A 57,671-nucleotide genomic window follows, 5' to 3' on the forward strand; every position below is an offset into this window, starting at 1 on the left:
TCCGTTTCCGTATCGATATTGGCCGTTGCTTCATCCAGGACAAGTATTTTCGGTCTGGTTGCGATGGTTCTTGCAAAAGCGATTAATTGCCTTTGGCCACTCGAAAGCGTTGATCCCCTTTCAACCACTGGATGCCCATATGCTTCAGGTAGTTTCTCTATAAAAGTATTGGCTTGAACGAATGTGGCAGCTTTCTCCACTTCTTTTTCCGTCATGGCTTCTGAATAAAGCTTTATATTATCTCTGATGGTTCCAAAGAAGAGAAATGGATCCTGCAGGACTAGCCCCATTTTCCCACGCAGCTCCTCTTCTGGATAAGACCTGATATTTTGACCGTCTATTAGAATATCTCCACGATCAAATTCATAGAACCTCATGAGTAAATTAATGATTGAGCTCTTTCCACTACCTGTGTGTCCCACTAAAGCGACCGTTTCTCCAGGTCTTGCGGTAAATGAAATATTCTTAAGGATATCTTTTTTCCCATCATAAGAGAATGAAACATTGTCAAATGTTATTTCACCTTCACTGATGGTTCCTTTCGAATGATTCTCTACATTCTGTGCCGGGGAAAGTTCATCTTCATCCAGCAGCTTAAAGACTCGGGAAGAGGCAATGATTGCCTGCTGAAACATGGATAGTCTCATCATGATTTGATTGACCGGCTCAAAGAATCGGTCCAGATAATTAACAAAGGCATATAAAACCCCTATTTCAATAGTTTGATTGAATGATGTCACGCCAAAATAGCTTAAAACTAAAATTAATGCCGCTACATACACCAGATCAATGGCGGGTCTTAATAATAATCCATCCACTTTTATATTTTTCATTCCAGCTAAATAGTGTTTTTCATTGATATCGCCGAATTCTTCTCTTAGTCTTTTTTCCTGCCTGAACACCTGGATAATGGACATTCCTTGAAGAGACTCACTAAGCTTTGCATTAAGCTGACTCAATCTCTCGCGCATATCCTGATAGAAGATGGCGCTAAACTTGCGGTAAAGATTCATAATCATAAAAATGACAGGCAATATGAATAAACAGAAGAAGGCCAGCCGGGTATTGAGTGCAAACATAGCGATAAATATACCTGTTAATAGGAATGCTCCCTGAATGAAGGATACCAGCACACTCACAAACATGTCTTTAATCGCTTCTGTATCATTGGTAACCCGGGAGACAATACTTCCTGCAGGGGTTTTATCGAAATACCTCATTCCTAACCCCTGGACCTTCGTAAAAACATCCACACGAATCTGCTGAATGATTTTCAGGGCTATCTCTTGGAATGTCAATATTTGAAAGTAAGAGATCAATACATTCCCTATTTGAATGAATAAATAGGTCGCTCCCAATCCTACAAGTGGACCGTACGGAAACTCTCTTGGGGTTAAGTAATCGTCTATAAAGACCTTGATGATGATGGGTCCAAAGACATCACCTATCGTTGTCAGCAGTAATAATGCAAATGCAAATAAAATCGTTTTTTTATGCGGCTTTGTATATTTCATTAGACGAAAAAATATGTTTCGCTGCTCTTTCGCCGTTAAAGTCGGTATAGTATCCATATCTTATCCCCCATACTCCACTATTTCTTCTAACTGTTGACGCAGATACATTTCCCGGTACCATCCCTTTTTCATCATCAGTTCGCTATGAGTGCCTCTCTCCATGACCTTCCCTTCATCGAGAACAATGCTCAGATCTGCATGTTGAATGGCACTTAATCTATGAGAAGTGATCATGGTCGTTTTTCCTTCTCTATTTTCCTTTAATGATGTCAAAATGGATTCTTCTGTCCTTGCATCAACAGCTGACAATGAGTCGTCAAGAATGAGTACCTCTGGATTCATTAACAGGGCTCTCGCAATCGCGATCCTTTGCTTTTGTCCACCAGATAAAGAAACCCCTCTTTCACCAACCACAGTTCCGTATCCTTCACTGAAATGAACGATATCCTCATGAATATGCGCAAGTGAGGCAGCCTCTTCCACTTTTTCTTTGGGGGTAAGTGGATGAGTGAAAGCTATATTCTCAAGAATCGTGGCTGAAAATAGAAAATGATCTTGAGGCACATAACCAATACTTTCACGTAAACGGGATAATTTGTAACCCTGGATCATCTGCCCTCCGAAGGTTATTTCGCCCTTATACCCTTCAAATTCTCTTAGTAATAATCTTAATAGCGTTGTTTTACCTGCTCCCGTTTTCCCTGCAATTCCTAACGTTTGACCTTTCTTTAAGGAAAAGTGAATATTCTCTAAAGCATGCACATCATCATTTGGATAAGAAAAGGACTCAATCTTATATTCTATATTTCCTGATGGCGCACGATCCAACGCCCCTTCATGATCTTCAACGTCTACCCTTTCATTTAACAGCTGTGTTACACGGTCGTAAGACGCACGCCCTCTCTCCACAATATTAAATAACCAGCCGAATGCGAGCATCGGCCAAATGAGAAGTCCCAGATAGGTAGTAAATGAGATCAGTTCTCCTATTGTCAGCTCTCCACTCACGACAAGTCTTGACCCAAATACAATCGATAAAAAGAAAGAAATCCCTACTATGATGGAAATAGTTGGATCGAAAAGGGAATCCACTTTTGCAACAGCAATATTCTTCTGCACTACGTCATCAGATTGCTTTCTAAATGATTCAATATCCTCTTTCTCTTGTCCAAACGTCTTAAGAACCTTGATTCCCGTTACACTTTCCTGCGTTTTATCATTTAAGGATGAGAATGCTTCTTGAGCTTTATGAAATCGTTTATGTAGATGGGTACCATAATAACTCGTCAGCATGGCCATGAACGGCATTGGGATCAATGCAATAAGGGTAAGCTTCCAACTGATTGTAAAAGCCATGGCCAGTATCACGAAACCTCCTGTAGAGATGGAATCTACGAACGTTAATACTCCGACTCCTGCCGTTTGTTGAATCGCTTGAAGATCATTTGTGGCATGCGCCATCAAATCACCGACTCTCCTCTTTTGATAAAAGGAGGGCGACATCCTGGTAAAATGATGATACAACCGATTCCGAAGCAAGCGGGAAAGTTTGGTCGCCGAACCAAAAATCATGATCCTCCATACAAATCGAAGTCCGTACATGGATAGAGCCGTGGTGATAAGGATGAGAATCCATTTCAGCATGTCTTCACGGGTCAGTGAGTTCTCTTTGATACTATCCACAATAATCCCTACAATCTTTGGTGGAATCAATTGAAGAAATGCAACAAATAAAAGCAGGATGGTTCCTGTGATATATGACTTTTTCTCTTGCAGAAAAAACCACTTTAAATCTAAAAAGACTTTCATTCTCTCTCCCCCGTATCTAGAATAAATCGACTCTTTATTTTACCAAATTTCAAAAAAATGAGAAATCTTTTTTTGATAAGACTTATAATCAAAAAAAACACCTCTTAATGTCTTAAGAGATGTTTTTATAATTGATATTATACTAATGGATTTGAACAAATGGTTCCTGGTCCACTTCTTTTACAATGGTTGCTTTCAGACCCTTTGGTGTCTTCACATATAGGTAAACGGGGGTATGAGGGAAGTAATCAACAATTTCAGGACCAATGGCCTGAGAAAAGCCTATTAGTTCTGTTTCTTTCACCATTCCTGTATGTACATCAATCACGAGTTTATTCAAGGTGTCCTTTTGGTATAAGGCTTTTCCGACAAACTCAATATCCTGGTGTGAAAAATATTTCGAAACATAATCTTCTAAATCACGTATCCGATTATGTAGATCCCGGTCCTTCTCTTCCCCTTCATCACTAGGGAAGTAATAATATTTATCCGTTACATCATTCCATTTTTTTGCAGACTTATCATTTTCGTCAACATAACTGGAAGTAATATAGTTGCCGGACACTACGCTATTCAATGGTTGAAGTTTGTAAAGGGATATCAGTATAGGGACATCTTTCAGTTCCTTATTGGCTTTCACCCTACTGACAACGGTGTTAGCTATCTTCTTTCCGTATTCTTCCAACTGTTGGTCATCGATCTTTGCCTCATCAAAATGCATGAGCTTATTTTCATCTTCGACTCGAATATAATCTACGGTATTCATGGCAAGACCGAGGGAAATCCCTTTTATTTTTCCTTCAGAGTCAACGTAGTTCTGTTCATGGATATAAGCGAGATACATGGGATTCTTTTTTTCAAGCTCCATTTGTTGTTCCCAGCCCATATCATCCTTAATCTCGAGAGCAGGATTAAGCCCTGATTTATTTGATTTAGATTTTCTTCCCAGCCATGAATTTAGACCTTTTAGATATTGACCTTCCTGGTATACATAATCCTCCGGTGAAAAATGCTCGGTGGATAAAGACATGAGGCCAGTCTCGATTTCATCCATATCACTGCGATTGTTAATCATCATCGTAATAAGACCACGATTGATTGATTTCTTCTCTTTGTTCACTTTATAATTTAAATATTCGCGCGCTTCTCCAGCTGCACTATTTTGAATTTCAAGTGTTTCTTCATCCATCACTTCTTGAGGCTTATTGCTGCAACCGGCAACAAGAATCATGAGAGACAGTGAAGTAATCATCCATTTTTTCATATGACTCCCTCCGGACTATATTCTATCATACATTCAATTTTAATCTGAATGATAATTATTAAGTTTTTTTGAATTGACTAAAATAATCCATTTAGCCTAAATGACGAAAGAATGATTATAAGCTCATAATCGTAAATAGTTTGTCACAAATAGAAAAAGCACTCATCACCTGAGTGCTTCTGTCTATTACTTCGTGTTCTTATTCATTGCATTCATCATTTGATTGATTTTCTTTTGGGAAGGTTTTTGACCCATTTGCATCATCATCATGCGTAACATTTGCTCGTTAATTGGTGGATTTTTCTTAAGATAGCTCATCATGTACTTACGAGCAATGAAAAATCCTAGTGCAACTCCAGCAAGTAATGCTAGAACTCCAACTAGAATAAGTAACCCAGTCGTTGACATACTCTTACTTCCTCCTTCATGTTGTCCTTATAAAAGTGTACTAAACCATGAAACATTATACAATATTTCTGTCATAATTTCTTATTAATATATAAATTTTCTTTGTTTTATCGGTTTCAACCACCCAAAACGTTCATTTTGAATATCGATCGCGAGCAATTGACCCATATTTCTGCGCAGGACCTCAAAAAATATATATTCAGATTCATCGTGACCCCAAGCATTAAGGGTCATCCATTTTTCATTGAGAACAAGTGTAGCGCCTGAATCGGCCCCTTCAATCGTTGCAACTGAATCAACCCAAGCCGCTCCTTCAATTTTACCGATCTCGTGCTGCAGGATTCTTTGAGTAGGAAGGTATGGAATTGGCCTGGTAATGTAATTTACTTGTTTCGAGATGATATCGTGAAGCTCCCCTGAACTTGCTTCCCATTCGGAAAACAGCTGATAGAATATTCTTTCCCGACCATAATAGTGCTGAACAAACATTTCTTCAATCCAATAGATTTGATAGTTTCGCACCTTTACACCCTCCTACCTTTCTTTCATATAGTATAAATCAACTAGAGAGGAGTCATTGTCGGAAATTGTTGAAAATCTACACTAGTTTTGTCGAAGGGCAAGGTAACTCAATATATCAGGGATTGTCTCGAGTTGTAAAGTATGGGGACTTATCATCATGTACCCATTCTCTTTCACACATACTTTTTTTAATTCACAATTCCATTCAGCCTAAAAAAGGTCGACTCCTTTAAGAGTATTAAGGAGTCGACCTTTGATGTCTTTATATTATTACTGAATCAATGCTTTGATTCTTGAAACTACATTTTCTGATGTAAAGCCGTACTCTTCCATGACTTTTGCTCCAGGTGCAGATGCACCATATCCATCAATCGCTAAGATGTCGCCTTCGTCTCCTACATAGCGATCCCAACCCATTGGAGATCCCATTTCGATAGCAAGACGTTTTTTCACACTCTTAGGCAGAATAGATTCTTTGTATTCTTTTGATTGTTTCTCGAAGCGATCCCAAGACGGCATACTTACGACAGATACACTGATTCCGTCTTTTTCAAGTGCATTTTGAGCGTCTACTGCTAAATGCACTTCAGAACCAGTTGCAATCAGTAAGGCATCAGGCTGTTCCTTGCCGGAAGCAGATACCACATATGCTCCTTTATCTACGCCGTTATATGCTTTATCTGCAGTACCTTTAAGAGTTGGGAGGTCCTGACGAGATAGAACTAACATCGTAGGCTGATCCTTTGACTCTAAGGATAATTTCCATGCTGCAGCAACTTCATTTCCGTCACCAGGGCGGATAACAGAAAGGTTAGGCATGGCACGAAGTGAAGCGAGCTGTTCTACAGGTTCATGCGTAGGTCCATCTTCACCGACAGCAATACTATCATGCGTGAATACATATGTCACAGGTAAGCCCATTAGAGCCGCTAAGCGGATAGCAGGTCTTAAATAGTCACTGAATACGAAGAATGTCCCTCCGAATACGTGCAGACCGCCGTGAAGAGCCATACCATTCATGGCTGCACCCATACCGAACTCACGAACACCGAACCAGATATTACGACCTTCATACGATTCATGGGTGAAGTCTGCTTCATCTTTAATCATCGTCTTGTTAGATCCGGCTAAGTCAGCTGATCCACCAATGAATGAAGGAAGTTTCTTAGCAATCGCATTTAACACTTCACCGGAGGAAGCTCTGCTTGCCAGTGCTTTTCCTTCTTCATATACCGGGATCTCTTGATCCCAACCTTCTGGAAGATCACCTTTGATTGCTGCTTCTAATTGGACAGCAAGCTCTGGATGCTCTTCTTTGTATTTAATGAATAGGTCAGCCCAAGCTTCTTCTTTTTCAGAACCTGCTTGTTGGATTCTTTCCTCGAATCTGGTGTAAACTTCCTCAGGTACATGGAAATCCTGCTCAAACGTCCATTGATAAGCTTCTTTCGTAAGCTTCATTTCGTCTTCACCTAGTGGAGCACCGTGAACGGCAGATTTCCCTGATTTATTAGGAGCTCCGTATCCGATGACCGTCTTAACTTCGATCATCGTAGGACGGCTAGTATCACCTTGAGCCTCTTCGATTGCTTTGGAGATTTCATCAAGGTCATTCCCGTCTTCAACACGAATATATTGCCAACCATACGATTCAAAGCGGCCTTTCACACTTTCAGAGAAAGATTTGTCTAACTCTCCATCAAGTGAAATATCATTTGAATCATAGAGAACGACTAGTCGACCTAATTTCAAGTGCGCTGCTAATGAAGCTGCTTCAGAGGCCACACCCTCCATTAAGTCTCCATCTCCACAAATAGAATATGTAAAATGGTCTACCATATCATATTGATCCTTATTGTATGTAGACGCTAAATGCCTTTCAGCTAATGCCATACCCACGGCCATACCGATTCCTTGTCCAAGTGGTCCAGTTGTGGCTTCAATACCCGGGGTATGTTTGTATTCCGGGTGACCCGGTGTTTTACTTCCCCATTGACGGAATTCTTTAAGATCTTCCATTGAAACGTCATAACCCGATAAATGAAGCAGGCTATATAATAGCATGGATCCATGACCAGCGGATAAAACGAAGCGATCCCGGTTAAACCACTCAGGGTTTTTCGGGTTATGATTCATGAATCTTGTCCAAAGAGCATACGCCATCGGAGCTGCTCCCATAGGCATTCCAGGGTGTCCTGAACCTGCTTTTTCAATTGCATCGATAGATAATGTACGGATTGTATTAATTGCTAATTGATCTGTGTTATCAAACATATGTCAGACATCCTTCCTTTTAATGTACCTTATTAATATTAATCTTCTTTGTTAGTTTATACAACTATCTTGAATGATAACATGACTTTATGATCGTTGAAAATAAAAAAACCTTATGATTTCATAAGGGTTGAGAATGAAAAAAACGGCCAGGTCCATTTTAAAATGGACCTGGCCGTTCATTAATCTAATGCATTTTCTTTTTAGTCTGTATATCCTGAATCTTCTTAGGTGTCACTTCATTACCTTCCGGATCAAAGATTCTTGTATTTTCAATGGTCCCTTTCATCGATTGACGAAACGTTTCCAGGTATTCTTTTCTCAACTTGGACTGCTCTTTTGCTTCTTGTTCGGTTAGCCCGCTACTTTTAGACTTCTTGGCAAGTTCATTGATTCGATTCATTTTCGTTTTTGAAAGCATCTATAAAAACTCCTTTATTGCATAGTCAGCAAATTCTAAAACACAACTAAAATTTGAACGTAATACTATCGTCATGTTACTAGATTCAAGGAGATAAAACAAGAGTTACGCATTTTCAACTGAAGTCATATATTCTTTAAAACGCCTATGTACCGTAGCTTTTGAGACATCATACCCAAACCCTCTTAATGTTGCTGCAATTTCAGCAAAAGTCAGTTCGTTCTTCCTTAAACGGACAATTTCCTCAACCGGAACTTCAATCCGCTCTCTTCCATCCACATTTCCTTTATTTTTTAGATTTTTATGAGGTTGAAAACCATTTTCCACTGCCCTTTTCATCCCTCGTCTGATTTTCAAATTATGGAGTTTTCTTTGATACTCCTCAACCATGCTTACGATATTAATCACCATAGAATCAGATTCAGATAAGTGAAGCTCCCCACTATGGGTTTGACTGATAATCTTGACTTCCTCTTTTAGTAAACAGTGAATGAGAGCAATCTTGGCATTCCCTCTGCCAATTCTTGTTTCATCCTGGATGAGAACAGCACCAATCGTCTCATCTTTAATCAAATCAAGAAGTTCAAGAACACCAGGACGATCTAATTCAAAACCGCTTGCTTGATCTTTTATGATAGCAGCCACTTCGTATTGGTGGTCTTGCGCTAATTTCACTAGTTCCTCTTCTTGGCGTTCCAAGGATGTTTCCTGCGTGTCTTTCTTTGTACTGACTCTGCAGTAAATTACTGCCTCCATCTTCTATCCCTCTATTCTTCGTTCATTACCAATTCATAATCTGAATGGGTAGATAGTGTTGGATTTTCTATAGGTAACACAAGTGATTCACCTGGTTGGATTGAGAATGATGTAAGATTATTTTCCTCTCCTACCCATGCGATAAATTCTTCCACTGTCATAGAATATTCTTCATTATACTGTTTGGCAATAGTCCAAAGAGTATCTCCATCCTGAACAGTGATGCTTTGGTAAGAAGGTTGACTTGCCGTGACTATTAGAAAATAAACTGCTGATAAAAGTGCTAAGACAAATAAAATAATAATGTAAGAGAAACGATTCCAAATATGTGTTAACATAATAAAACCTCCATACGAATGTTTGTTCTGTTTTTTTGTTACACTCATTGTAATACGAACATTCGTTTGGTGTCAACAGAAATTCGAACTTATGTTTGTACCGACTGGAAAGACATGCTATAATGGGAACATAAGATCTATAATAGAGGTGCGTGAACATGACAAAATTGTCTAAAAGACAGCAAGACATACTAGAATATATTAAAATTGCAGTAAGAGAAAAAGGGTATCCACCTTCCGTACGGGAAATTGGTGAAGCCGTTGGTCTTGCTTCTAGTTCCACCGTACACGGACATCTGGCCAGGTTAGAGAGCAAAGGTCTTATTCGTAGAGATCCCACTAAGCCAAGAGCCATTGAAATCTTAAACCTTGAAGAGGATACGATCCCACGCCAACGAGTTGTGAATGTTCCCTTAATTGGTAAGGTGACAGCCGGTCAACCTATTACAGCCGTAGAGAATGTAGAAGAATTCTTCCCGTTGCCAGAGCGTATGGCACCTTCAGATGAACAGGTCTTTATGCTTGAGATCATGGGTGATAGTATGATAGAAGCCGGGATTTTGGATGGGGATTTTGTCATCGTGCGTCAGCAGCAAACCGCGAATAATGGAGACATCGTCGTAGCGATGACAGAGGAAGATGAAGCAACTGTAAAACGTTTTTTCAAAGAAAAAGATTTTGTACGATTACAGCCAGAGAACTCAACAATGGAACCGATCATTTTACGTAATGTATCCATTTTAGGAAAAGTTGTCGGAGTTTATCGCCAAGTGCATTAATTCGTTAAGCCGCTATGTATAATAGCGGCTTAATTTTTTTCTATACTTTTGTAGGTTCTAAAAAAAGCAGTGGGTGGTAGCATTTTTCGCTACCACCCACTGCTTTTAATTAATAGCAATCATTAAGGATTAATACATTTGAATGTATTGCTCGCGCTCCCATGGGTGTACTTGTGTACGGAACATATCCCATTCGATCTCTTTCGCTTCCACGAAATGCTCGAAAATGTGTTCTCCAAGGGATTTAACAATTACTTCATTTGTTTTAAGATTTTCTAATGCAGCGTGTAATGTCGCTGGAAGATCTACGATTCCGGCTTCTTCACGCTCTTTTTTGTCCATCACATAAATGTTGCGGTCGATTGGCTTAGGTGCTGGAAGGTTACTTTTGATTCCATCTAATCCAGCTGCCAGTAATACAGCCATTGCCAGGTATGGGTTAGCCGCCGGGTCAACACTTCGGACTTCAACACGTGTGCTTAAACCACGAGAAGCAGGGATACGGATTAATGGGCTGCGGTTACGAGCAGACCATGCAACATAACAAGGTGCTTCATATCCAGGGACTAAACGCTTGTATGAGTTTACAGTCGGGTTCGTGATCGCTGTAAAGTCAGTTGCATGTTTAATGATACCTGCAAGGAATTGACGAGCTGTATCGCTTAATTGCAGATCTCCCTTTTCATCGAAGAAAGAGTTTTCCCCATTTTTGAATAGGGACATGTTACAGTGCATTCCTGATCCATTTACACCAAATAGAGGCTTAGGCATGAATGTTGCATGTAATCCATGCTTACGTGCAATCGTTTTAACCACTAGTTTAAATGTTTGGATATCATCACATGCTCTTAATGCACTTGCATATTTAAAGTCGATCTCATGTTGACCAGGGGCAACTTCGTGGTGAGATGCTTCGATTTCAAATCCCATTTCTTCCAGTTCTAATGCGATATCACGACGGCAGTTCTCACCTAAATCTGTAGGAGCTAAATCGAAATAGCCACCGTTGTCGTTTAATTCTAATGTCGGATCACCATTTACGTCTAATTTAAAGAGGAAGAATTCCGGCTCAGGTCCCAGATTGAAGTCAGTAAACCCTAGCTCTTCCATTTGACTTAAGATGCGCTTTAAATTGTTACGCGGATCTCCTTCGAATGGTGTGCCATCTGGATTGTAGATATCACAGATTAGTCGGGCTACTTTTCCTTTTTCAGCTGTCCATGGGAATACTAACCAAGTGTCTAAATCAGGGAATAAGTACATATCTGATTCTTCAATTCGAACAAATCCTTCAATTGAAGATCCGTCAAACATCATCTTGTTATCTAATGCCTTCTCAAGCTGACTAAGAGGGATTTCTACGTTCTTAATCGTCCCCAGAATGTCAGTGAATTGAAGTCGGATGAACTTGACACCTTCTTCATTCGCTAATCTTAAAACATCTTCTCTAGTATACTTTGCCATTTTCGTGTTTCCTCCTCAAGTTTATTAAAGGTATTATTTAATGAAAAAAGCGGGACATGTCACCTTGACGCAAAGATGCTTTAGTAAATCGACCAGAATGCATCAATTCATTTCGAAGTAATTTACGCAGCTCGTCATCGGATAGATCCTGTCGTGCTTTTTCTTCCTTTTCATTACTTACGTCAGATACTACTTTACTTTCATTATGACTGGATACCGCAAATATTTTCTTAATCCCAGCCATGTTGATGCCTTGATCTAACAGATCCTTTACTTCCAATAACTTATCAATGTCATTCAAGGAAAAGAGCCTACGATTCCCCTCAGTACGTGCAGGGCTGATCAATTGGTGCTCTTCATAGTATCGAATCTGACGAGCTGTTAGGTCCGTGAGCTGCATGACAATACTAATTGGGAATAATGCCATCGTTCGACGAATTTCACTTCCGCTCATCCTGATTCCTCCTTTTGTTTTCCTTCTTGACCTTATTATATGTAATGTAAGGAGTTCTGTCAATCAAATGTTAGTTTTTCTTACATAAGAATTCAGAAGAAAAGGATAGTCAGATTTAGACTATCCAATTACTACTTTATTATCCTTTTGTCACAGTGATTAAACCTTTTTCAATCAAATTATCTACTGCTGAGCAAACGGCAATTTTCACGTGGGCGTAAGTTAATCCCCCCTGAACGTATGCCACATAAGGCGGTCTTATCGGTCCGTCTGCGGATAATTCAATGCTGGAGCCTTGAATGAATGTACCTGCCGCCATAATGACATCATTCTCATAGCCAGGCATATAGTTGGGATATGGAGTAAAATGAGAATTTATTGGTGATGCAAACTGTATTGCCTGACAAAATGCGACCATCTTATCTCTGTCATCGAACTGTACGGACTGGATTAAATCTGTTCGCTTTGCATGGGGACTTGGATTTGTATTCATGCCAAGTTCCGTTAAGAGCGCCGATGTGAAGACGGCCCCCTTTAATGATTGTGCCACCACATGGGGTGCCAAAAAGAAGCCTTGATACATTTCTTGCAAGCTATAAAGAGATGCCCCCGCCTCTGCCCCTATTCCAGGGGAGGTCATTCGATAAGAACATGCCTCTACGTATTCTTTCTTTCCTACAATGTAACCCCCAGTTTTAGCAAGACCTCCGCCTGGATTTTTGATAAGGGAGCCTGCCATTAAGTCTGCTCCGATGTGACAAGGCTCCCTCTCTTCTACAAATTCACCGTAGCAGTTGTCAACGAAGACGACCATTTCAGGGTTGATCTCTTTTACAAAATCAATCATTTCTTTGATTTCTTCTATAGTAAAGGAAGGTCGGTTGGCATATCCTTTAGATCGCTGAATCCCCACCATTTTTGTTTTGGAAGAAATCGTTTTTGCCACCTCTTCAAAATCGACCTTTCCTGACTGGAGTAAATCTACACTTTGATAGCCAATTTGAAAGTCTTTCAGTGACCCCGTTCCTTCGCCGCGAATCCCAACAATTTTTTCAAGGGTATCATATGGTTTTCCCGTTATGTACACTAGTTCGTCCCCAGGTCTAAGCACACCAAATAATGAGATGGAAATCGCATGAGTACCTGAAATAATCTGAGGTCGCACCAGTCCTGCTTCTCCTCCGAATACATCGGCATAAATACTTTCCAATGTGTCTCTTCCTGCATCGTCATACCCATAACCAGTGGAAGGTATGAAGTGAGAATCGCTTACACGGTGCTTTTGAAAAGATTTAAGCACCTTGAACTGGTTATTTTCAGCTCGTTCTTCAATTTGGTTGTGTATATCTTTAATGCTTGCTTCAACTTTTGTTACCAATGGTTTTAGAGTGTTTCCGTGCACTAATTGTTCAAACATGAGGTTTTTGTTTCCCTTCTACCTTTGAAATTTCTTGATGCTGCCTGCGATTGGATGATCTTCTAAGTGATAGCCCGTCAATTCGTAAACCTGGCTATCTTCTTTAAATTCTAATTTTCTTAGGATCGTATCCTTTTTTAATTGTGAAAGAAGCTTCCCTTCACTTGCGGGGATGAGCACATGATAAGATGTCATATATTTTTTCACGATTTCTTCTATTCTTAATAAAAGCTGACCTCGATCCTCTTCGTTCAAGGCACTGATCATGATATGATCCCATTCACTACCCGGAACAAAGTCAGGGTCCACCACATCCCGCTTATTGTAAATCGTTAACTGAGGAATTCCGTTCATATCCAAATCTTTCAATAATGACTGAACCGTTTTTTCTTGCTGACTGTAATCTGGATTTGAACTATCCACTACATGTAAAAGCAGATCCGCTTCCTTCACCTCTTCCAGGGTAGAACGAAATGCCGCTACTAATGTAGTAGGGAGGTCCTGAATAAATCCGACAGTGTCCGTAAGTAATGTTGAGTAGCCACTGGGCAAGGGCATTTTTCTTGTCATCGGGTCCAATGTTGCGAAGAGTTGATTCTCTTCATAAGAATCTGCTAATGAAATTCGATTAAACAAAGTCGATTTCCCAGCGTTTGTATAACCTACCAGTGCAATTTGAAAGGCTTTATTTCGCTTTCTTCGTTCACGATACCTTTCTCTATGCTCGACAATGGTTTGTAATTGTTTCTTAATATCATCAATTCTGCGATGAATGTGACGCCGATCACTTTCGAGTTTTGTCTCACCTGGCCCTCTTGTTCCAATCCCTCCACCCAATCTTGAGAGAGATGCTCCCTGACCGATTAATCTTGGAAGTAAGTATTGAAGTTGTGCAAGCTCTACTTGTAATTTCCCTTCTCTTGAACGGGCGCGCCCAGCGAAAATATCCAGGATCAGTTGAGTTCGATCGATCACCCTTGCATGTAAATCTTTCGATAAGTTTCGTATTTGACTCGGAGAAAGTTCATCATTAAATATGATGATGTCCGGTTCAAATTGTTCTTCCAACATGACCAGCTCTTCTACTTTCCCCTTCCCGATATATGTACCAGGATGAACGCGGTCCCGTTTTTGAGTGAGCGCAGCCACTACTTGACCTTGAGCCGTTTCAGTCAGTTCTTCAAGCTCCGCTAAACTATATTGAAAACGCAAGTCATCTTCTTCCAGTTGACAGCCAACCAGAATGACTTTTTCCTTCATTTCATTCTTCAATAAACATCCTTCTTTCTGTACATTTCATTTTCATCTTCATCATACCAAATCCGACTCGTAAACTCTATGTTAAAAGCAGTGAAAAATGGTTGCAATTAAGTGCAGACGTGTTAAAATCAGTATGTTTGAATTTACGAAATCACACTCATTCAAGAATCTACATAATGGCATGTAGCATATTGTAATAGGGTTAGGGGGAATGTGTATGACTTGGGAAGTATTGAGTATTGTAGGTACCATTGCTTTTGCTATTTCAGGAGCTATCATTGCCATGGAAGAGGAATACGATATCCTCGGTGTTTATATATTAGGAATTGTCACAGCATTCGGTGGAGGAGCTATTCGGAATTTACTGATTGGCGTCCCTGTTTCCGCTCTATGGGAGCAAGGCATGTTGTTTCAGATTGCCCTCCTTGCCATTACAGCTGTCTTTCTTTTCCCTAATAATCTCCTAAAACACTGGAGAAAATGGGGGAATTTCTTTGATGCCATAGGCCTTTCAGCTTTTGCTATCCAAGGAGCACTGTATGCTTCTGAAATGAATCATCCGATAAGTGCTATTATTGTAGCAGCTGTACTGACAGGGAGCGGTGGTGGTATCATTCGTGATCTCCTTGCCGGTCGTAAACCTATGGTGCTTCGATCAGAAATATATGCTGTGTGGGCAGTCCTGTGTGGAGCGGCAATCGGGCTCGGAATTGTCCATTCAGCCTTTGAACTCTACTCTTTATTCGTGATTACAACAACATTACGTGTGCTATCCTATTTATATAAATGGAGGTTACCGAATAGGAGCTTACGAGCACATGTATAATAAAAAAATGCATTCACATATGAATGCATTTTTTTATAGATTTTTATTTTACTAGATGTTTACTAAGTATAGTCATTCAGATGACCCTCTGTTAAACATTAAATCATTGCTGCGGATTGTTAATAAATCATGTCGATCAAAGCAATTTTCCATTAACAGCCTCATGGCCTGAGCACGAATGGACTTCTCTAATACATTTCGTACATACCTGCCATTTGAAAACGCCATAGGAGATAATGTATTTTTTGCTGTGTGAAGGTGTTCCCGAATCTTCCTTTCTGCATCATGACTTAATAAATATTCCTTTTCCTCTAACATCCTTCTGCCGATTTCCATCAGCTGATCAACTGAATAATCAGGAAAGTGAAAAACGAGAGGAAATCGTGATTGGAGGCCGGGATTCAAGGTAAGAAAGTGTTCCATTTCCCTCGAGTATCCTGCCAGGATCAAGATGAATTCATGCTGCTTATCTTCCATATGTTTGACAAGTGTATCAATGGCTTCTTTCCCGAAATCCTTCTCTCCCCCTCTGCCCAGTGAATACGCTTCATCGATGAACAAAATTCCTCCTAAAGCTTTTTTGACAAGGTCTCTTGTTTTCTGAGCTGTGTGACCAATATATTCACCAACCAGATCTGCTCTCTCTGCTTCAATTAAATGTCCTTTAGATAGTACATTCATTTTCAAGAACAGTTTTCCAATGATCCTTGCGACAGTAGTCTTTCCTGTACCGGGATTTCCTTTGAACATCATATGAAGGGCTTGTTTTCCCGCTTTCAACCCCATTGTTTCCCGTTTCTTATTAACATATATCCAAGCATAGATTTCTTTCACCATTTTCTTCATTTCTTCCATTCCAACTAGAGATCCAAGCTCTTCTTCTATTTCTTTCAATGCGACATGCTCTTGAGGGAGCGACTGAGGAACGGAATCATGCCTCAGCGTATCTTTTACTGAACTCCGTTTTTGAGAATTCAATACAATGCTGATTTGACCATTATTTTTCATTCTCATTGGTTGATCCAATGGATTCACCTCACCATTCTTAAGACAGTATACGCTCCTGAAGATTTTAGGGTGACAAACGCCTATATTTCACCTGTTTTTTTCGACAAATTAGAAGAATTCTGTCTATTCCTGCGCTTTCCCGAGAAATAAAAAGAAATACGGAGTGTTTTGCTTCGTTTATTTTTCATAACGTTTCATCTTATTCATAACTATTGAAAACTAAATTGGAACATTATAAGTGAGGGACATATAAAAAAAGCCTCTCTTATCATCCTATTCAATTACTTTTCGTTTCATTAATTATTTCTTGCAATCATGAATCAGATTCATGTCATGTATGATTAGTCATACTGAACATGACTACAAAAAAAGCTGCCCCTCGGGGCAGCTTTCGCTGTTTTTTCCTATTAATTGCTTTGTTCTTCAAAATTTATTTGGACATTACGCTGTGGGGCGAATGTTGAAATGGCATGCTTATATACAAGCTGCTGTTTTCCTTCGCATTCAAACAGCACTGTAAAGTTATCAAAACCTTTCACTTGTCCACGGATTTGGAATCCATTCAGTAAAAATACCGTACATAGTGAACTCTCTTTTCTCAATTGATTAAGGAATTGATCTTGGATATTAATGGATTGTTTCATGGTTAGTCCTCCTCTTCTATCTCTACATTACTTATTCGACTTTAATTGTAGCTTTCCTGCAATAAATTCTGAAATATCCTCAATATTTTTGGTGCGCTGACTGTCATTTGTCATATCGAACCAGGCAACATCCATTTTATTTCTGAACCAAGTAAGTTGGCGCTTTGCATACCTTCTTGAATTTTGCTTAAGGCTTTCTATTGCCCGTTCCAAGCTGACTGTACCATCAAAATAATCGTAAAGTTCTTTGTACCCAATGGCTTGAACAGACTGAACATTTCTTATTCCTTCATCATATAACCCTTTCACTTCTTCTAACAAACCTTGTTTCATCATCAGATCAACGCGAAGATTTATTCTTTCATAAAGTCTTTCACGATCCATGGTTAACCCAATTAAAGCAACATCGTACTGCAGCTCCTGGGATTGCTTTTCTTGATACTCAGACATTGTCTTTCCAGTACAATGATAAATCTCCAATGCACGAATGACTCGTCGGGTATTATTCCGGTGAATATTCCCTGCTGAAACGGGATCCACAGAAACTAACCGATCATGAAGCCACTCGGAACCATTTTTCTCAAGGCTTGATTCTAATTCATTACGATAGTGTTCATCACCTGGAGTTTCAGTGAATTGATAATCATATAATACCGACTGAATATAGAGTCCTGTACCTCCTACTATAAGAGGGACTTTTCCACGTGAGTGAATTTCTGAAATTTTCTTTCGGACAAGTTGCTGAAAGTCTGCTACAGAAAAGGATTCCCATGGATCTTTAATATCAAGCAGATGATGTGGGACTCCTTCCATCTCTTCAGGTGTGATTTTCGCGGTACCGATATTCATTTTTTTATACACCTGCATGGAGTCACCACTTATGATTTCGCCATTATACCTCTTGGCAAGTTCTATACTTGTATTGGTTTTCCCTACAGCAGTCGGACCAATAAGAACGATCACTTTCTCTTTTTCAATTCTTGTCATACGTTCACTGCTTTCTATGTAAATGTTTCGTTACATATTATCGTACCATAATGATAGAGGTTGTTAAATCACATCTTGTCAGTATACCCAATTCTTTTATGTTTATTCAATATAAGAAGCTGTTTCCTCCTTTCTTCTTAGAAGTGATTGTACCCATTTCTATAAGGGATAAAACTCAACGATATGAAACTCTCATACTATAACCAGCCTGGAGGGGGCCTTCAGACTGGTTATGGATGTTCACTATTTTTCATGTAGAAATTGATTTTAAACCTTTGATGACCAGCTGCTATGAACTTTAATTTGCTTTTAAAATTAACCTATCCCCATCTGGGTTTGAAATGGGTGTTTGATGATAGTCCCCATTTTTCCATGCGTTTATTTGATTTTGATACCATTTACTTTTATAATGTCCAGCTTGTCCTGGACCTACAATATGATAACCATTGTTCATGTTCTCTGTATCAATAACAAATCTCCATGAAGCACCATGATTGACGATTCCACTCTCATTGTAACTCGCAGCGCCCACCGTCACCCTACTTCCTCCCACGGGCTCGGGATCCCGGTCATTTAAGAACTTTTTTAACACGGAAGAAGCTCCCGATAAAGGGTGTTCGAAGTATACTTTATGATACAGTCCCCACTCCCACTCGTCCATTGAAGAACCATAAGCTTCTTCCAGCTCATCTATTGCTTGGGTAAATGAAGCTGTTATAAAAGTTTTGTACCCTCCCCTGTCCACAAACCACTGAGACTCCTCTCCGTTATGAGCTTTTCGAATAAGTTCATCCACGACACTTTGCCGGCCTTCAAATAGTTTAATCATATCTCTTGGAATTTCCTTCTTAAATAGCCCAGTGGAAATTTCGTTCATCCATTGATGAAAAACGAGTGGCGCAGCAAAATTTTTATCATCTTTATAGTTCCAGGACTTCAGCAACTCAACCGCTTCTCTTTCTTTAGCTGTTAGCGAGCCACTCTCCATACCTTCAATAAGGATGGGAACCATTTCACGTGCATGTAGATTCATCTGATCCATTTGAAGGTCTTTCATATCGGAAAGAGTGAGATCATTTTCCGCTTCTAAATACTCCGATATTCTCATGTACCGATATGGCTGAGCCCAGTGATGACTAATGTGATATGGATATTCATCGGATACTACTTTATTATTGGCTGTTGCAATGAAGCCCGATTGGGGATTAATGACTTTTGGAAGTTCTTCGAATGGTATAAAGCCTTCCCATTCATACTCAGGATCCCATCCGGGAACAGGCAGAAGTCCGTTCCCTTTTTTCCTTATAGGAATTTTCCCATTTGCCTTATACGCAATCGTCCCATCCTCTGAGGCAAAAACGAAATTTTGCGTAGGAACATGGAAATCCTTTAAGGCTTCTTCAAATTCATCCCAATCCTTTGCCTTATTGATGTTAAGGATTGCAAGAAGTTCCAGACTTGGATCAAGTGCTGTCCATCTCATTGATAGTACTTTTTCTCTCTCATTTTGATGAGCAAATTCTGAAATTACCGGACCATGCCTTGTGATCGTGACTTCATAAGGAATGGTGTCACCATCTTTGACCTTAATGGGCTCTTCTATGATCGTTGCCCTTTCCCAATTTTCATCATATAAAAACAGTGAAGGATCTTCTTCATTTCGTTTTTCAACATATAAGTCCTGAACATCAGGCCCCGTATTGGTTACCCCCCACGCAATTTGCTCATTATGACCAAGGATGATTCCTGGAATACCGGCAAAAATCACTCCACTCACATTGACTTGTGGTGATTCCAGGTGCATCTGATACCATATGGAAGGAGTTCCCAATGAGAGATGGGGATCGTCTGCCAGGAGGGGCTTACCACTCGCTGTTTTCTCTCCGCTTACCACCCAGTTGTTGCTCCCATTAAACTCAGGTGGAATGACTGCACCGGCAAATGATTGCTCCATATCAACCTGAACTTCTCCTATATCCGATAGAATGGTAGGAGCGTCTACAGGGTATGACGGAAACAAATCATACGCTTTATCCTTTGGCAGGTTTTCTAATGCCCAATATCGGAACGCCTGACCTTGCCAGTGGCCCCCTAAATCAAATGCCATATACTTCCCTATGGTTAATGAATCAATGGGAGTCCATTTTTCAGGTTTATAACCAAGCAGGGTAAATTCAATTGGGAGCCTTCCTTCATCTGTGGCTTCTTGCATATAAGCGTTGACCCCACCTGCATACCATTCGAGAAGCTGCTTGGCTTCATCAGGATATGCTGCAAATGAAACTTCCGCTGCCCTCCGCAAACCAAATGTCCTGAAGAATTTGTCCCGATTAACTGCTTTCTCACCGACCACTTCACTCAATCGCCCTGAAGCCTGTCTCCTGCTTAGATCCATTTGGAATAGGCGATCCTGAGCCTGTACATAGCCTTGTGCCATATACAGGTCTTTTTCATTTTGAGCAAGAATATGGGGCACACCGTCTTTATCCCTGATCACCTCTACATCTTCGGATAACCCTTTTAAAGAAATGGAACCAGTTGTAACAGGCAGCGATCTGTCAATGTAATAATTTGCAAAAATTAGGATTCCAAGCATGATAAACATGATGGCCCCCGCTGTCCATAATGTAACTTTAAGGCGTTTATTCTTTTTCTCCCTTAGAAGCTCTATGTCTCCATTCATTCCATTTCCCCCTAGTATATATGGAATTTTCTGAAAATATCTATATCTTAGTATTAGCTTTATGTGAGAAGAATTCCTCCTACAAAAATGCATTCAAATAAATTTCATATATAAAAACTGAAAGGGCTATTAAGCTCTTTCGTCTTATAGAGGTACAGTACGTTTCAATCTGGACCAGAAAGTCATGATTAGTATTCCACTTGTAAAAAGCCACCTTTTAGTTACCATAATATTATTACTGACAATAACCTACCTGCACACCCCTTCGTTTAGACGGTGGATCATATTGGGTACAAGTCATTCAGGAGGTGAAGAACATGGCATTTGATTATGATCTTGATTTCGAGGCGATTGATTTTCGGGATCAGCCTGAAAAATACCGGGTGGGACGAGGAGAACAAGGTGTTTTACTTGTCGAACCCTATAAGAGTGAAATCCTTCCCCACTGGCGCTTTAAGACCATTGATATTGCCAAAGAATCTTCTAATAAGATTTATGAAATGTTTATTCAATATAAATTGGAAAATGATTTTGTAGGAATGGACATGGCCAGGAAGTTTCTGCAAATGGGGTATACAAGAGCCCGGCGTTACGCCAACTATCCAGGAGGGAAAAAGTATAATAAAGATGGAGATTTAAAAAGGAGAAATATAGATGAAGAGAAAGCTGCATCTGCAGCAATATTCGAAACAAAGTGGAAGCTTGCCACAGAGGATGAAGAATACCTTCATCTAAAAAAAGAACATCAAAACAATTATGGTTAATGATAAATAGAACAGGGATGAACTACTGCTGCTTCATCCCCTAGTTCTGATATTACATGATACGTTTAAACATCTTTTCCATTTCATAAGTTGAGTAATGGATTATTATCGGTCTCCCATGTGGACAGGTAAATGGGTCACTGGTTCTTCTCAGTTCGTCCAGTAAAGCTTGCATGTCTTCATTGCGCAAATGATGGTTCGCCTTGATCGAACCTTTGCAACTCATCATAATAGCCGCTTCTTCCCGGAGTTTTTTGATATCAACCCGGTTCATTTTCAACACTTGTTCGATCATATCTTCGATGGTTTGCTGTTCTTCCCCTTTTGGAAACCATTGAGGATGTGCCCGGACAATAAAGCTATTGTAGCCGAACTCTTCCAGGAATACACCGACTTCTTCCAGAAGATGGCGGTATTCATTAATTTTAATATACTCGTCTGTAGAAAATTCAAGGGTAAGCGGGACCAGGAGTTCTTGGAGCTCTTTCGCAACCTCCCCCACTTTTTCTTTAAAGAATTCATATTTTATTCGTTCTTGAGCTGCATGTTGATCAATGATATATAGGCCACGGTCATTTTGGGCGAAGATATACGTACCGTGCATTTGACCAACAGGGTAAAGTGGCGGCACTCTAGGAGAGTGACCTTCCTCATCGAATACTTCTTCCCCATCTGTATCCTGAGATTCCACTTCTTCTTCAAGTGTGTGCGTTGAGTCCCGAACTGCCGGTTTATCTGAAACAGGAATTTTTGCCTCATGGGATTCGTTCATTTCTGGTTTTGGCTCATAAAGCTTTTGCAGCTCTTCTTTAGGAAGCAATCGTTCACGAACCGCACCTGTGAATCCCGCCCTTTCCTCTTTCGCCTGAGTATTAGCCGAATGGTCCAGGCTCATAAACGTTTGCTCTGATTTCGGCTGTACAATCTTCGGTGCCACGGATCCTGAAGGAATCAACTCTTTTCCTTTAAACACATTTTTGATTCCTTCAGTAACTAATGTATTTAATTCACTTTCTTTACTGATCCGGACTTCCATTTTGGAAGGATGTACATTGACATCTACCAGAATCGGATCCATTTCTATGCTCAGAAGGACGATGGGGTGACGACCAATAGGAAGAAGTGTGTGATACCCTTCGCCGATCGCTTTCGCCAAAGCATAGTTTTTAATAAACCGCCCATTGATCATCGTTGAAATATAATTTCTGGAGGCTCGTGTAACCTCCGGCAGGGAGATAAAGCCCTTAACCTTGAAATCAAGTGAGCTCACTTCAATCGGAACCATTTTTTTGGCAATTCCTATCCCATAGATTGCTGCCAGAACTTGCAGGACATCTCCATTACCATTGGTGTGTAATAAAGCTTTACCGTTGTGCAAAAGCTTTATTGAAACGTTAGGATGAGCCAGGGCAATCCGGTTCACCACATCTGTAATGTTTCCCAGCTCAGTGTGAATGGTTTTCATGTATTTTAATCGTGCGGGTGTATTGAAGAACAATTGTGAAACTGTGATATCTGTGCCTTTTCTTGACGACGTTTTTTCGAGTGAGTTGATTTCTCCACCTTCAAGCTCGATACATGTTCCTGGACCTTCTCCCGTACTCGTCTTTAACGTAAAATGAGAAACAGAAGCAATACTCGGGAGCGCTTCTCCTCTAAATCCTAAAGTCCGGATTCGGAATAAATCATTTTCGTCTTTGATTTTACTGGTTGCATGACGCTTGAAAGCTGTTTGTACATCATCCTCTTCAATACCGTCACCATTATCAATGATGCGTATCGAATGTAAACCTGCTTCCTCTATATGAATTTCGATAACGGATCCGCCTGCATCTATGCTGTTTTCAAGGAGCTCCTTCACGACAGAAGCGGGTCTTTCCACCACTTCACCGGCGGCAATTTTATTAGAAAGCGCATCATCAAGCTGAAATATTTTCACCACAGTTCCACCTCCTTTAATTTTTTAACTTTTTTTGGATCCCATAGAGGGTGTTCATTGCATCCAATGGTGTCATCTCCAGGATATCGAGCTTTTTAAGCTCATCTAAACATTTCTTTTCTTTAGTAGTTAGATTTTCTTTTTTCCCATTTTTCTCAGCAGCAAAGAAGGATAGCTGGGCAAGATCTTCTTCATTTGGTTCGTTTTTCACACCAGCTGATTCCATCGCAACAGCCACTTCTCTGGAGTAAGAAGGCTCATCCTTGCGCTCAAGCTCAAGAAGGATTTCGTTCGCTCTTTCAATCAGGGCTTTAGGCAGCTCGGCAAGCTCGGCAACATGGATTCCATAACTTTTGTCAGCTGCTCCCTCCTTGATTTTATGAAGGAATACGAGCTTCCCGTTTTGTTCCATGGCACTTACATGTACGTTTTTTACCTTTTGTAATTCTTCTTCAAGAACCGTCAGCTCATGATAGTGAGTAGAGAATAAGGTTTTTGCCCCTATATGTTCATGGATGTATTCTATGATTGCCTGGGCCAATGCCATGCCGTCATAAGTGGAAGTACCACGTCCAATTTCATCAAATAATATTAAACTCTGCTGAGTCGCGTGAATGATCGCATTTTTCGCCTCTAACATCTCAACCATGAAAGTACTTTGACCTGAAATCAAATCATCCGCTGCCCCAATTCGCGTAAATACTTGATCAAAGATTGGCAGGTTTGCCTCACTGGCAGGAACATAACACCCAATCTGAGCAAGGATACTCGTTAAAGCCACCTGTCTCATATAGGTACTTTTCCCCGACATATTCGGTCCTGTTATGAGAAAGACTTCTTTTTTTTGATCCATATCGCAGTCGTTCGGAACATATTCCTGAGCACCCATCACCTTTTCCACAACCGGATGACGTCCGTCCCTCAACAGGATTCTTCTATCTTCATTAAAGGCAGGGCGGGTATAATGACGCTTTTCACTGACCGTTGCAAAGCATTGAAGAACGTCCAATTCACTTACGAGTTTCGCGAGCTTCTGAAGGCGGGGTATAAATTCCTTCACGCTTTCACGAATCCCCAGGAACAGTTCATATTCCAGATCCACGCTTTTTTCATCGGCTTGAAGGATAAGCGCTTCTTTTTCCTTTAACTCAGGGGTGATGAATCGCTCCGCATTTGTTAATGTTTGTTTTCTTTCATAGCGGTCTTCTTCCAGGTGTTGAAGGTTTGCTCTCGTTACTTCGATATAGTAGCCAAAGACCCGGTTAAATCCAACTTTAAGGGACCTGATTCCAGTCCTTTCCCTCTCATCACGTTCGAGTTGAGCAATCCAGGACTTCCCGTTTCTACTTGCATCACGGTATTGATCAAGCTCATCATGATACCCATCCCGAATCAGACTTCCCTCTTTAATTGTAAGAGGGGGGTTTTCCACTAAAGCGAGATCAAGAAGATCTGTTAGCTCTTCACATGGATCAAGTTTCTTTACGAGATCATCGGTTGCATCATTTTCGAGTGATCCCACCAAATGTTTTAACAGGGGTACTTGCTGAAGTGATTTTTTCAGCTGAATCAGATCACGTGCATTCACATTACCGAACGCAACCCGCCCGGCGAGCCTCTCCAGATCATACACTTCCTTTAATCGTTCTCTAAGATCCTGCCTCTCAAAGAATCGCTCCAATAGCACTTCGACAACCGTTTGACGTTTTTCAATATCCTTTTTATGAATAAGTGGTCGATCGATCCATTGCTTGAGTAACCGGGCTCCCATAGCCGTCATCGTTTCATCTAATAGCCAAAGAAGTGAACCTTTCTTTCCTTTTGAGCGGATCGTTTCTGTCAACTCCAGATTTCGCTTTGAATAATAATCCATTTTCATAAATTGATGCAGCTGATATGTTTCAACTACTTGTAAATGATCCAGGCTTCTCTTCTGTGTACGGAAGAGGTAATGAAAAAGGATGGATGAAGCTTTTATTAGTTTATCTTGTTTTAAAGGAGCAACGAGATGAGCAAAATCTTGTCCTCCGTCAGCTTCTTTCTCATATGACAAGGTAACATCATTTCGTTCTTTAATCTTTCCTTGTATTGCTTCACCAAGGTCGGGATGAATGACGACTTCCTTCGCACCAATCGTGGATAATTCATTCAGCAATGCTTGCAGGCCATCTGTGACCAAGGTCACTTTTGTTTCCCCTGTTGTTAAGTCACTGTAAGACAGTCCATAAGTTTCATCATTAAAATCGGTCACAGAGGCAATATAGTTGTTCTCTTTGTCATTCAGGCCCTTTCCATCCATAACCGTACCTGGTGTAATGAGCTGAACAACTTCTCTCCGCACAACTCCCTTAGCTTGTTTCGGATCTTCGGTTTGTTCACAAATCGCTACTTTAAAGCCTTTATCGATGAGTTGCTCTATATAGTTAGGGGCAGAATGATACGGTACACCACACATGGGAATACGCTCCTTCCCTCCCCCATCACGACTTGTTAACGTTATTTCAAGTTCCTGCGATGCGGCAATGGCATCGTCAAAAAACATTTCATAAAAATCACCTAAACGAAAAAATAAAAAGGCATCCTGGTATTCTGCCTTTACTTGTAAGTATTGTTTTATCATTGGAGTATATTGTGTCATGGTTTCATTCAAACCTTTCCAAGTAAATCTACTAATCTCGACTATTCATTATATCACACGTAAAAGGGATGGAGCATGTAGTAGATTGAGGAATCCGGATCTGGTCACCTCAAGATTAATGGGTATATCTCCTTTTCTCACAAAAAAATCCGCTTCCCCAATGAGGAGCGAATCGATGTCTAGTTTATTCGGATTGTTTTGCGATGTTTGACTCATCGTTCAAACAGCTGCTGTTTTTTGCCTTCAGCTTGAAAAAATATTTATATGTTAAGAAACCAATCAACAGTATAGCCCCTCCAATGAGAATGTAGGTTTGTATGTTACTCATCAAAGACTGTACATATTTGAGGTTTCCATTCTTGCCGACTATTAACATCGTGAGGGTAATGGGAAATATTCCGATGAACGTCAGTCCGCCAAACTTCCATTTGTTCACTTTACTAATACCTGCAACATAAGAAATATAGTTACCAATGCCAAGCGGTCTCGTGATGGCAATACTCCACAATCCGCATTTCCTAAACCATTTCTGACCTTTAGCCATTTTCTTCGAGCTGGTTTTTTCTTTGATTTTATCTTTTAATTTATATCCTATACCATATGGGATATAACTAAATACCGTATATACCAAGCTGCTTGTGAATGCTAAAATGATCAGCTTCGTCCAGGATGGATCCAAAAAGTAACCATATGTCAGCGTCACGAGGGCTCCCGGAAATGGCAAGGATGATGCTTCAATCGCATTTCCAGCGAATAACCCCCACATTCCAAGCTCCTTAATTAATTTTATTACGAAATCAAACATCGGTGTGTTCCCTCCACGATTCATTTATATACCCTTTTCCCTATTTTGCATATTAAAAACGCTCATAAAGAATAAGAATTCATCCACTGGAGGAAAATAATGTATTTGAATGGACCCTTATTCCATTTCCTCAAGAAATGCATGGCTGTCTATTTTCCATTGATCCTCAATCGTATCTTTCCGAATGATGAATTGAACGTCATTTTCTTCTACAGATTGATTGGAACGTATCCATTTCACTCTAAGCTTAAGCTTCATCCCAACAAGAGCCGGTAAATCCTCTACAGGAAGTATCGATCTCTCTGTAACATCTATGTGTTTCACTCTCTTAAGCACGGACCCGCCACTTCCAAACATCACTTGTGAAATCAGCTTTTCATCCTGCTGATTGACAGCAATCTCCATAACGCTGATCAACTCATAGGGGTCCAATTTGTATAGAAACTCCTCCAGTTTTCCACCTGCTTTTAAAATCATGATCTTATGGGCCAAATCAGGCGTTGGCGTTTTATGGGTTGTACTTCCATAAAAATGTACGCAGAAATGTCCCGGAAAATTGTTTTGGAGAGCACCTGCTCCGTGCGGCATCCCGTTCATTGAGGCAGATATTAATTGATCATGTACTAAAACGAGAATGGCACGACGGTCCCAACTCCATTTACCTCCATAGATGGATTTCATGATTTTCGTGTCTTTTTCAGTAACTGGCTGTACATCTGCATGTTTACTTCCCGCTCTTCTTTGCACCTCGAAAGAAAGACCGGTTTCTACATCAATGATCGTAAAATACGATTGTTTAGGAATGATATCTTTCACTTGATCCCAAGGAAGTATTTCTACAGTAAAACTAGGCATTGCCGCCGCAGGCTTGGCACTGCATGCAAAAAGTAAAAACACAACCATCATGGACCTGAATAAATAAAGCATGTAAAGACCTCTTTTTTTTTCTTAGTTTCTAATCACAACTACAAATACATAACCATCAATTTTTGGCAATTAGGATTTGACATGAAAGAAGCCTATTCCACCGATACTACATACGAAAGGAAGGGTTCATATGCTCTTGATTAAACTTAGTACAATTGGTCTTTTACTGTTTCCTGTGATGAATGGTCAAGATCAATTACATATACAATTACAAAATCATACGCCAATATCTATAGAACGAAATTCATTAAATATACCATTGGTAGATGAACCAATCATGGACGAAAATCAGTATGAGGAATTAGTTTCAGAAGTGAAAAATCGGGTTTATACCCCTCCTCAGAATGCTTATATCAATGAGAATAATCAAATTATTTCAGAAAGAGCCGGCTACAAACTTAATGAAAGGAAATTTCGTGAACTGGTTCATTCCTTCTTCTTTTCCAGAGGATCAGTCAATATGGAAGCCCCCCTTATGACCCTACACCCCAAAGTCGATAGTGAGATCCTTGGGCATATCCGGACACAGCTTATTGGGAGATACGTCACATATTTCAATAAGCATAATGAGGAACGGACTCAAAATATTGTTTTAGCAACCGAAAAGATCAATAATACGGTTGTGTTCCCTGGAGAAGTGTTCTCCTTTAATGGAGTGGTAGGAAGAAGAACGAAAGAAAAGGGATATAAAAAAGCTCCCGTGATTGTAAAAGGGGAACTATCAGAAGATATTGGGGGAGGGATTTGTCAGGTATCATCTACTTTATTTAATGCCGTTGACCAGGCAGGCGTAAAAATATTGGAACGATATCATCATTCAAAGAGGTTCCATACGTGCCAAAGGGCAGAGACGCTACAGTTAGCTGGTATGGACCTGACTTCACTTTTAGAAACGCTTATAACCAACCACTGCTCATCCGTGCAAAAGTAATGGGCGGGCAAGTTATCACTTCGATTTATTCTTCTGATCTTATCAATGTGGAAAAAAGAAAGGTGCCAAGCGCTTCACAAGAATTATCTACGGAGAAAGATGTGGATAAATTTATACATGAATAGTGTTCTGAATGAAAATGCACCTCCTGATTCCTGAGGTGCATTCATTATTAATGATATTCTAAAAATTCAATTCGATTTCCAAATGGATCTGAGACGAAAAAGCGATCTCTACCGTTAATCGGTGTATCTTCTTTTATCCTGATACCTTTCTCCAATAGGGTACGCTTAAGCGCAGCTAAATCTGTAACAAGTAGACCCGGATGCGCTTTTGTTGCGGGTACAAAATCATTTTGTACCCCTACATGAATTTCTTGTGGTCCATATTGAAACCAACAGCCGCCCCTCCCTTGAAGATTTTCAGGTTTCGGTATTTCGTTAAGACCAAGAATTTCACCAAAGAACTTTCTAGCTTCCTCTTCACAGCCTTTTGGAGCAGCAAACTGAATATGATCAATCCCTTTGAAAATGATGCTCATCCCTTCTTCCCCTCCCCCTTGATTCCTACTCCTTCATTTTACCATAAAATTCTATTCGCTAAGAAAATGGAAAAACACCTGCTCAAACAGGTGTTTTCCCAGTCACTATTATTGAAGATTCTTGATCCCATCCATTAAAGTAGATAATAACAGATCCAGATCTTCCTCTTCTATGTTTAATGGTGGTGATAAAGTTAGCACATTATTGTAACCAGCGACTGTTGCCCCATTTTTCCCAATGATTACCCCTTTTTTCTTACAGTATCCAATCACTTCATTGACCTTCGAAACGTCTAAGGGTTCTTTTGTTTCCTTATCACTTACCATTTCAATTCCAATTAACAGACCCTTCCCTCGGACATCTCCAACATTTTGATGATCTTGCAAATGATTTTTTAACGTATTCAATGCCTTTTCACCAAGATCAGCGGATCGTTCAAAAAGCTTTTCACTCTCCATGATTTCAATGTTTTTCAAAGCAAGGGCACATGCTGCAGGGTTTCCACCGAATGTATTAATATGGCGGAAGTAATCATATTCCTCTGATCCTTTAAACGCTTCATATATCTCACGCTTCACGGCTGTTGCTGATAGGGGAAGGTACGCACTGGTAATCCCTTTTGCCATCGTGATGATATCCGGCTTCACATCATAATTCATGAAACCAAATGGCTTGCCTGTACGACCAAAGCCACAAATCACTTCATCGACAATCATAAGTGCTCCATGCTTCTCACAAACTTCTTTCGCCGCTTTCATATATTCATCTTGTGGAACGAGAATCCCACCTCCTGTGATGATCGGTTCCATGATCAACGCAGCCACTGTTTCACTTAATTCCCAGGTCATGGCTTGATCAAGTGCCTTTACTCCAGGAAGATCATGTGGATTTTCCCCCGATGTTTCATCGCGATAGCTATCAGGTGGAGCGATATGGATAAATCCGGGAGCTAACGGCTCATACTTATATTTCCGCTGAGCCTGACCTGTTGCGGCCAGGGCCCCCATGGAATTTCCGTGATACCCTCTATATCTGGAAAAAATTTTATACCGTCCGTGTTCACCTTTTTGCTGGTGGTACTGCCTGGCAATCTTAAAGGCGGTTTCATTGGCTTCGGATCCACTGTTGGAAAAGAAAATGACATAGTCATCCCCAAGTAATTGATTTAATTTCTCTGCAAGCTCGATAGCCGGCTGATGACTTTGTGTTAGTGGGAAGTAAGCCATTTTCTTAAGCTGATCATAGGCTGCCTCTGCTAATTCCTGTCGACCATATCCTACGTTTACACACCATAGCCCTGCCATGCCATCCAGAAATCTTTGACCATCCTTATCTGTAATCCAGGACCCGGAAGACTCTGTAATAACCATTGTTCCATCGGGATTGTATGGTTTCATGGAATGCCAAATGAGCTTTTCATCATTCCTTAACCATACATCTTGAGATTGACCTGCTTTCACCATGAAAGTTCCCCCTAACTCTGATTAAAAATCAAATCGAGAAGTGATCATTTTCTTCCTAGTATAGAAATTTACTCCATCTTTACCGTTTACATGCATATCCCCATAGAAAGAATCCTTCCACCCTGAAAATGGGAAGAACGCCATTGTCGCAGGAACTCCAACGTTAATACCCAGCATTCCAGCGTCTGCTTCTTCTCTGAACTGTCGGACTGCCTTTGCATCTTTCGTGTAAATCGTAGCACCATTTCCATATCTTGATTGACGAATATAATCAAGACCTTCATCCAGATCCTTGGCTCTCAACAAACTGAGGATTGGGGCGAACATTTCTTCTTTTGCAATGGTCATATCCGGTGAAACATGGTCAAAGATCGTTGCACCCAAGAAGTTTCCTTCCTTGAAGTCATCCATCTCTTTACGCCCATCTCTTAAGAGGGTTGCACCTTCCTGCAGTCCTTTGTCGATATAACCCAGTGTCTTCTCTCGTTGTTCTTTTCGAATGACGGGAGTGAGAAGCACTTCTTCGTCCATCCCGTTACCAATACATAATTCATCTGCTTTTTTACTTAATGCCTTAACAAACGGTTCATTATCCCCTACAACCACTACGGCACTGCACGCCATACATCGCTGGCCGGCACTGCCAAACGCAGAACTGATAATATGCTCAGCCGCTTTATTCATATCTGCATCAGGCATGACAACATGATGATTCTTCGCCCCGGATAGGGCCTGAACCCTTTTCCCATGAGAGGCAGCCTGTTGGTACACATATTTAGCCACCGGCTGAGACCCGACGAAGGATATGGCTGCAATATCTTTATGCTCAATCAACCCATTTACGACATCATGTGCACCATGCACGACATTCAATACACCATCGGGCATTCCTGCATCTGTTAATAACTCTGCAAGCCTATTGGCTAAAATCGGGGTTCTTTCAGATGGCTTCAACACGAAAGTATTTCCACACGCAATTGCAAGCGGGAACATCCACAGGGGTACCATCATAGGAAAGTTAAAAGGCGTGATCCCCCCCACTACACCAAGTGGATATCGGAACATCTCTGAGTCAATATCCTCTGCAATACCACTCAGCGTTTCACCCATCATTAAAGTCGGTGCACCACAGGCGAATTCCACACACTCTAGCCCCCGCTGCACTTCACCATACGCCTCTTTAAATGATTTACCATTTTCCTGTACAACCAGTTTGGCCAACTCCTCATGATTGTCAGAAAGTAAAGAATGGTATTTATATAGAATACGGGCACGTTTTGGAACCGGCGTCTTCTTCCAGGTTTGTGAGGCTTGTTTAGCAGCTTTCACAGCCATGGCGACGTCTTCTTTAGTAGAAACCGGAACTCTTGCAATCTCTTCATTTGTAGCAGGATTCACTACTTGTAACGTCTGTGAGCTAAGAGAATCAACCCATTCCCCTCCAATGTAATTCTTTAATACAGCTACGTCTTTTTTAATGATCGTCATATTCTAGTTCCTCCTTATTTTTTCATCGGATTTTTCTCTGTGGTGTAGGGCCTGTCGTATAGTTTATAGTTTTATTATGAAAGAAATTGTCAGTGGTTTCATTAGACATTGTGTAAAAGAACCTGGCTTCTCAATTTGACACTTTACCATTAATTAATCTTCGACTTTTTCAAAGAACTAAGTGGTTGCAAATAATCATGGGCAGCAAGGAGAAACTCGATGGCCACACGTTTATCAGAGGTCATGAAATCATCTCCTAGCAAATCTTCAATTTTTTTGAGGCGATGGTAGAGTGTTTGCCTTACTATAAATAGTTGTTTCGATGTTTCCTGTTTTGATCCCTGACATGCAAGGAAAACCTTCAATGTCTTCAATAGACTGCCATCATGTTTACGATCATAATCAAGGAGCGGTGTGAGGTACTCTTCGATCATTTCCCAAAGATTCACATTGTTGTTCACGATTGAAATCAACCTGTATAAATGCAGATCATCAAAGAAAAAATACGCTTTTGAAGCATCCACCTTTGACTGAAACATGAGACTGTCTTTAGCTGTTTCATAGCTCTTGTGAATTTCCATCGTCTCCATTTGATATTTGCCAGTTGCAAATACTGTTTGTGAAGAATCTTTAAAGAAATCAGAGTGAAGAATCTTTTCGTAGGCAGTGGTGACTCTCGATTTCCAATCTCCTGTCCTCCTTGTGTCCAGAAGGATGAAAATGAGATCATTCCCTATTCTTTCGGGTAACACACGAAAACCCTGCTGTTCAAAAATACTTCTGGTGACAAGATTAAAATAGGTAAAATCAATCGGCTCTTGTTCATTCAGCCTATTCGTCTGGCAAATACAGACGACCCCACCATTGACTTGTACTTTTAAGTCGGCTAAAAATGCGGAGAGTCTCTCATAGGACTGTTCTCCTTTTAACCAACAGGTAATCCATTTGGAGTCTTCTAACCGTTTTTGCTCGTTAAAATACAATTCTCTCATTAAATACTGGGCTAACGCCGTTGAAGTTCTGTCCAATATGAGAAGCTCATATTCACTAAATGGATGATCGCTTCTGTATATACATAACTCTGCGTATTCCTGGTCAAATAGAATAACTTTAGTGGAGGCAAAATGGTGATTACGGGAATCTTTATGACTGTGATAACATTTTCGTATTCTCTCTTTATCCGGTGAGCACATGAGTGGATAGACTTCCACCTCTTGTTCTTTCAACTGAAAGAGTACAGGTACAGTTAGCTCCTTATGTAAAACCTGAAGGATCTCTCTGAAGTGATTAATCCCGAGAAGCCTTCTATTTAACTCCTGTGCATATGAATCCAGTTTTTTTATCATGTCATATTGCTGATTGATGAGTACGGAGTGAATATCCTGAGTTATACTAACGAACGGAACTTCCCTTTGAAACACGATAATAGGAAAATCAAATGCATCTGCACACTTTAATACAGAAATCGGAATCGTGGAAATATTGGTATCAAGTTCAATGCAAATGGCTGCTGCTTCACTCTCGATTAACTGTTGAAGGAGTGAAAGAAAGGTCTTTTCCTCCTGTAAAGCGATCCCTGTAGAAAGAATCAGTTCATTTCCGTTAAGAAGATTTTTATCGAAGTTACTTCGACTACATGGACCCACTTCACCTGACGGCTGAGACCATTGTGCCCAGCAATCACTTTAGCATGTTCAAAGTACTTTCTTACTAGAATATCTTCTACTGAGAAATAGTAATTACTTTTCATTTTTCTCTCCTTATGTTCTGCCTTAGGAAAATGGAGAAAAAGGATTGGCGGAACCAATCCTTCATTTTGCTTCTATTCTTCTATATAGGGGATGGCAAACTGGATCTCTTCACTCCACCACTTCATTATTTCTTCATCTGATAGCTGTTGTGAAGATAAGACGGCTAACACCCAATCGATTAACTCATCAGACGTTTGCATATTTCCAGGAAAGAGTGTCAGTTCCTTTCCTTCACGCGGTCCCATAACGTCACTCATCCAAGTTCTCCCCCTTCAACTATTAGTTTTGAAGTAATAGATTTGAAAAATATTTTCGTGCATTTGCCGTTTTCACATGAAGAGTGGCACTTCTTTTATTTTCAGTATGCTTAAACAGAACAAATGCCCCACTTAGGTTCTCTGTTATTTTCTCAATTTTAAAGCCTTTTTGAATGAGAAAATCAATCTTATCCCGTTCACTTAAAAACTCTTGATAATCAGACATGACGACACCCTTTCTATCGTATCTTCAGAACTACCCTGCTTCATGCTCCATGAAAACCATTCCTATTAAGAAAAACTTGTTCCAGTTGGGGATTCTTCCGAGACAACGACTTCTTCTTCGACTTGAATTTCCCAATCGCGGCCGACAGACAATCCAAGATATTTCTCATCACTCGGGTCAATTAGTTCTGCCTGCTCGTATTTCTTAAACCACCAGAATTTAGCCAATACATAATAGCAAAGAGCTCCAACCCCGAAGCCGACTAAAAATGAGAAGTTTGGAACGTAATAGGCGGCAACTCCCCCAATAATCCATGAGATGAACCCGGCTAGATTCACTCCATTCATATACTTGAATTGTCCTTTGTCTTCATATAATGCAGGTACATTGACTCTTCGCTTCCTGATAAAATAATAGTCTGAAATTAAAATCCCCACGATGGCTGACAGTATGCCTCCTACGAACAGTAGAACTGGAATGATTACACCAAAAAGGTTCCATGGTTGTACGATCGTACCCACAATACCAGCAGTGATGACCCCTGCCCAGAACGGAAATTTTGGTCCCCCGACATTAGAGAATATTGTTGCAGCCGGAACGATATTCGCAGCAATATTCGTTGACCATTGAGCCAGGACGATCATCAGAAGGAGGATCCCTAAAACGAATCCGCTCGCTGCTTCTTGAAGGGCTACGACGGGATCGTAATTTAAAACGGCAATATACGAAATCCCACCAATCAACACCATAAATGATTGAGTAATAGGGAGAGCTACAAGGTTACCAATGATCGAGCTTTTGTTTCTCTTAAACCAATTCCGCTCATTTTTTGGAGCTTTCATGAATCTGGAAATGGACGGAATATCAGCAGATAGTGTGGCCCAAAATCCCATATTACTAAAGATGACTACCAGAAAAGCCGTAAGCGTGGCAGCACCTGTTACCGGACTTTCAACCCAGCTCCAAATGTCCCTTCCTTGAGAAGCGGCTGATTCAGATAAGGATGAGTACATCCATACAGAAATAAGAATGATGACCGGTGCGGCAAGGTCGGCAAATCTTTCCACCGCTTTAATCCCAAGAGCTGTATTCACTAATTGAAGGACGGCAAAAATCACGAAACAAACAAACCAATTATCAAAACCAGATAAAATATTTAAAATACCATTCATCGCGGTTGCACCAAAGTAGGTGTTGATCCCAAACCACATTGATGCTGCCAGACCACGAACTACAGAGGGAATATGGGTTCCCAGTGTGCCAAAAGGTGCTCTCATATAAACCGGAAATGATACCCCATGCTCAATCCCGATATCCCCGGTTAATGTAATAAATAGACCAATCGCAAGAGACCCAATAATGGTGGCCAGAACAACAAGAGGCAGAGGCAGGGATACGACCCCGGCTCCCCCGATGGCGAAGGTTGCAAGCACGACAACCATTCCAACCCACATAAATGAATAGCCAAGCTTGGTGATCTTTCTTTCGCTCTCTTTAATCGGTAATAAATCCGGAGACTTTAAATAACTTTTCTTCATCTTGAACACCCCTTATTTGTTTGCTTCGAATGGCAAAACCATATCTTTGACAAGAGAGGCCGGAGGAAGGCAGTCTCCCTTCCTCTGGCAGGAGTTGTTCTACAGTTAAGATGCATTATTTTCTAAAGTTTTTTAAGACTTAGAGGATTGAAGTGCTTCACTCTCTTCATTTGAAAGAAGCTTACCGTATTTCGCTCTCTTAATATACTTTCCGGTTCCCAGCTTACCGACGAACTGTTTGTCTTTAATGACATATTCTCCCCTGGACAATACAGAAACAGGTTCACCTTTTATCTTCATGCCTTCAAACGGGTTATAATCTGCTGCCATATGATGAGTTTCAGCACTTATCACTCTCTCGGCACTTGGATCGAAAATGACTACATCTGCATCAGAACCTACAGCAATGGTCCCTTTCTGAGGATAAAGACCAAACAGCTTTGCACTACGCGTAGACATGATATCAACAAACTGGTTTAAGCTTATCCGCCCTTTTTCAACTCCTTCTGAGAATAATATGGATACACGGTCCTCAACAATCGGTCCGCCATTCGGGATTTTAGTGAAATCATCTTTCCCAAGATCTTTCTGCCCTTGGAAATCAAATGAGCATTGATCAGACCCTAATGTTTGCAGCTGTCCACTCTTCAAGGCATTCCAGAGAACATCTTGGTGCCACTTCTCACGAAGGGGAGGCGACCAAACGTATTTAGCTCCCTCAAAGTTTGGACGCTCTAAATAGGTTTGATCAAGCACAAGATACTGAGGACATGTTTCTCCCCAGACATTCAATCCTTTATTTCTTGCCGCTGAAATCTGCTCAACGGCATCAGAGCAGGAAACATGCACAACATATAATTGGGAATCTGCCAATCCGGTTAGTTTAGCTGCGCGGCCAGTCGCTTCACCCTCCAGTTCAGGCGGTCTCGTCAGCGCGTGATAAATTGGTTCCGTTTTCCCTTCCTCTAAAGCCTTTTCGGTTAAATACTCAATAACGTCGCCATTCTCGGCATGTACCATGACGAGTGCTCCTAATTCCTTCGCGGCTATTAAGGTTCTAAATAGCGTTTCATCGTCTGCCTGGAATACATTTTTATAGGCCATAAAGACTTTGAACGAAGTAATCCCCTCTTTATCCATCACCTCAGGAAGCTGGGATAGAACCTCTTGATTGATTTCCCCGATCATTAAATGGAAACTATAATCGATGACTGCTTTATCCTTAGACTTCGCATGCCATATATCAATGGAATTTTGAAGTGGTTCTCCCTTATTGGTCAAACAGAAATCAATGAGTGTCGTCGTACCTCCAAACGCAGCTGCAATGGTCCCGCTCTCGAAATCATCCTTTGATACCGTCCCACCGAAGGGCATTTCCAGATGAGTATGCGGATCGACCCCACCAGGGAAAATGTACTTTCCTTTCGCGTCAATTATTTCTGCATTGCTAGTATCAAACCCTTTACCTATGGCTGCGATCTTCCCACTTTGTATAAGCACATCCGCTTTATATGTGTCTGTTGCCGTCACAATGGTTCCATTTTGAATAATTTTATTCATTTCCATACCTCCAGATTTATTTCGCTGCGTTTACTTTAGCTTCGGATAAGCTCCCTACTACCGCTTGACGTTCATTCCATGTCATTGGCATATGTCCACTTGGAACCTCTATCATGTCAATAGCCCCATCAACCGGACATACAATCGAGCATAAATTACATCCGACACAATCTTCTTCCCGCACTTTTAAATAGCTGTTTCCTTTAGGGTCTTTCAGCATGTCAATGCATTGATGAGACGTATCTTCACAGGCAATATGACACTTATTGCAATTAATACAAACATCCGTGTTGATTTTTGCCACAACACTATAATTAAGATCAAGATTTCCCCAATCAGAAAATCTCGGTACTGATTTTCCGACGATATCCTGGACTGAAGCAATCCCTTTTTCATCCAAATAATTATTTAAGCCATCAAGCATATCCTCGACTATTCTAAAACCGTGATGCATAGCAGCAGTGCAAACCTGGACCCCAGATGCTCCCATAAGCATAAATTCGACGGCATCCTGCCAATTGGATACTCCTCCCATTCCTGAGATCGGAACGTTGATACGCGGATTTCTGGCGCATTCGGCAACCATGTTCAATGAAATTGGCTTCACTGCAGGTCCGCAATATCCTCCATGAGCACCTTTTCCGGCTACATGCGGAATGGTATTCCAAGAATCCAGATCAACACCTGCTAAACTGTTGATTGTATTGATCATACTTACTGCATCCGCTCCACCGCGGACAGCCGCTTCAGCTGTGACTGTAATGTCGGTAATGTTTGGTGTAAGCTTTACAATTACAGGTGTCCTGGCCACCTCTTTGGCCCAAAAGGTCTGTTTCTCGACGAGTTCTGGTACCTGACCGGACGCAGATCCCATTCCCCGTTCAGCCATTCCGTGTGGACATCCGAAATTCAGCTCCAGCCCATCAACACCGACGTCTTCAACCTTCTTTACGATTTCATGCCATTTTTCTTGTTTAGGCTCTACCATTAATGATGCAATGATTGCATGATTCGGGAATCGTTTTTTTGTTTCATAGATTTCCTTCAGATTCACTTCTAATGGTCGATCGGTAATGAGTTCGATATTGTTGAATCCTGCTACTCTTTGACCATTAAAGCTTACAGCTGCGAACCTTGAAGATACATTAATAATTGGCTCCCCTAATGTTTTCCATACCGCACCGCCCCAACCGGCCTCGAATGCTCTTTGAACCTGATAACCCGAGTTCGTTGGTGGCGCGGACGCCAGCCAAAATGGATTAGGTGATTTTATTCCTGCTAAATCAATGTTTAAATTTGCCATGAGTTCCCCCCCCTAGGACAATCTTAATTCACGTGGACTTTCTCCAATTGTGCATGTAAATGATAGGCGGCAAGCTTCCCTTGCTCTGCAGCCGTAACGACCATTGCTTCTCCTACTCCCTTACCAAAAACAACGTCTCCACAGGCGAAAATCTTTGGATTAGAGGTTTGGAAGGTTTCAAGATCAACCTGTACAACACCGTCTGAATGCTCAAGATCGAATTGTTCAATAAGTGATAGATGACGAGTTTGGCCAATCGCCTTAATGACTGCATCAACAGGAAGCACAAACTGTGAGCCTTTGACAGGAATCGGTCGTCTTCTTCCATCCTCACCAGGCTCTCCTAACTCCATCTTGATACATTCGATTCCCGTTACTTCTCCTGCATCATTTCCTATAATTCGCTGAGGCGACGTTAGCCAGCGGAATTCTACTCCATCCTGTTTTGCAAATTCGTATTCAAAATCATAAGCTGTCATTTCTTCTTGTGTACGTCGGTATAAGATTTTTACATTGTCTGCTCCTAAGCGGACAGAACAGGTGGCTCCATCGATGGCTGTATTCCCCGCTCCGATCACCACCACTTTTTTGCCTACATAATCTTGCGACAGCTTGCCACTTTTCGTCGCCTTAACAAATTCAATGGCGTCATGAACACCTTTTAGGTTTTCCCCTTCAATTTTCAAATCCGGAACATGGGACATTCCTGCTGCCAGGATGACAAAATCATGTCTCTCTACGATTTCATCTGCAGATATGTCTTGACCAACCTTTACATTGGTTTGAATATCGACATTCAATTTCTTTACTTGCTCCACTTCCCAGTAAGATATGCTCTGAGGAAGTCGGAAAGATACGATTCCATAAGTATTTAAGCCTCCAGCTTCCTTTTCCGCTTCATAGATGGTTACTTCGTATCCGAAGCGGGCAAGTTCCCTTGCAGCCGATAGGCCGGCTGGTCCCCCTCCGATAATCCCTACTTTGATTCCCTTAGGTTCCCCTGCTTCAAATAGCACCGTGTCATTATGTCTTGCCCAATCAGTTGCATATCGCTGCAGGTCTCCAATCATGATTGGCTTAGTAGAATGATTCAGTACACAAGCCCCTTCACACAGCTCTTCTGTCGGGCAGACACGTGAGCAGCTAGCACCCACAGGATTTGCAGACATGATTGTTTTGGCCGATCCTTTCAGGTTCCCGGATGCAATCTTTTTAATAAATGAAGGTATATCAATGCTTGTGGGACAAGCTACTATGCACGGAGCATCATAACAATACAAGCAGCGATTCGCTTCCTCCACGGCTTCCCTATTGGTCAATCCCTCATGGGCTTCGAGAAAATTCTTCTCAAGTTTGAGTAATGAAAGTGTGTTAGACAAACTGACTTCCCCCTATCCATTTCCTATTAATTTACATAACCTGTGAAACACCCCTTGGCTGACAATGATGGTTCACCGTCAGCCTCAATTTATTAAGGTAGTAAAGCCGTCATATCGTTATAAGTTTCAGGCCTGCGATCTCGATAGAACTGCCATGTATCCCGTACTTCACGTAATAGCTTCTTATTCATTTCCCCGATAATGACCTCATCACTATCTCTGCTTCCAATGGAAACAAAGCTGCCTCTCGGATCGACTAAATAGGACTGTCCGTAAAATTCACCCATATTCCAAGGACCCTCAAAACCAACACGATTAATAGCTCCTAAGTAGTAGCCGTTTGCGACCGCATGGGCTGGCTGCTCAAGCTTCCATAAGTATTCAGATAAACCGGCTACCGTTGCAGAAGGATTGAACACAATTTCTGCCCCTTTTAATCCTAATAAGCGGGCACCTTCCGGGAAGTGACGGTCATAACAAATATAAACTCCTACTTTTGCATAAGCAGTATCGAATACGGGGTACCCAAGGTTTCCTGGTTTAAAGTAATATTTCTCCCAGAATCCGTAACCTTCCTCTCCAACCCCAACATGTGGAATATGCTGTTTTCGATATTTTCCGAGATAGGATCCATCTGCATCGATGACCGCTGCCGTATTATAGTAAGTAGCTATTCCTTCTCTCTCATAGATTGGAAGAACGATGACGACACTCAGCTCTTTGGCTAACGCCTGAAACTGTTTTGTTGTTGGACCATTTGGTATTTCTTCAGCAGAGTCATACCACTTTGGATTTTGTTCGGAACAAAAGTAAGGACCATAGAAGATTTCCTGTAAACAAATGATTTGAGCTCCTTTTTTTGCTGCGTCCCGTACCAGTTCCACATGTTTTTTGATCGCTTGCTCTTTATGGACGTCTACCCCTTCACTCCCATCTACATCATGAGAAGCTTGAATAAGTCCAATTTTCACCAAATCTGACATTCCATTACCCCCTGCACAAATAGATTTTATAAAATAGTAAGCGCTTTCATTGTTTTTTGCTCCATTGGTTCACACTTACTAGATTTCACTGATTGAAATAAAAAACTGAATTTTAAGTATTTTCACTTTATTTTAACTCGTACATTTACAGAATGCACTATACATTCTGTAACACTAACTACGTTCCTTATTTGTCATTATGTACATTCTATAAAATGAATGATTTCTCTTAAGGTAGCATACTTTCATTACGAATTTTGTAGAATCATTTGTTTTAATCTTTAGAAAATTCAGTTTTAAATCGACAAAAAAAGCAGGCTATCCTCTTGATTCAATCATTCTCATTCCTGAAGGTGTGTGCAAGAACATTTGAACTTTCCTATTAAAAAAACAGCCTTCTCTACTGAAAAGGCTGTTTTTGTCGATAATCGTTATGAACTTACTGACTTCATCTCTAGTAATTGTTTCCTTCCAGGTCTGTATTTCACGACTTGTCCCACAAACCAGATCAAGACAGCCAACCAAATGACGGAACCAATCATCATTGCTGTTGAATAGGGTAGACCAAAACCTTCTGGAGCGTAAAAAATATACGAACTTACGACTCCTGTCATAAACAATGCAGGAATACTGCAAATCCAGTGGAATCTTGCTTGCTGTAATAAATAAATCGCAGCAGTCCACAACATAACGGTTGCTACTACCTGGTTGGACCATCCAACATATCTCCACAGGAAGGTATAGTCAATTTGAGTAAGTAAAAACGTAGGGACTGCCACCGGAATAACTAACAAGATCGGCAGCCATTTCCCTTCAACCTCTTTCTTACGTACGTCATTCAGTAAATCAGCAAGCATCATTCTTGATGATCTTAACGCTGTATCCCCAGTTGTGACGGGAAGAATGATTACACCCAGGACAGCAAGTACTCCACCTAACGTGCCTAACGTCGTTTTGCTGATTTCATTTACCACTCCTGCAGGTCCGCCAGCTGCCAATGCTTCTTGAAGCCCCGCTGTTCCATTAAAGAAGGCCATACCTGCTGCTGCCCAGATCAATGCAATGATTCCTTCAGCCACCATTGCTCCATAGAATACTTTTCGTCCTTCACTTTCTTTTTTTAAGGTTCTGGCTAAGATGGGACTTTGAGTGGAATGGAACCCAGAGATTGCCCCGCATGAAACGGTAACCATTAACAAAGGCCACAAAGGTAAATCATTTGGATGTAAGTTTTCAAATGTTAGATTTGGGACTGGATGTTCAAAGAAAAACAACCCAATTCCAATCGAAACTGCCATAAAGATAAGGATCGCTCCAAAGAACGGATAAACCTTTCCAATGATCTTATTAATCGGTAAGACAGTCGCAATGAGAAAGTATGTAAAAATAATGATAAGTGACGTCATAAAATTAAGCGGTGTCACCTCTGCCATTAGTTGAGCTGGGCCCGATGTAAAAGCAGCGGCTACGAGAACCATCAGCACAATCGATAAAATGTTCATAACGGATTGTACAGGTTTTCCTAAATATTTTCCTACGATAGAAGGAAACTGAGCTCCATTATGCCTAAGTGATAACATTCCAGAAAAGTAATCATGAACCGCTCCAGCAAACAGGGTGCCAATCACAATCCATAGGAATGCTACCGGCCCATACAAAGCACCTAATATTGCCCCGAAGATTGGACCTAACCCCGCAATGTTTAACAATTGAACCAGGCTTGCTTTCCACCAGCTCATGGGCATATAGTCCAAACCGTCCTTCTTTGAGTATGCAGGAGTCACATTGCTATCATCAATACCGAAAATACGCTCTACCACCTTTGAATAAATGAAATAACCTACTACTAGAATACAGATGGATGCAAGAAATGTTAGCATCACGATGTCCTCCCTTCAGTAAATGAATTTAACGTTTATTTTAATATGAGAAACGACAAAAAACAACAGAATTTTCTAAAAATATTATTTCTTCCGAATTAATAATCAATTTATATTTAAGCTAAAGACCGACAAATAAACAATGTAAGGGATTACATTATTCAAAAAAAGTTTTTTGACATAATACATATATAGAGAATCATTTTGCTTGAATCGACCCTCTTTTAAATAAAATCACTAAAATAAAATACACCTCTTAAAAGAGGTGCATTTTACATGTTGGAAGCTACTGTACTTTTCCTTTTGCAAATTCTTCATGAGCTTTTATAAATTCTTTATTATTCCTTTCCTTTGCAATTTGCAATGGAGTACGGTCATTTCCTGAATGGATCTCTTGTCCATCCCCGTGAGCCAGTAACAGGGACACAATTTCTTCACTTCCGTCGAAAGCAGCAATATGTAACGGTGTGTGCCCCGATGAATCGGGCTGATTGACATTCGCTCCCTGTTTTAATAAAAACTCCAACAGTTCTTTAGAAGCTTTTCCGGCGATTCCAGCATGTAAAGCCGTATTGGAAGGAATGTAGGAAACTTTCGAATTTGAAATGGAATTGATATCCGCACCAAAATTCAAAAGAAGCTCGACGATCTCCTTATGACCAAAATGTGCAGCCACTCCTAATGCTATTAAACCTTGTTCATTATCTGCGTTACAAAGATTTGTGTCATTTCTCAATGACTGTTCTACTGTCTCTTTGTCACCTGTTTCAATTGCTTCAAAAAATTCTTGAATGGTAATTGATGTCATTACACCCACCTCATTTTCACATAATTATAAATATTCTATCAATTGAATTCAAAAAAAGATAGAGATGACTCCTAAAATAGGAAGTCATCCCTATAAAAAAGTTACTGATCCAGTTTAAATTTAGCCAAAGCATCAGCTAATGCAGTGTTGACCGGCTCATCCTTCTGCTGTGATTTCAAATACTTATTTAAATCCTTTTTGTTTGCTTTGCTATTCTTTTCTTTTTTTCTTCGATCGTTAAAGGTTGAAAGTTTCTCTCTATGTCCACACACACAAGTGAACATCTGCCCTTCCCCTTCTCCTCTTAGATCTAAGCGTTTATGGCAATTAGGGCATCTCGCATTGGTTTTTTTGCTAATATTTTTGCGATGACCGCACTCGCGATCTTGACAGACCAATTTCTTCCCATGCTTATTTTTTATTTCCAGCATCAGATTGCCACAGTCAGGACATTTCGTTCCTGTCAGATTATCATGAGAGAATTTTTTAGTAGAGTTCTTAATTTCATTAACCGACTTATTCGTATAATCTTTGATCTCTTTTAAGAATACTTGTTTATTAAGAGAGCCATTTGCGATTTTTTCAAGCTTTTGCTCCCACTCTGCTGTCAGTGTCGGGGATTGTAATTCAAGAGGGGCCAATTCCAATAGTTGCTTTCCTTTAGACGTAATTAGAATTTCTTTTCCTTTCGGTTCAATCACTCCTGAGTTAAAAAGCTTTTCAATTATATCTGCCCTTGTCGCAACTGTACCCAGTCCACCAGCTTCATGTATGGTGTCGAGAAGATCTTGGTTACTTTCTTTCATGAATTTCTTTGGGTTTTCCATAGCGGATAGAAGTGTTCCTTCATTAAAACGGCCAGGAGGATTCGTCTGCCCTTCTGTTTCTTTTATTGACAGAACGGAAAATATATCCCCTTCTTCCATTTTTGATAGCACTTGATCTTTTTCTGAATCAAAATCATATACTTCTTTCCAACCGCTTTCTATAATCCGCTTTCCTTTCGTCTGAAAGGTTTCAGTCCCAATCGAGGCTTCTATCGTCGTTTGTTCATAAAGATATGGAGGGTAGAATACAGCTAAGAAGCGTTTCACGACTAGATCATAGATCTTTCTTTCACGGTCCTGTAACTTTTGTAGGAAAGGTGTCTCCTCCGTCGGTATTATGGCATGGTGATCCGTCACCTTTTGGTCATCAACGTATGCTTTTGAAAGCTGTTTTGAACTCTGCAACGCTAAATGAGCCATTTTACGATAAGGCTGTACGCTCACTGCTTTCAATCTTTCCTTCAATGTCGCGACCATATCGCTGGATAAATGTTTGCTATCTGTTCTTGGATAAGTCACTAATTTATGTTGCTCGTACAATTTCTGCATAATGGATAGTGTCTCTTTAGCAGAATAGCCAAAGATTTTATGAGCATCTCTTTGCAATTCTGTTAAGTCATATAAGGAAGGAGCGTGATTTTTCTTTTCTGATTTTTTCACTGACTGAATAGTGATTTCCTTTTTGTCCTTCAATAAAGCCATGACGTTTTTCATTTCGTCTTGAGAAAATGTTTTCGTATCTTTATTTTTACGGTTTGACCAAATGAACGTACCGCGATCCGTCGTAGCCTGTATGCCATAATACGTTTGTGGTTTAAAGTTCCTGATTTCTTCTTCCCTCTGTGCAATGATGCTTAACGTAGGTGTTTGTACTCGTCCACATGATAGCTGTGCATTGTGCTTGGTAGTCAAAGCCCTGGTTGCATTCATTCCCACATACCAATCGGCTTCAGATCTCGCTTGGGCAGCCGCATATAGGTTTTCGTATTTTTTGGCATCTTTCAGTTTATTGAATCCGTCTTTAATCGCTTTATCGGTGACAGATGAAATCCATAACCGTTTCAGCGGTTTATTAACCCGGGCCTTCTCAATGATCCATCGGGCAACAAGCTCCCCTTCCCGGCCGGCATCAGTGGCAATGACGATTTCTTTGACATCCGGACGGTTCATTTGTGATTTCACTGAGCTAAACTGCTTCCCTGTCTTCTTAATGACCACAAGGTTAAGGGATGGGGGAAGCATAGGCAAATCCTCAAGCTTCCATGTTTTGTAGCGGTCATCATAGCTTTCAGGCTCTGCTAATGTGACTAAATGTCCCAGGGCCCATGTGACGATATAGTCGTTTCCTTCTAAGAATCCATTTCCTTTTTTCGTACACTGGAGTACTTTGGCAATATCTCTACCGACAGAAGGCTTTTCTGCCAGGACTAAAATCTTTTTCATGTAAAAAATCCTTTCAATACTAGGTGTTTTGTTTTTAAATCTTTTCTATTTTAACATACAATAAAATGAATAGTGTTCTAGAGTTCAGACCAATCACCTTTCACTTGGTTGGTTTCTTCCATGAAAAAAAGAGCATCTAGAGAGATGCCCCCTGTACTGTTTACCATCCCTTATGCGATAAATTCCCTTTAACTCTGAAGAAGAAAAAACTAGGAAGAGGCCGTCTTCCTAGTAAATGCTATTCTTCGTCTCCTTCTAAGAAGTCTGGATCTAACTCTTCAAATTCTTCATCATCTAAGTCGCAATCCCAGTCTTCATCGTCACAACCTTCAGGATTTACAAGGACACATACTTTCGTTTCTCCTATAACTTCCACTAGGAATTCACGTTCGACGTGAACAATGATTTTGTTACCATTCGGTGAAATAACCGCTTCGCAGCAATTCGGCTGTTGCAGTACTCGAGCACATACTTCAATATCATCTAAGCAATCAGGATCACGGTATTTCAACTTAATGCAGTCTGTATACTGTACTCTCTCTGTTACAACGGATGTCTTTGTGTTGTCACTGTGGGAGTACCATACGTTGATATCGTATGAACCGTGAATTTCAACCTTCTTGCCAACTTTGTGTGCTTCATACTGATGATTAATGATCCAGCAGCCTAAAATGCTCGATGGATTATGCGGCGGGCTAATCGTATGATGAGACTGTGTGAATTTACGTCCCTTCGCTACGACCGCTTTAGTAATAATCTCTCTATATTCTGCCATTCGAGCGAACCTCCTCATTCATTTTCAATTCATCTTATGCGACTATCTAGGTGTTTGTGCGAGTAAATTTAATTACATAATGGGATTGTTGCTTAGATAATGTATTGTATGCGAATACCCATTGAATGTTCCGGAATGCACTACCCGCCACCCTAGAAAAATGGTAAACTAAGATTCAGCAATGAAGTGTCGATTCGAAAAGGAGGATGTATTCATGTCAAAAAGCAAGGCAAGACGAAAAAGGGATCATGTCCTTAGAAATACGGGCCGGGATGTGACGAGGCTCCGGAGTACCTTACCAGACTTTTCAATAATGGAGCGCACCACTAAAACGAAAAAGGAAACATTAGCAAAAAATCACACTAAACACAAAAAACGATCTCCGCTTGAAAGGGACATTCCTTTAAGCAGAGATCGTTTTTATTTTAATTATCCACCTATTTACACCATTCTTCTATTAAGAACAGCTTCCGGGCGTTGAGTTTTTCACTTGTGATCCGGTTTCACCACGGAGTAAGTCTCCCCCGGTGGTTTCAATGATTTGATCCGTCACATTATTAGAAATGACGGAAGCGACAATTTGCAGTAAATCATTCACGTCCGTTTGAGACTCTTTAAATTGTTGTACGACTGGAATGGCGTCGATTTCTTTTTCCAGGTTTTCAATCTTTTCTTCAACCATTTTTAATGCTTCTGTCTTACCATAGTGCTGGAAGTTAACCGCTTGTTTTTGTAAGCTCTTAATACTTGCGATCATTTCACGCACTTTTTGATTTTCGTGAATCTGAGCTTCTGCGCGTTTAAAGAAATCCACTTCTTCTGTTTCAGCAATCATCGTTGCAAGCTCTTCTGCCCGCTTCATAATATCGTCTTTTGTGTACTTTGCCATATTAATTCACCTCTACCGGTTCTTGAAATTCTGATCCAATCATGCCTTTTTCGACCATTTCCCCATCCAGTGACCACGATTTAGCATCTGTGATCTTAACCTTTACAATTTTTCCAATGGCTGTTTTAGGAGCCTTGAAGTTGACAAGCTTGCTGCGTCGGGTATAGCCGGCAAGGATGTCAGGGTTTTTCTTACTCTCTCCATCCACCAGTACCTCGACAATCTGTCCTTTATAGTTCTTCATCGCTTCAGCAGAGTATTCCTTCACAACTGTATTTAATCGTTGAAGCCGTTCCTTTTTGACTTCCATCGGTACATTGTCATTCATTTTCGCCGCAGGGGTACCTTCCCTAGGAGAATAGATGTACGTAAAAGCCGATTCAAATCCAACTTCCCGATATAAAGAAAGTGTTTCTTCAAATTGCTCTTCGGTCTCATTCGGATATCCGACGATAATGTCAGTTGTAAGAGCAACGTCCGGCATCGCTGTTTTAATTTTCCTTACTAATTCCAGGAATTGCTCACGTGTATACTTGCGTGCCATGATTTTTAGAACATCTGTCGATCCGGATTGAACCGGTAAATGAATATGCTCAACCAGATTCCCTTTTTTCGCAAGGACTTCTATTAAGTGATCATCGAAATCCCTCGGGTGACTCGTCGTAAATCGAATACGTGGAAGATCCACTTTTCGAAGGTCATCCATTAAATCTCCTAAGCCATATTCAAGATCCTCGATATCTTTACCATAGGCATTCACGTTCTGACCAAGAAGAGTGATTTCCTGATACCCCTGGGCGGCAAGTTGTCGTACCTCTTGAATGATTTCTTCAGGACGGCGGCTTCGTTCCTTACCCCGTGTGTATGGAACGATACAGTATGTACAGAACTTGTCACACCCGTACATGATGTTCACCCATGCTTTAATGTTACCGCGGCGAACCTTCGGAAGGTTCTCGATGACGTCCCCTTCTTTAGACCAAACTTCTACGACCATTGCTTTGGACATATAAGCATCGGACAGGATTTTAGGAAGACGGTGAATGTTATGGGTTCCAAAAATCATATCAACCTGCTGGTATGTTTTCAGGATTTTATTCACAACGGATTCTTCCTGGGACATACACCCGCATACACCGATTAACAGCTCAGGTTTTTCCCGTTTCAAATGCTTCAGGTGCCCTAATTCCCCAAACACCTTATTTTCGGCATTTTCACGAATCGCACATGTATTTAAAAGGATAACATCTGCATCATCAGTCGAATTCGTCGCTTCATAGCCCAATGCCATGAAAATCCCTGCCATCACTTCTGTATCATGTTCATTCATTTGACAACCGTACGTACGAATATAGAATTTCTTGCCTTCCCCTAAACCTCTATATTGATCATCAATCGTAAAGTCATTATGATATTTAATTTCTTCCTTCCCACGCTTTTTGGCATCTTTTAACGATGGTGGGATATAGACACTTTCAAAGTATTTACTGTAGTCCTTTTCGGATTTTTGGTCCGGTGGAGTAACAGACTTCGATTGTTGTCCATGATTTCGTTGCTCTTCGTTCATGAAAAATCCCCTTTCTACCTCTATGACCAAACCGCTTATCTTCTATTATAAAATAATCTAAGAAGATATACATTCTTGCACATTATAATAGTATAAAGGTTTTTGAGGCTACATACAATAGAGGCGCTTAAGTGTTGAAATTTGTTCGAAACTTTCTGCATACGTGGATAAATGGGCTTTCATCCATGTAACTCCCCTCGCAAATGGTGCATAACGTAAAGTAAGACAAATACCCAGGGAGGAGATCCAAATAGCAAAGGATAAAATAAAGACGCCTATGTATCACATTGAAAACCAAGAAAAATTATACTTCCATTCCAAAATAGATGAACTGAATCAAACCATTGAAAGATTACAAGAAAGCTATCTGTATGCAGAGGTTCAGCATTATAAAGAACTTTTCACTCTAAAACTTCACCAATTGGAGCATCTAAACGAGGAGTTAGAAGTAAACCGGGTTTCTGAGGAAGAACTTATGAGGGACCGAAATAGATTTAAAGAAGGGAAAGAGAAGCTTGAGTATCAAGTGAATGAGCTTCATCATCAACTACACGTCAAGGAAAATATCCTTATAGAGCAGGTTGAAACGGTTAATGAATTAGAGCAAAATCTGCTTCGGACCGAGATGGAGCGAAAAAATCTATCAGTTTCTTTATCCTTATTAGAAGATGAAGGGAAAACACTTCAGGATAAGCTTATCAGCAAGGAAGAGTCCCTTTTGGAACAAGGTGAAACGGTAAAAGAGTTGGAGAAAAAACTGGTTCAAACTGAGGTAGAACGGAAAAACCTGTCCCTTTCCATGTCCAGGCTGAATGAAGAAAGAGATTCACTCCGTCAACAGCTTCATCATAAGGAAACGCTGCTTCAAGAAAAAGCTATATCCATTAACGAACTAGAAAAAAAGCTCCTTCAATCGGAAAATGAACTCAATAGCCTCTCACTTTCATTATCCAAGCTGGAAGAAAGTCATAACAAGTCATCAACTGAAAACAAAACGTTACTAAATGAAAATCAAACATTACTGCAACTAAATCAATCGTTAAATACGAAGGTCCATAGTCAACAACAACATATTTCGGATATAAATGCTGCTTTAGCTCATTCCGAAGAAACGAAGAAAGAAATGTTCTATAGCCTTATTTCCAAAACAGAAGAGTTAGAAAAGCTGATGTCTGAGAGAAAACATACTCTTGATTCTTTGCAGTTCGCAAAAGATCAGTTAGTGGAAGCAGAAAAACAAAAAATGGAGTATATAAAAACGTTTATCAGCGAATATCAAAAGCAATTTGAAGAGAATGAGTGGTGGTTTTCCACCCAATTTGCCGATATTGATCAACGGTCAAAACAACAGGATGAACGGATTGAAGCGGTCGAGCAGGAGCAAGAGCTTCACTTCATCCACCAGAATGAAGCTCTAATGGAGAAATTTAAAGAAGTCGAGCAGCGATTTATAGAATTTATTGAAGAAGTGGATTCCATCCGTGACCATAATTCCATAATGACTCACAATCTATTTGAACTGAAACGCTTGGTTGAGAACCAAAAGAGAAGTCAGACTCATATAATAAAACCTCGTCAAAAAGCTTCCGCAAATAAGCTGGGTACACAAAAGGATGACAGTCCAAGAGAATGACGACAGTAATAAAGAAAGTTGCCCTGGGAGACCCTGGGCAACTTTTTATTGTTAATAGGTAATCATGATTTTATTGTTTGAACTGAGCTGGAGTTCTTGTTCTTCAAATAGTACAAACCCTAAAATAGTAGAAGTTTCCTGTTCTTCAAGATTTTCCAGCGTAAATTGCAATCCCTCCACCGCAATTGTTTCACCCGGCGGGATAAATGACTCCTGTATAGATTCAATCCAATAATCGCCAGTTGCGTATGCCTTTTCAAGCCAGTCTTCCCCCATATACTTCCATCCTTGTGCACCGTTTTGGCCTTGAATGGAAAAGATATCACTCATTTCAGGGGGAAGGATCTGTCCTCCAATTTCAATTTTATCAGGAGGGTTCATTCGAAAGCAGATTTTTGGATTCAATAAGTCTACGTTTCCGGTATTCTTTATAAAAAAGCCGGCTTTTATAGAATATCTTTCCAGTTTTCGATTAGGTAGTACATGATAATCAAAATATATTTCAGCAGAAGGCTTTTTTACCTGAGCTTCTTGAATTTTCCGACCCGCTTTTTGCTTTTTGATTTCTTCGTATTCTTTATCATCAATCTGAGTATGCCTATTTGGCTTCTTCGTCTCACCCTTATTAATTCCGGTATCCTCTACAAGCTTATCTGTCGTTCTTAATAAATGCAGAACATTCAAATCGAGTAAGGTAGGTTTTTGCTTCCCCAGTAGTGTTTTTAGTACACAAGTCGTCAAAATGGAAGGGCCTTCGTTAAGTAGGAATTCCTCATCCTTACACTGCACGGAACATCTAAGATGTGGAATTGAGTGGCGCTCGGGCAATAAATAATATCCATTGAAATGCAGCTCATCCTTATAGAACGAGAGATTTTTTTTGACTTTGATGGAATTCAGTTTTTCGTTATACCCTAATGAAACAAACCGTTTATCGTTCTTTAGTTTGCTCGACACTAGTTCAATAAATAGATCCCCTTCAATAAGCTCTTCAGTATTTCCCCCTATTGTAATATCAACCCCATAATGAGTTAATACCTCTTTCACCTTTTCATTTATCTCATGATTTATGTTTTCATTCGATGTATTCACTGATAGCCATACTTTTTTTCCATGAAGAGAACTTTTCACTTCCACCAATTGTTCTTCTTTGTTCCAATTGAAATGATAATTATTCTCCGCACAAAAAAACCGGATGGCTATTAACGAATGGGCCGGAATTGATCCCCAGTCATGATTATTGATTTTTAATTTCATTTACAGTCTCACCACCCCTGATTCTTATTTGGTCTCTTTATCTTATGATTCAAATCGACTAACTATGATGCATCTCTTGAGTCCTGAAATCTATGAACACCATCAGTATTCATTGACATAAGATAAATGGATGAATATATGTGAAGGAGAGAATATGACGTGCAAATGGATAAGTCGAAGGTATCTATTATCTTTCCTGTAAAAAATGAAGGTTCTAATGTAAAAAATACATTAACATCACTTTTTGCCACTGATACTAAAATTGAATACGAAGTTATTATAGTTGACGATGCTTCTGAAGATCGGTGTTGTGATTTCTTAGAACACTCCCATTTTAAAAATAAAGTTAATTTAATTAGAACGGAGGGAGTGGGTCCTTCTGTAGCGCGTAATATCGGAGCAGAAAACGCTAAATTTGACTATTTATTGTTTTGTGATGCTCACTTAGCTTTCCAACCTTTTTGGATAGATAAATTATTAACTACTCTACGGTTGGATATGACGGATGTCGTGTGTCCCGCAATAGCTTCAATGGACGACCCGAAGATTGTAGGGTATGGGCAAACTTTAAATAGCAGCTTGAGAATACAATGGCATAAGAAAAAGCCTGGTTTATTTCATACCGCAATCATTCCAGGCGGGTGCTTTTTAATAAAAAGAGATGTCTTCTTTAATGTAGGGGGATTTGAAACCGGCTTTAAAACCTGGGGACATGAAGATGTAGAATTATCGATAAAACTTTGGTTGTTCGGCTATAGGTGCAGCTGTGAGCCGGCAGTTACAATCAAACATTTGTTTAGGAAGTCTCATCCCTACAAAGTAGATTATGACGGAGTATATTATAACTTACTTCGGATGGCTTACCTGCATTTTAATCAGGATAGGATTAAAAAAACAAAAGATTTAATTATTCATAGGAGTCCAAAAAAAATTGAGAATTTGGTCCACAAGGATGGAGTGGAACAACGAAGAAGAAAATATCTTCAAAACAGGTCCTTTAATGATGAATGGTATTTCAAACACTTTAATATACACTTCTAATAGCGAAAACCATTTCTTTTTATCTAAAAAAGAAATGGTTTTTTAAAAGTTTTATGGATTGTTAATAAACTCGACTACAGTGTTAATGATATATTGTTGAAGGGTTTTGGATAGGGTTGGATAAAGTGGGAGGGAGATGATTTCATCGGAGATTTTTTCTGTTTTTGGAAAATCCCCTTTTTGATAATTCAAGTGGCTAAACGCTTTTTGTAAATGTAACGGAATTGGATAATAAATCATAGACGAAATTCCTTTTTCTTTTAAATACTCCATAAATCCTTCTCTTTTTTCCACTCTAAATGAGTATTGGTGATACGTGTGTTCTCTTGATTGTATATACTCGGGGAGCTTTAGAATATTCTTTAATCCAGTATAATACGTTTTAGCAATAGAATTTCTTTTATCCAATAATTCTTCAAAGTATTTTAATTTCACTAATAGGATGGCTGCTTGTATCTCATCCAACCTGCTATTGATTCCTACTGTGTTATGAATATACCTTTCTAGAGAGCCGTGATTTCGTAATTGTATAATTTTACTCTTTAGTTCCAGGGAGTTAGTTGTCAGCATTCCTGCATCTCCGCAGGCACCTAAGTTCTTAGTAGGATAAAACGAAAAACACCCTATGTCCCCTATGCTTCCAGCCATCTTTCCTTTGTACCTTGTTCCCAACGCCTGGCAAGCATCTTCAATTACATACAATCCGTGCTCTTTGGCTATTTTCATGATCTCATCCATATTTGCAGCCAGGCCGAATAAATGGACAACTATGATGGCTTTCGTTTTAATGGTAATTTTCGTGATGATTTCCTTAGGATCTATATTAAATGTTTCTTCTTCAATATCTGCAAATACCGGTTTGGCTCCTACATGGGCAATGGATTCAGCCGTAGCAAAAAAGGTGAATGGAGTAGTGATGACCTCATCCCCTTCTCCGATCCCCAAGGCTTTTAATCCCAATGTAATAGCATCTGTACCACTCGCTAACCCCAACGCATACTTAACGCCTACATATTCAGCTATCTTTTCCTCGATTTTTTTGGACTTAGGTCCGAAAATATACTCTCCACCCCTGATTACTGCCGCCACTTCTTTCAATATTTCCTTTTCGTATAGCTTCAAGTCACTTTTAGTATCTACCATAGGTATCATTCAATCACCCTCTTATGTGGCTCCAATGCCAATATATTTGATTCCCTGCACTTCCACTTCATTGCGGTTGAACGCATTTCTTCCATCAAGGAATACTTTACAGTTCTTTAACATGGAAAGATCAAGGTTGTTATATTCGGAATGATTAGCTTGTAAAATGACAATATCCATATCACAAACTAAATGATCTTGAAGTGAAATATACTTTAAGTCCATGTCTTCAACTTCAGCGGGAGAATAATACGGATCGTTCACAACCACATTCGCATTCTTTTCATTTAGGATTTCATTTAGAAGTAAAGTAATCGACTTTGTATGCTCTTTCACATTTTCTCTGAACGACAGCCCTAAAATAAGTATATTCAAAGAATCTAATTTACCTACTTCTTTTTCTATCAAATTGACAGAATAAACCGCCATGCTGTCATTGATCTCTCTAGCTTTGTGAACTAAGCCATCGGTACTTAATCCGTTATTCAAGAAAAAGTAAGGGTATATAGGAATGCAATGTCCCCCCACTCCTATGCCGGGATTGTGGATATGAGAAAATGGCTGCGAGTTTGAAGCCTTTATGATTTCTAAGATATTTACACCTTTTTGATTCGCATATACAGACAGCTCGTTTGCAAGTGCAATGTTCACGTCCCTATAAACTGATTCCGCTACTTTAGCAAATTCAGCAGCTTCAGTGCTACTCATTTCAATCACTTCACACTTTAGTGCCCTTCTATAAAAAGATACAGCAAGGTCTTTACTTTTTTCATTTACTCCCCCCACGACTTTAGGATAATCCTTGAGATTTTTTATGATCCTATTTGAATATACTCTCTCTGGACTATATGCAAGGTAGAATTCAGTTCCCATCTTTAATCCGGAAAGCTTCTCGATACTGGAACCAAATCGATTCCTTGTATCACCGGTTGGTAATGTTGTTTCGAATATCACTAACGTATCTTTTTTTATACTTTGTCCAATTTGATTAACGGCTTCATCAATATATTGGTAATCAACCTGGTTATCGGATGTTATTAATACCGGGACAATGACAATTACTACATTGGAGTTACTGACGGCTTCTTTAGTATTTATGGTACAAGTCAGTACTTGAGCAATTTGATTTTCCTTTACCAGCTCTTCCAAACCAGGTTCCCCTTTAATATGACAAATACCCTTGTTGACTTGTTCGACTACATGAGGGTTCTTATCTACTCCATAAACTTTTATCCCTTTCTCCGCTATTACTGAAGCAATGGTTAACCCTATTTTGCCCAGACCAATAACTGTCACTTTCAAGTTATCTTTATCAAGATTCAATCTACACACCCCTTATTGTTTTTATTAGTCTATGCATTTCGATACAATCTGTTTAGACACTAATCTATTATTGGGGATTTTCACATCTTGTCCTCACAAAAATTCTGTTTATCCATAAAATACAATAGAAGGAGGTGCGAAATTTGAAAATAAAAAAATTAAAATTATTAATCCTCATCCGACCATTTGGAAGAATTTACGCAAAACATAAATCAAAATACGACTTTATAAAATCTTTGGAGCAATTTGCTGACGTATACTATTGGCATAAAGATGGCTCGATTCATGAAATTATTAAAAAATTGAACATTAAACCAGATTTCATTTTCCATTATGATACAGCTTACAACTACAAGCTCTCACCTAGAATTACTGGTTTGTCTGAAATTAATATTCCTAAGGGATGTTATATTATCGATTCCCATTACAATCCCGGTTTCCGCAGGGAGTATGTAAATAAGAATAAAATGGATGTTATATTTTCTGTTACTAAAGAAAACTTCCTGAAAGTGTATCCAGACCTGAAAAACCGGTTTATTTGGTTACCCTGGTCGATAAATACCGCTATATTCAAAGACTGGTCGCAACCAAAAGTATATGACTTTATGTTGATGGGCTTAGTCAATCCTGTATTAGAAGGAAGATATCCTTTCAGGGAAAAAGTAATGGAAACAATGAAAAAATATAATGGATTTGTCCATCATCAACATCCCGGACATTTAGTTTCTTGGAAAGGAAATCCTTTGGTGGACCTAAATTACGCAAAAGAGATCAATAAATCGAAGATCTTCTTTACTTGTGGTAGTACATTAAACTACCCTGTCTTAAAGTTTTTCGAAGTTCTCGCTTGTAACACTCTATTACTTGCTGAAGCTAACAATGACATTCATGAACTAGGGTTTAACAATGGGGTGAATTTCATTTCCTGTACAAAAGAAGACTTTGAAGAAAAAGCCCTCTTCTATTTAAATAATCCTACTTTAAGAAATAGAATATCTAAAAATGGGGCGAATTTTATTCATAGATACCACTCAAATGAGGTTAGAGCAAATCAATTCATTAAGCATATTAATGAAATTATTATTGAAAGAAAAAAACCCCGGATTGATTGATTCATACTCTCTCATTCTAATCTCTCCAAAACAAAAAATAATAATAAAGGGGTGTTGAAATGATGAAAGAAATCATATTTAGTGATAACCAGAATTCATTTTTTGTAAATGATGAAGAAAAGAAAGGGCTAGGCTTGTCACTGCACAATGGGATCACTCAGCCCAGAGTTGTGAATTTCTGGAGAAGAATTGCGGAGAAGCTGGAACCAAACATTATCTTAGACATTGGCTTGAATTATGGAGAGATTTTATTTTCTGCAAATTACTGTAAGGATGCTTTGATTTATGGCGTAGAGCCAAATAAAGAGCTTCAACCTTATATCGAAAAATCTCTCCAAAAACATTTAAATAAAGACCAAATAAAAATCATTTATAAATTGGCATCTGATCGAAACTTGTATTCTCAAGATTTTTTTGTAGATAAAGAACGATCCGGAAATTCATCAATCTTTCAATTAGAACATAGAGAACAAATTAGAAAAAAAATAGGCAGTATTAAAATTGACGACCTATTTACCTTGAAAAGTATTGAAAATCAGATAGTCCTCTTTAAGATTGATGTCGAGGGTCACGAATGGAAAGTATTGGAGGGGATGAAAGATATCTTAAGAAGGTGCCATACTTTCGCGGGATGTATAGAGTTCAATATAG

48 protein-coding genes and 2 pseudogenes (2 of these 50 cut by a window edge) are annotated in these 57,671 nt (G+C 39.9%); 8 read left to right on the forward strand and 42 right to left on the reverse strand.

Features of this window, described 5'->3' with window-relative positions; translation table 11 throughout:
- The 9 genes from DET59_RS02805 to yneA form a co-directional block, all read right to left on the reverse strand.
- Positions 1-1,571 carry the 5' portion of an ABC transporter ATP-binding protein gene (locus DET59_RS02805; RefSeq protein ID WP_113968099.1) on the reverse strand. It extends 235 nt beyond the left edge of the window, so the window shows 1,571 of its 1,806 coding nt (coding positions 1-1,571); it begins with the start codon at positions 1,569-1,571; its stop codon lies beyond the left edge, outside the window.
- 3 nt (positions 1,572-1,574) lie between these two features.
- A complete protein-coding gene (locus DET59_RS02810; protein ID WP_113968100.1) occupies positions 1,575-3,323 on the reverse strand; it encodes an ABC transporter transmembrane domain-containing protein in 1,749 nt (582 codons plus the stop codon).
- A gap of 142 nt (positions 3,324-3,465) precedes the next feature.
- Complete coding sequence (locus tag DET59_RS02815) at positions 3,466-4,587, reverse strand: CamS family sex pheromone protein (protein ID WP_113968101.1); 1,122 nt, start codon at positions 4,585-4,587, stop codon at positions 3,466-3,468.
- A 186-nt stretch (positions 4,588-4,773) separates the two neighbouring features.
- Positions 4,774-4,995: a YneF family protein gene (locus DET59_RS02820; RefSeq protein ID WP_113968102.1), complete on the reverse strand. Its 222-nt coding sequence runs from the start codon at positions 4,993-4,995 to the stop codon at positions 4,774-4,776.
- A gap of 84 nt (positions 4,996-5,079) precedes the next feature.
- Positions 5,080-5,517, reverse strand: coding sequence for a sporulation inhibitor of replication protein SirA (gene sirA, locus DET59_RS02825; protein ID WP_113968103.1), 438 nt, complete (start codon positions 5,515-5,517; stop codon positions 5,080-5,082).
- Positions 5,518-5,787: 270 nt separating this feature from the next.
- On the reverse strand, positions 5,788-7,791 hold the full coding sequence (gene tkt, locus DET59_RS02830; protein WP_113968104.1) for a transketolase: 2,004 nt from the start codon (positions 7,789-7,791) through the stop codon (positions 5,788-5,790).
- 187 nt (positions 7,792-7,978) lie between these two features.
- Positions 7,979-8,212: a DUF896 domain-containing protein gene (locus tag DET59_RS02835; RefSeq protein WP_113968105.1), complete on the reverse strand. Its 234-nt coding sequence runs from the start codon at positions 8,210-8,212 to the stop codon at positions 7,979-7,981.
- Positions 8,213-8,317: 105 nt separating this feature from the next.
- Entirely contained in the window at positions 8,318-8,968 is a 651-nt protein-coding gene (locus tag DET59_RS02840; RefSeq protein WP_113968106.1) for a YneB family resolvase-like protein, read from the reverse strand.
- Between the two features lie 11 nt (positions 8,969-8,979).
- Positions 8,980-9,306, reverse strand: a complete 327-nt coding sequence (yneA, locus tag DET59_RS02845) for a cell division suppressor protein YneA (RefSeq protein WP_181778039.1) — start codon at positions 9,304-9,306, stop codon at positions 8,980-8,982.
- A 158-nt stretch (positions 9,307-9,464) separates the two neighbouring features.
- Here yneA and lexA point away from each other — a divergent pair, with 158 nt between their 5' ends.
- Positions 9,465-10,085, forward strand: coding sequence for a transcriptional repressor LexA (gene lexA / locus DET59_RS02850; RefSeq protein ID WP_113968108.1), 621 nt, complete (start codon positions 9,465-9,467; stop codon positions 10,083-10,085).
- A gap of 129 nt (positions 10,086-10,214) precedes the next feature.
- Here lexA and glnA read toward each other — a convergent pair whose 3' ends face one another.
- The 4 genes from glnA to hflX form a co-directional block, all read right to left on the reverse strand.
- Complete coding sequence (gene glnA / locus DET59_RS02855) at positions 10,215-11,549, reverse strand: type I glutamate--ammonia ligase (RefSeq protein ID WP_113968109.1); 1,335 nt, start codon at positions 11,547-11,549, stop codon at positions 10,215-10,217.
- 37 nt (positions 11,550-11,586) lie between these two features.
- A complete protein-coding gene (locus DET59_RS02860; protein WP_113968110.1) occupies positions 11,587-12,003 on the reverse strand; it encodes a MerR family transcriptional regulator in 417 nt (138 codons plus the stop codon).
- A gap of 139 nt (positions 12,004-12,142) precedes the next feature.
- Positions 12,143-13,420: a methionine gamma-lyase family protein gene (locus DET59_RS02865; RefSeq protein ID WP_113968111.1), complete on the reverse strand. Its 1,278-nt coding sequence runs from the start codon at positions 13,418-13,420 to the stop codon at positions 12,143-12,145.
- 18 nt (positions 13,421-13,438) lie between these two features.
- Positions 13,439-14,680 carry a GTPase HflX gene (hflX, locus tag DET59_RS02870; protein ID WP_113968454.1) on the reverse strand — a complete coding sequence of 414 codons (1,242 nt, stop codon included), beginning with the start codon at positions 14,678-14,680 and terminating at the stop codon, positions 13,439-13,441.
- Positions 14,681-14,897: 217 nt separating this feature from the next.
- On the opposite strand from hflX, the gene DET59_RS02875 reads away from it, so the two are divergent.
- Positions 14,898-15,506 carry a trimeric intracellular cation channel family protein gene (locus DET59_RS02875; protein WP_113968112.1) on the forward strand — a complete coding sequence of 203 codons (609 nt, stop codon included), beginning with the start codon at positions 14,898-14,900 and terminating at the stop codon, positions 15,504-15,506.
- 72 nt (positions 15,507-15,578) lie between these two features.
- Here DET59_RS02875 and spoVK read toward each other — a convergent pair whose 3' ends face one another.
- From spoVK to DET59_RS02895, 4 genes are all read right to left on the reverse strand, one after another.
- Complete coding sequence (gene spoVK / locus DET59_RS02880) at positions 15,579-16,532, reverse strand: stage V sporulation protein K (RefSeq protein WP_113968113.1); 954 nt, start codon at positions 16,530-16,532, stop codon at positions 15,579-15,581.
- Between the two features lie 389 nt (positions 16,533-16,921).
- Positions 16,922-17,158, reverse strand: a complete 237-nt coding sequence (gene hfq / locus DET59_RS02885; RefSeq protein ID WP_113968114.1) for an RNA chaperone Hfq — start codon at positions 17,156-17,158, stop codon at positions 16,922-16,924.
- Positions 17,159-17,185: 27 nt separating this feature from the next.
- Complete coding sequence (gene miaA, locus DET59_RS02890) at positions 17,186-18,145, reverse strand: tRNA (adenosine(37)-N6)-dimethylallyltransferase MiaA (RefSeq protein ID WP_113968115.1); 960 nt, start codon at positions 18,143-18,145, stop codon at positions 17,186-17,188.
- Positions 18,146-18,443: 298 nt separating this feature from the next.
- A complete protein-coding gene (locus DET59_RS02895; protein WP_397540911.1) occupies positions 18,444-20,828 on the reverse strand; it encodes a penicillin acylase family protein in 2,385 nt (794 codons plus the stop codon).
- 317 nt (positions 20,829-21,145) lie between these two features.
- On the opposite strand from DET59_RS02895, the gene DET59_RS02900 reads away from it, so the two are divergent.
- Positions 21,146-21,592 carry a DUF4385 domain-containing protein gene (locus DET59_RS02900; RefSeq protein ID WP_113968116.1) on the forward strand — a complete coding sequence of 149 codons (447 nt, stop codon included), beginning with the start codon at positions 21,146-21,148 and terminating at the stop codon, positions 21,590-21,592.
- Positions 21,593-21,644: 52 nt separating this feature from the next.
- Here DET59_RS02900 and mutL read toward each other — a convergent pair whose 3' ends face one another.
- From mutL to DET59_RS02920, 4 genes are all read right to left on the reverse strand, one after another.
- Positions 21,645-23,534: a DNA mismatch repair endonuclease MutL gene (gene mutL, locus DET59_RS02905; protein WP_113968117.1), complete on the reverse strand. Its 1,890-nt coding sequence runs from the start codon at positions 23,532-23,534 to the stop codon at positions 21,645-21,647.
- Between the two features lie 13 nt (positions 23,535-23,547).
- On the reverse strand, positions 23,548-26,169 hold the full coding sequence (gene mutS, locus DET59_RS02910; RefSeq protein WP_113968118.1) for a DNA mismatch repair protein MutS: 2,622 nt from the start codon (positions 26,167-26,169) through the stop codon (positions 23,548-23,550).
- 184 nt (positions 26,170-26,353) lie between these two features.
- A complete protein-coding gene (locus DET59_RS02915; protein ID WP_113968119.1) occupies positions 26,354-26,974 on the reverse strand; it encodes a DedA family protein in 621 nt (206 codons plus the stop codon).
- A 117-nt stretch (positions 26,975-27,091) separates the two neighbouring features.
- Positions 27,092-27,901 carry a hypothetical protein gene (locus tag DET59_RS02920; RefSeq protein WP_113968120.1) on the reverse strand — a complete coding sequence of 270 codons (810 nt, stop codon included), beginning with the start codon at positions 27,899-27,901 and terminating at the stop codon, positions 27,092-27,094.
- 136 nt (positions 27,902-28,037) lie between these two features.
- Between DET59_RS02920 and DET59_RS22295 the strand changes: the two are divergent.
- Positions 28,038-28,957: pseudogene (locus tag DET59_RS22295) on the forward strand (VanW family protein).
- 47 nt (positions 28,958-29,004) lie between these two features.
- Here the strand turns inward: DET59_RS22295 and DET59_RS02930 are convergent.
- The 18 genes and pseudogenes from DET59_RS02930 to miaB form a co-directional block, all read right to left on the reverse strand.
- Positions 29,005-29,373 (reverse strand): VOC family protein, encoded by a 369-nt coding sequence (locus DET59_RS02930; protein WP_113968121.1) that lies wholly within the window; start codon positions 29,371-29,373, stop codon positions 29,005-29,007.
- Positions 29,374-29,481: 108 nt separating this feature from the next.
- Complete coding sequence (locus tag DET59_RS02935) at positions 29,482-30,837, reverse strand: aspartate aminotransferase family protein (RefSeq protein ID WP_113968122.1); 1,356 nt, start codon at positions 30,835-30,837, stop codon at positions 29,482-29,484.
- A 21-nt stretch (positions 30,838-30,858) separates the two neighbouring features.
- Positions 30,859-32,325, reverse strand: a complete 1,467-nt coding sequence (locus DET59_RS02940; RefSeq protein WP_113968123.1) for a CoA-acylating methylmalonate-semialdehyde dehydrogenase — start codon at positions 32,323-32,325, stop codon at positions 30,859-30,861.
- A gap of 149 nt (positions 32,326-32,474) precedes the next feature.
- Entirely contained in the window at positions 32,475-33,671 is a 1,197-nt protein-coding gene (locus DET59_RS02945; RefSeq protein WP_397540914.1) for a PucR family transcriptional regulator, read from the reverse strand.
- An 81-nt stretch (positions 33,672-33,752) separates the two neighbouring features.
- Positions 33,753-34,075, reverse strand: a pseudogene (locus tag DET59_RS22300) (PucR family transcriptional regulator ligand-binding domain-containing protein); the annotation flags it as partial.
- A gap of 72 nt (positions 34,076-34,147) precedes the next feature.
- On the reverse strand, positions 34,148-34,333 hold the full coding sequence (locus DET59_RS02950; RefSeq protein WP_113968124.1) for a hypothetical protein: 186 nt from the start codon (positions 34,331-34,333) through the stop codon (positions 34,148-34,150).
- Positions 34,334-34,355: 22 nt separating this feature from the next.
- A complete protein-coding gene (locus DET59_RS02955) occupies positions 34,356-34,559 on the reverse strand; it encodes a hypothetical protein (RefSeq protein WP_113968125.1) in 204 nt (67 codons plus the stop codon).
- A 65-nt stretch (positions 34,560-34,624) separates the two neighbouring features.
- Complete coding sequence (locus tag DET59_RS02960; RefSeq protein WP_113968126.1) at positions 34,625-36,097, reverse strand: NCS1 family transporter; 1,473 nt, start codon at positions 36,095-36,097, stop codon at positions 34,625-34,627.
- Between the two features lie 132 nt (positions 36,098-36,229).
- Complete coding sequence (hydA, locus tag DET59_RS02965; protein ID WP_113968127.1) at positions 36,230-37,657, reverse strand: dihydropyrimidinase; 1,428 nt, start codon at positions 37,655-37,657, stop codon at positions 36,230-36,232.
- A 16-nt stretch (positions 37,658-37,673) separates the two neighbouring features.
- Positions 37,674-38,960: an NAD-dependent dihydropyrimidine dehydrogenase subunit PreA gene (gene preA, locus DET59_RS02970; RefSeq protein ID WP_113968128.1), complete on the reverse strand. Its 1,287-nt coding sequence runs from the start codon at positions 38,958-38,960 to the stop codon at positions 37,674-37,676.
- 23 nt (positions 38,961-38,983) lie between these two features.
- A complete protein-coding gene (locus DET59_RS02975; protein ID WP_113968129.1) occupies positions 38,984-40,339 on the reverse strand; it encodes an NAD(P)-dependent oxidoreductase in 1,356 nt (451 codons plus the stop codon).
- A 92-nt stretch (positions 40,340-40,431) separates the two neighbouring features.
- On the reverse strand, positions 40,432-41,322 hold the full coding sequence (locus DET59_RS02980; protein WP_044337317.1) for a nitrilase-related carbon-nitrogen hydrolase: 891 nt from the start codon (positions 41,320-41,322) through the stop codon (positions 40,432-40,434).
- 431 nt (positions 41,323-41,753) lie between these two features.
- Positions 41,754-43,202, reverse strand: a complete 1,449-nt coding sequence (locus tag DET59_RS02985; protein WP_113968130.1) for a carbon starvation CstA family protein — start codon at positions 43,200-43,202, stop codon at positions 41,754-41,756.
- A gap of 286 nt (positions 43,203-43,488) precedes the next feature.
- Complete coding sequence (locus DET59_RS02990) at positions 43,489-44,010, reverse strand: ankyrin repeat domain-containing protein (RefSeq protein WP_113968131.1); 522 nt, start codon at positions 44,008-44,010, stop codon at positions 43,489-43,491.
- A 101-nt stretch (positions 44,011-44,111) separates the two neighbouring features.
- Positions 44,112-46,280, reverse strand: coding sequence for a DNA topoisomerase III (locus DET59_RS02995; protein WP_113968132.1), 2,169 nt, complete (start codon positions 46,278-46,280; stop codon positions 44,112-44,114).
- 238 nt (positions 46,281-46,518) lie between these two features.
- Positions 46,519-47,055, reverse strand: coding sequence for an outer spore coat protein CotE (locus DET59_RS03000; RefSeq protein WP_113968133.1), 537 nt, complete (start codon positions 47,053-47,055; stop codon positions 46,519-46,521).
- A gap of 457 nt (positions 47,056-47,512) precedes the next feature.
- Positions 47,513-47,944, reverse strand: a complete 432-nt coding sequence (locus DET59_RS03010; RefSeq protein WP_113968135.1) for a YlbF/YmcA family competence regulator — start codon at positions 47,942-47,944, stop codon at positions 47,513-47,515.
- 1 nt (position 47,945) lies between these two features.
- On the reverse strand, positions 47,946-49,511 hold the full coding sequence (gene miaB / locus DET59_RS03015) for a tRNA (N6-isopentenyl adenosine(37)-C2)-methylthiotransferase MiaB (protein ID WP_113968136.1): 1,566 nt from the start codon (positions 49,509-49,511) through the stop codon (positions 47,946-47,948).
- A 277-nt stretch (positions 49,512-49,788) separates the two neighbouring features.
- Here miaB and DET59_RS03020 point away from each other — a divergent pair, with 277 nt between their 5' ends.
- Positions 49,789-51,144: a coiled-coil domain-containing protein gene (locus DET59_RS03020; RefSeq protein WP_113968137.1), complete on the forward strand. Its 1,356-nt coding sequence runs from the start codon at positions 49,789-49,791 to the stop codon at positions 51,142-51,144.
- A 51-nt stretch (positions 51,145-51,195) separates the two neighbouring features.
- Here DET59_RS03020 and DET59_RS03025 read toward each other — a convergent pair whose 3' ends face one another.
- Complete coding sequence (locus DET59_RS03025) at positions 51,196-52,401, reverse strand: hypothetical protein (protein ID WP_113968138.1); 1,206 nt, start codon at positions 52,399-52,401, stop codon at positions 51,196-51,198.
- 165 nt (positions 52,402-52,566) lie between these two features.
- Between DET59_RS03025 and DET59_RS03030 the strand changes: the two genes are divergently transcribed.
- Positions 52,567-53,442, forward strand: coding sequence for a glycosyltransferase (locus tag DET59_RS03030; protein WP_113968456.1), 876 nt, complete (start codon positions 52,567-52,569; stop codon positions 53,440-53,442).
- 51 nt (positions 53,443-53,493) lie between these two features.
- Here the strand turns inward: DET59_RS03030 and DET59_RS03035 are convergent, their stop codons facing one another.
- Positions 53,494-54,594 (reverse strand): DegT/DnrJ/EryC1/StrS family aminotransferase, encoded by a 1,101-nt coding sequence (locus DET59_RS03035; protein ID WP_113968139.1) that lies wholly within the window; start codon positions 54,592-54,594, stop codon positions 53,494-53,496.
- A gap of 12 nt (positions 54,595-54,606) precedes the next feature.
- Positions 54,607-55,908, reverse strand: a complete 1,302-nt coding sequence (locus DET59_RS03040; protein WP_258549557.1) for a nucleotide sugar dehydrogenase — start codon at positions 55,906-55,908, stop codon at positions 54,607-54,609.
- 143 nt (positions 55,909-56,051) lie between these two features.
- Here DET59_RS03040 and DET59_RS03045 point away from each other — a divergent pair, with 143 nt between their 5' ends.
- Both DET59_RS03045 and DET59_RS03050 read left to right on the forward strand, forming a co-directional pair.
- The gene (locus tag DET59_RS03045) at positions 56,052-57,020 is read left to right on the forward strand and encodes a glycosyltransferase family protein (protein WP_113968140.1); all 969 of its coding nucleotides are present in this window, start codon (positions 56,052-56,054) and stop codon (positions 57,018-57,020) included.
- A gap of 59 nt (positions 57,021-57,079) precedes the next feature.
- Positions 57,080-57,671: the 5' portion of an FkbM family methyltransferase gene (locus DET59_RS03050; protein ID WP_113968141.1), read on the forward strand. 248 nt of this gene lie beyond the right edge of the window; 592 of the gene's 840 nt are visible here — the first part of the coding sequence; its start codon is at positions 57,080-57,082; the stop codon falls past the right edge of the window.

It is taken from the genome of Rossellomorea aquimaris (assembly GCF_003315075.1).
Taxonomy (GTDB): Bacteria; Bacillota; Bacilli; order Bacillales; family Bacillaceae_B; genus Rossellomorea; species Rossellomorea aquimaris_C.

What these genes read in the sequence shown, in the direction of transcription:
- DET59_RS02810 (WP_113968100.1), bottom strand. Translation starts at nt 3,323, where the DNA reads ATGAAAGTCTTTTTAGATTTAAAGTGGTTTTTTCTGCAAGAGAAAAAG.
- DET59_RS02815 (WP_113968101.1), bottom strand. Translation starts at nt 4,587, where the DNA reads ATGAAAAAATGGATGATTACTTCACTGTCTCTCATGATTCTTGTTGCC.
- DET59_RS02820 (WP_113968102.1), bottom strand. Translation starts at nt 4,995, where the DNA reads ATGTCAACGACTGGGTTACTTATTCTAGTTGGAGTTCTAGCATTACTT.
- tkt (WP_113968104.1), bottom strand. Translation starts at nt 7,791, where the DNA reads ATGTTTGATAACACAGATCAATTAGCAATTAATACAATCCGTACATTA.
- DET59_RS02835 (WP_113968105.1), bottom strand. Translation starts at nt 8,212, where the DNA reads ATGCTTTCAAAAACGAAAATGAATCGAATCAATGAACTTGCCAAGAAG.
- DET59_RS02840 (WP_113968106.1), bottom strand. Translation starts at nt 8,968, where the DNA reads ATGGAGGCAGTAATTTACTGCAGAGTCAGTACAAAGAAAGACACGCAG.
- yneA (WP_181778039.1), bottom strand. Translation starts at nt 9,306, where the DNA reads ATGTTAACACATATTTGGAATCGTTTCTCTTACATTATTATTTTATTT.
- lexA (WP_113968108.1), top strand. Translation starts at nt 9,465, where the DNA reads ATGACAAAATTGTCTAAAAGACAGCAAGACATACTAGAATATATTAAA.
- glnA (WP_113968109.1), bottom strand. Translation starts at nt 11,549, where the DNA reads ATGGCAAAGTATACTAGAGAAGATGTTTTAAGATTAGCGAATGAAGAA.
- DET59_RS02860 (WP_113968110.1), bottom strand. Translation starts at nt 12,003, where the DNA reads ATGAGCGGAAGTGAAATTCGTCGAACGATGGCATTATTCCCAATTAGT.
- DET59_RS02865 (WP_113968111.1), bottom strand. Translation starts at nt 13,420, where the DNA reads ATGTTTGAACAATTAGTGCACGGAAACACTCTAAAACCATTGGTAACA.
- hflX (WP_113968454.1), bottom strand. Translation starts at nt 14,680, where the DNA reads ATGAAGGAAAAAGTCATTCTGGTTGGCTGTCAACTGGAAGAAGATGAC.
- DET59_RS02875 (WP_113968112.1), top strand. Translation starts at nt 14,898, where the DNA reads ATGACTTGGGAAGTATTGAGTATTGTAGGTACCATTGCTTTTGCTATT.
- hfq (WP_113968114.1), bottom strand. Translation starts at nt 17,158, where the DNA reads ATGAAACAATCCATTAATATCCAAGATCAATTCCTTAATCAATTGAGA.
- miaA (WP_113968115.1), bottom strand. Translation starts at nt 18,145, where the DNA reads ATGACAAGAATTGAAAAAGAGAAAGTGATCGTTCTTATTGGTCCGACT.
- DET59_RS02895 (WP_397540911.1), bottom strand. Translation starts at nt 20,828, where the DNA reads ATGAATGGAGACATAGAGCTTCTAAGGGAGAAAAAGAATAAACGCCTT.
- DET59_RS02900 (WP_113968116.1), top strand. Translation starts at nt 21,146, where the DNA reads ATGGCATTTGATTATGATCTTGATTTCGAGGCGATTGATTTTCGGGAT.
- mutS (WP_113968118.1), bottom strand. Translation starts at nt 26,169, where the DNA reads ATGACACAATATACTCCAATGATAAAACAATACTTACAAGTAAAGGCA.
- DET59_RS02915 (WP_113968119.1), bottom strand. Translation starts at nt 26,974, where the DNA reads ATGTTTGATTTCGTAATAAAATTAATTAAGGAGCTTGGAATGTGGGGG.
- DET59_RS02920 (WP_113968120.1), bottom strand. Translation starts at nt 27,901, where the DNA reads ATGCTTTATTTATTCAGGTCCATGATGGTTGTGTTTTTACTTTTTGCA.
- DET59_RS02930 (WP_113968121.1), bottom strand. Translation starts at nt 29,373, where the DNA reads ATGAGCATCATTTTCAAAGGGATTGATCATATTCAGTTTGCTGCTCCA.
- DET59_RS02935 (WP_113968122.1), bottom strand. Translation starts at nt 30,837, where the DNA reads ATGGTGAAAGCAGGTCAATCTCAAGATGTATGGTTAAGGAATGATGAA.
- DET59_RS02940 (WP_113968123.1), bottom strand. Translation starts at nt 32,325, where the DNA reads ATGACGATCATTAAAAAAGACGTAGCTGTATTAAAGAATTACATTGGA.
- DET59_RS02945 (WP_397540914.1), bottom strand. Translation starts at nt 33,671, where the DNA reads ATGATAAAAAAACTGGATTCATATGCACAGGAGTTAAATAGAAGGCTT.
- DET59_RS02950 (WP_113968124.1), bottom strand. Translation starts at nt 34,333, where the DNA reads ATGAGTGACGTTATGGGACCGCGTGAAGGAAAGGAACTGACACTCTTT.
- DET59_RS02955 (WP_113968125.1), bottom strand. Translation starts at nt 34,559, where the DNA reads ATGTCTGATTATCAAGAGTTTTTAAGTGAACGGGATAAGATTGATTTT.
- DET59_RS02960 (WP_113968126.1), bottom strand. Translation starts at nt 36,097, where the DNA reads ATGAAGAAAAGTTATTTAAAGTCTCCGGATTTATTACCGATTAAAGAG.
- hydA (WP_113968127.1), bottom strand. Translation starts at nt 37,657, where the DNA reads ATGAATAAAATTATTCAAAATGGAACCATTGTGACGGCAACAGACACA.
- preA (WP_113968128.1), bottom strand. Translation starts at nt 38,960, where the DNA reads ATGGCAAATTTAAACATTGATTTAGCAGGAATAAAATCACCTAATCCA.
- DET59_RS02980 (WP_044337317.1), bottom strand. Translation starts at nt 41,322, where the DNA reads ATGTCAGATTTGGTGAAAATTGGACTTATTCAAGCTTCTCATGATGTA.
- DET59_RS02985 (WP_113968130.1), bottom strand. Translation starts at nt 43,202, where the DNA reads ATGCTAACATTTCTTGCATCCATCTGTATTCTAGTAGTAGGTTATTTC.
- DET59_RS02990 (WP_113968131.1), bottom strand. Translation starts at nt 44,010, where the DNA reads ATGACATCAATTACCATTCAAGAATTTTTTGAAGCAATTGAAACAGGT.
- DET59_RS02995 (WP_113968132.1), bottom strand. Translation starts at nt 46,280, where the DNA reads ATGAAAAAGATTTTAGTCCTGGCAGAAAAGCCTTCTGTCGGTAGAGAT.
- DET59_RS03000 (WP_113968133.1), bottom strand. Translation starts at nt 47,055, where the DNA reads ATGGCAGAATATAGAGAGATTATTACTAAAGCGGTCGTAGCGAAGGGA.
- DET59_RS03010 (WP_113968135.1), bottom strand. Translation starts at nt 47,944, where the DNA reads ATGGCAAAGTACACAAAAGACGATATTATGAAGCGGGCAGAAGAGCTT.
- miaB (WP_113968136.1), bottom strand. Translation starts at nt 49,511, where the DNA reads ATGAACGAAGAGCAACGAAATCATGGACAACAATCGAAGTCTGTTACT.
- DET59_RS03020 (WP_113968137.1), top strand. Translation starts at nt 49,789, where the DNA reads ATGTATCACATTGAAAACCAAGAAAAATTATACTTCCATTCCAAAATA.
- DET59_RS03025 (WP_113968138.1), bottom strand. Translation starts at nt 52,401, where the DNA reads ATGAAATTAAAAATCAATAATCATGACTGGGGATCAATTCCGGCCCAT.
- DET59_RS03030 (WP_113968456.1), top strand. Translation starts at nt 52,567, where the DNA reads ATGGATAAGTCGAAGGTATCTATTATCTTTCCTGTAAAAAATGAAGGT.
- DET59_RS03035 (WP_113968139.1), bottom strand. Translation starts at nt 54,594, where the DNA reads ATGATACCTATGGTAGATACTAAAAGTGACTTGAAGCTATACGAAAAG.